Source organism: Bittarella massiliensis (ex Durand et al. 2017) (genome assembly GCF_017566145.1).
Classification (GTDB): Bacteria; Bacillota; Clostridia; order Oscillospirales; family Ruminococcaceae; genus Bittarella; species Bittarella massiliensis_A.
On sequence record NZ_JABFCL010000008.1, the window covers coordinates 57,472 to 115,142 of the forward strand.

At 63.2% G+C, this 57,671-nt stretch carries 53 protein-coding genes (1 of these 53 running past the window's edge); 38 read left to right on the forward strand and 15 right to left on the reverse strand.

Annotated features, from left to right (window positions below; all coding sequences use genetic code 11):
* The 5 genes from HJY11_RS09275 to HJY11_RS09295 form a co-directional block, all read right to left on the reverse strand.
* Positions 1-239, reverse strand: partial view of a V-type ATP synthase subunit F gene (locus HJY11_RS09275; RefSeq protein WP_021660499.1) — the 5' portion only. 70 nt of this gene lie to the left of the window's left edge; the window shows 239 of its 309 coding nt (coding positions 1-239); the start codon lies at positions 237-239; the stop codon falls past the left edge of the window.
* 19 nt (positions 240-258) lie between these two features.
* Positions 259-672 (reverse strand): ATP synthase subunit C, encoded by a 414-nt coding sequence (locus HJY11_RS09280; RefSeq protein WP_208075677.1) that lies wholly within the window; start codon positions 670-672, stop codon positions 259-261.
* Positions 673-768: 96 nt separating this feature from the next.
* Complete coding sequence (locus HJY11_RS09285) at positions 769-2,799, reverse strand: V-type ATP synthase subunit I (RefSeq protein WP_208075678.1); 2,031 nt, start codon at positions 2,797-2,799, stop codon at positions 769-771.
* Positions 2,800-2,848: 49 nt separating this feature from the next.
* The gene (locus tag HJY11_RS09290) at positions 2,849-3,895 is read right to left on the reverse strand and encodes a V0D/AC39 family V-type ATPase subunit (RefSeq protein ID WP_208075679.1); all 1,047 of its coding nucleotides are present in this window, start codon (positions 3,893-3,895) and stop codon (positions 2,849-2,851) included.
* A gap of 3 nt (positions 3,896-3,898) precedes the next feature.
* On the reverse strand, positions 3,899-4,213 hold the full coding sequence (locus HJY11_RS09295; protein WP_208075680.1) for a hypothetical protein: 315 nt from the start codon (positions 4,211-4,213) through the stop codon (positions 3,899-3,901).
* 559 nt (positions 4,214-4,772) lie between these two features.
* Here HJY11_RS09295 and recJ point away from each other — a divergent pair.
* From recJ to sigK, 27 genes are all read left to right on the forward strand, one after another.
* Positions 4,773-6,776: a single-stranded-DNA-specific exonuclease RecJ gene (recJ, locus tag HJY11_RS09300; protein ID WP_208075681.1), complete on the forward strand. Its 2,004-nt coding sequence runs from the start codon at positions 4,773-4,775 to the stop codon at positions 6,774-6,776.
* Positions 6,767-8,947, forward strand: coding sequence for a RelA/SpoT family protein (locus HJY11_RS09305; RefSeq protein WP_208075682.1), 2,181 nt, complete (start codon positions 6,767-6,769; stop codon positions 8,945-8,947). Before recJ ends, HJY11_RS09305 begins: the two co-directional genes overlap by 10 nt.
* Before the next feature lie 96 nt (positions 8,948-9,043).
* On the forward strand, positions 9,044-9,502 hold the full coding sequence (gene dtd / locus HJY11_RS09310) for a D-aminoacyl-tRNA deacylase (protein WP_208075683.1): 459 nt from the start codon (positions 9,044-9,046) through the stop codon (positions 9,500-9,502).
* 35 nt (positions 9,503-9,537) lie between these two features.
* Positions 9,538-10,155 (forward strand): MBL fold metallo-hydrolase, encoded by a 618-nt coding sequence (locus HJY11_RS09315; protein WP_208075684.1) that lies wholly within the window; start codon positions 9,538-9,540, stop codon positions 10,153-10,155.
* Positions 10,156-10,165: 10 nt separating this feature from the next.
* Positions 10,166-11,668 carry a coproporphyrinogen dehydrogenase HemZ gene (gene hemZ / locus HJY11_RS09320; RefSeq protein ID WP_208075685.1) on the forward strand — a complete coding sequence of 501 codons (1,503 nt, stop codon included), beginning with the start codon at positions 10,166-10,168 and terminating at the stop codon, positions 11,666-11,668.
* Entirely contained in the window at positions 11,631-12,551 is a 921-nt protein-coding gene (locus tag HJY11_RS09325; protein ID WP_208075686.1) for a uridine kinase family protein, read from the forward strand. Before hemZ ends, HJY11_RS09325 begins: the two co-directional genes overlap by 38 nt.
* 241 nt (positions 12,552-12,792) lie before the next feature.
* Positions 12,793-13,197 carry a zinc ribbon domain-containing protein gene (locus HJY11_RS09330; protein ID WP_208075687.1) on the forward strand — a complete coding sequence of 135 codons (405 nt, stop codon included), beginning with the start codon at positions 12,793-12,795 and terminating at the stop codon, positions 13,195-13,197.
* A gap of 51 nt (positions 13,198-13,248) precedes the next feature.
* Positions 13,249-15,369 (forward strand): glutamine synthetase III family protein, encoded by a 2,121-nt coding sequence (locus tag HJY11_RS09335; protein WP_243764384.1) that lies wholly within the window; start codon positions 13,249-13,251, stop codon positions 15,367-15,369.
* A gap of 546 nt (positions 15,370-15,915) precedes the next feature.
* Positions 15,916-19,092, forward strand: a complete 3,177-nt coding sequence (locus HJY11_RS09340) for a UvrD-helicase domain-containing protein (RefSeq protein WP_208075688.1) — start codon at positions 15,916-15,918, stop codon at positions 19,090-19,092.
* Positions 19,093-19,290: 198 nt separating this feature from the next.
* Positions 19,291-21,021: a putative polysaccharide biosynthesis protein gene (locus tag HJY11_RS09345; protein ID WP_208075689.1), complete on the forward strand. Its 1,731-nt coding sequence runs from the start codon at positions 19,291-19,293 to the stop codon at positions 21,019-21,021.
* 117 nt (positions 21,022-21,138) lie between these two features.
* On the forward strand, positions 21,139-21,825 hold the full coding sequence (locus tag HJY11_RS09350; protein ID WP_208075690.1) for a MazG family protein: 687 nt from the start codon (positions 21,139-21,141) through the stop codon (positions 21,823-21,825).
* 87 nt (positions 21,826-21,912) lie between these two features.
* Positions 21,913-22,215, forward strand: coding sequence for an HU family DNA-binding protein (locus HJY11_RS09355; protein WP_279571068.1), 303 nt, complete (start codon positions 21,913-21,915; stop codon positions 22,213-22,215).
* Positions 22,216-22,312: 97 nt separating this feature from the next.
* Positions 22,313-22,552: an RNA-binding S4 domain-containing protein gene (locus HJY11_RS09360; RefSeq protein WP_208075692.1), complete on the forward strand. Its 240-nt coding sequence runs from the start codon at positions 22,313-22,315 to the stop codon at positions 22,550-22,552.
* A 140-nt stretch (positions 22,553-22,692) separates the two neighbouring features.
* The gene (gene yabP, locus HJY11_RS09365; protein WP_185914838.1) at positions 22,693-22,989 is read left to right on the forward strand and encodes a sporulation protein YabP; all 297 of its coding nucleotides are present in this window, start codon (positions 22,693-22,695) and stop codon (positions 22,987-22,989) included.
* Positions 22,990-23,586: a spore cortex biosynthesis protein YabQ gene (gene yabQ, locus HJY11_RS09370; protein WP_208075693.1), complete on the forward strand. Its 597-nt coding sequence runs from the start codon at positions 22,990-22,992 to the stop codon at positions 23,584-23,586. It abuts the gene before it with no gap.
* Between the two features lie 37 nt (positions 23,587-23,623).
* Positions 23,624-23,860, forward strand: a complete 237-nt coding sequence (locus tag HJY11_RS09375) for an FtsB family cell division protein (RefSeq protein WP_207721190.1) — start codon at positions 23,624-23,626, stop codon at positions 23,858-23,860.
* A 129-nt stretch (positions 23,861-23,989) separates the two neighbouring features.
* A complete protein-coding gene (locus tag HJY11_RS09380) occupies positions 23,990-24,535 on the forward strand; it encodes a S1 RNA-binding domain-containing protein (protein ID WP_208075694.1) in 546 nt (181 codons plus the stop codon).
* Between the two features lie 87 nt (positions 24,536-24,622).
* Complete coding sequence (locus tag HJY11_RS09385; protein ID WP_368041569.1) at positions 24,623-25,786, forward strand: amidohydrolase; 1,164 nt, start codon at positions 24,623-24,625, stop codon at positions 25,784-25,786.
* 98 nt (positions 25,787-25,884) lie between these two features.
* Positions 25,885-26,400 carry a ribosome hibernation-promoting factor, HPF/YfiA family gene (hpf, locus tag HJY11_RS09390; RefSeq protein WP_208075695.1) on the forward strand — a complete coding sequence of 172 codons (516 nt, stop codon included), beginning with the start codon at positions 25,885-25,887 and terminating at the stop codon, positions 26,398-26,400.
* Positions 26,401-26,508: 108 nt separating this feature from the next.
* Complete coding sequence (locus HJY11_RS09395) at positions 26,509-27,621, forward strand: THUMP domain-containing class I SAM-dependent RNA methyltransferase (RefSeq protein WP_208075696.1); 1,113 nt, start codon at positions 26,509-26,511, stop codon at positions 27,619-27,621.
* A 132-nt stretch (positions 27,622-27,753) separates the two neighbouring features.
* On the forward strand, positions 27,754-29,412 hold the full coding sequence (locus HJY11_RS09400; RefSeq protein WP_208075697.1) for a hypothetical protein: 1,659 nt from the start codon (positions 27,754-27,756) through the stop codon (positions 29,410-29,412).
* A 213-nt stretch (positions 29,413-29,625) separates the two neighbouring features.
* Positions 29,626-30,417: a class I SAM-dependent methyltransferase gene (locus tag HJY11_RS09405; protein ID WP_208075698.1), complete on the forward strand. Its 792-nt coding sequence runs from the start codon at positions 29,626-29,628 to the stop codon at positions 30,415-30,417.
* Between the two features lie 232 nt (positions 30,418-30,649).
* A complete protein-coding gene (locus tag HJY11_RS09410; RefSeq protein ID WP_208075699.1) occupies positions 30,650-31,600 on the forward strand; it encodes a zinc dependent phospholipase C family protein in 951 nt (316 codons plus the stop codon).
* Positions 31,601-31,704: 104 nt separating this feature from the next.
* Positions 31,705-32,607 (forward strand): ribokinase, encoded by a 903-nt coding sequence (locus tag HJY11_RS09415; RefSeq protein ID WP_208075700.1) that lies wholly within the window; start codon positions 31,705-31,707, stop codon positions 32,605-32,607.
* Between the two features lie 194 nt (positions 32,608-32,801).
* Positions 32,802-33,299 carry an N-acetyltransferase family protein gene (locus HJY11_RS09420; RefSeq protein WP_368041570.1) on the forward strand — a complete coding sequence of 166 codons (498 nt, stop codon included), beginning with the start codon at positions 32,802-32,804 and terminating at the stop codon, positions 33,297-33,299.
* A gap of 37 nt (positions 33,300-33,336) precedes the next feature.
* Positions 33,337-33,666 carry a hypothetical protein gene (locus tag HJY11_RS09425; protein ID WP_208075701.1) on the forward strand — a complete coding sequence of 110 codons (330 nt, stop codon included), beginning with the start codon at positions 33,337-33,339 and terminating at the stop codon, positions 33,664-33,666.
* 159 nt (positions 33,667-33,825) lie between these two features.
* On the forward strand, positions 33,826-34,539 hold the full coding sequence (sigK, locus tag HJY11_RS09430) for an RNA polymerase sporulation sigma factor SigK (protein WP_021660885.1): 714 nt from the start codon (positions 33,826-33,828) through the stop codon (positions 34,537-34,539).
* A gap of 51 nt (positions 34,540-34,590) precedes the next feature.
* On the opposite strand, the gene HJY11_RS09435 is transcribed toward sigK, so the two are convergent.
* On the reverse strand, positions 34,591-36,132 hold the full coding sequence (locus tag HJY11_RS09435; protein WP_208075702.1) for a hypothetical protein: 1,542 nt from the start codon (positions 36,130-36,132) through the stop codon (positions 34,591-34,593).
* An 86-nt stretch (positions 36,133-36,218) separates the two neighbouring features.
* On the opposite strand from HJY11_RS09435, the gene HJY11_RS09440 reads away from it, so the two are divergent.
* Together HJY11_RS09440 and HJY11_RS09445 are read left to right on the forward strand one after the other, a co-directional pair.
* Positions 36,219-37,211 carry a biotin--[acetyl-CoA-carboxylase] ligase gene (locus tag HJY11_RS09440; protein WP_208075703.1) on the forward strand — a complete coding sequence of 331 codons (993 nt, stop codon included), beginning with the start codon at positions 36,219-36,221 and terminating at the stop codon, positions 37,209-37,211.
* A gap of 24 nt (positions 37,212-37,235) precedes the next feature.
* Positions 37,236-38,465, forward strand: coding sequence for a DUF1015 domain-containing protein (locus HJY11_RS09445; RefSeq protein WP_368041571.1), 1,230 nt, complete (start codon positions 37,236-37,238; stop codon positions 38,463-38,465).
* Positions 38,466-38,582: 117 nt separating this feature from the next.
* Here the strand turns inward: HJY11_RS09445 and HJY11_RS09450 are convergent, their stop codons facing one another.
* From HJY11_RS09450 to HJY11_RS09470, 5 genes are all read right to left on the reverse strand, one after another.
* Positions 38,583-39,839: a sensor histidine kinase gene (locus HJY11_RS09450; RefSeq protein ID WP_208075704.1), complete on the reverse strand. Its 1,257-nt coding sequence runs from the start codon at positions 39,837-39,839 to the stop codon at positions 38,583-38,585.
* Positions 39,826-40,509: a response regulator transcription factor gene (locus HJY11_RS09455; RefSeq protein ID WP_208075705.1), complete on the reverse strand. Its 684-nt coding sequence runs from the start codon at positions 40,507-40,509 to the stop codon at positions 39,826-39,828. Before HJY11_RS09455 ends, HJY11_RS09450 begins: the two co-directional genes overlap by 14 nt.
* 29 nt (positions 40,510-40,538) lie before the next feature.
* Positions 40,539-41,294 carry an ABC transporter ATP-binding protein gene (locus HJY11_RS09460; RefSeq protein ID WP_208075706.1) on the reverse strand — a complete coding sequence of 252 codons (756 nt, stop codon included), beginning with the start codon at positions 41,292-41,294 and terminating at the stop codon, positions 40,539-40,541.
* A gap of 15 nt (positions 41,295-41,309) precedes the next feature.
* Positions 41,310-43,682: an ABC transporter permease gene (locus tag HJY11_RS09465; protein ID WP_208075707.1), complete on the reverse strand. Its 2,373-nt coding sequence runs from the start codon at positions 43,680-43,682 to the stop codon at positions 41,310-41,312.
* Positions 43,683-43,791: 109 nt separating this feature from the next.
* On the reverse strand, positions 43,792-44,067 hold the full coding sequence (locus HJY11_RS09470; protein WP_208075708.1) for a DUF1294 domain-containing protein: 276 nt from the start codon (positions 44,065-44,067) through the stop codon (positions 43,792-43,794).
* Between the two features lie 592 nt (positions 44,068-44,659).
* On the opposite strand from HJY11_RS09470, the gene HJY11_RS09475 reads away from it, so the two are divergent.
* The 4 genes from HJY11_RS09475 to HJY11_RS09490 all read left to right on the forward strand — a co-directional run bounded on the left by HJY11_RS09475 (position 44,660) and on the right by HJY11_RS09490 (position 47,654).
* Positions 44,660-45,019 (forward strand): hypothetical protein, encoded by a 360-nt coding sequence (locus HJY11_RS09475; protein WP_208075709.1) that lies wholly within the window; start codon positions 44,660-44,662, stop codon positions 45,017-45,019.
* Positions 44,979-45,392 carry a hypothetical protein gene (locus tag HJY11_RS09480; RefSeq protein ID WP_208075710.1) on the forward strand — a complete coding sequence of 138 codons (414 nt, stop codon included), beginning with the start codon at positions 44,979-44,981 and terminating at the stop codon, positions 45,390-45,392. Before HJY11_RS09475 ends, HJY11_RS09480 begins: the two co-directional genes overlap by 41 nt.
* Before the next feature lie 158 nt (positions 45,393-45,550).
* Complete coding sequence (locus tag HJY11_RS09485) at positions 45,551-46,990, forward strand: MATE family efflux transporter (RefSeq protein WP_368041572.1); 1,440 nt, start codon at positions 45,551-45,553, stop codon at positions 46,988-46,990.
* Between the two features lie 241 nt (positions 46,991-47,231).
* Entirely contained in the window at positions 47,232-47,654 is a 423-nt protein-coding gene (locus HJY11_RS09490; RefSeq protein WP_208075711.1) for a YjdF family protein, read from the forward strand.
* 139 nt (positions 47,655-47,793) lie between these two features.
* On the opposite strand, the gene HJY11_RS09495 is transcribed toward HJY11_RS09490, so the two are convergent.
* On the reverse strand, positions 47,794-49,560 hold the full coding sequence (locus tag HJY11_RS09495) for a phosphoenolpyruvate carboxykinase (GTP) (RefSeq protein ID WP_208075712.1): 1,767 nt from the start codon (positions 49,558-49,560) through the stop codon (positions 47,794-47,796).
* Between the two features lie 291 nt (positions 49,561-49,851).
* Here HJY11_RS09495 and HJY11_RS09500 point away from each other — a divergent pair, with 291 nt between their 5' ends.
* From HJY11_RS09500 to HJY11_RS09510, 3 genes are all read left to right on the forward strand, one after another.
* A complete protein-coding gene (locus tag HJY11_RS09500; RefSeq protein ID WP_208075713.1) occupies positions 49,852-50,556 on the forward strand; it encodes a DUF3784 domain-containing protein in 705 nt (234 codons plus the stop codon).
* A gap of 454 nt (positions 50,557-51,010) precedes the next feature.
* Entirely contained in the window at positions 51,011-51,232 is a 222-nt protein-coding gene (locus HJY11_RS09505) for a hypothetical protein (protein ID WP_208075714.1), read from the forward strand.
* 581 nt (positions 51,233-51,813) lie between these two features.
* Positions 51,814-52,434, forward strand: coding sequence for a DUF1847 domain-containing protein (locus tag HJY11_RS09510; protein ID WP_368041573.1), 621 nt, complete (start codon positions 51,814-51,816; stop codon positions 52,432-52,434).
* A 206-nt stretch (positions 52,435-52,640) separates the two neighbouring features.
* Here HJY11_RS09510 and HJY11_RS09515 read toward each other — a convergent pair whose 3' ends face one another.
* Positions 52,641-53,207, reverse strand: coding sequence for a chromate transporter (locus tag HJY11_RS09515; RefSeq protein ID WP_208075716.1), 567 nt, complete (start codon positions 53,205-53,207; stop codon positions 52,641-52,643).
* Complete coding sequence (locus HJY11_RS09520) at positions 53,204-53,776, reverse strand: chromate transporter (protein WP_438820430.1); 573 nt, start codon at positions 53,774-53,776, stop codon at positions 53,204-53,206. Before HJY11_RS09520 ends, HJY11_RS09515 begins: the two co-directional genes overlap by 4 nt.
* 117 nt (positions 53,777-53,893) lie before the next feature.
* Here HJY11_RS09520 and HJY11_RS09525 point away from each other — a divergent pair, with 117 nt between their 5' ends.
* On the forward strand, positions 53,894-54,823 hold the full coding sequence (locus HJY11_RS09525; RefSeq protein WP_208075718.1) for a LysR family transcriptional regulator: 930 nt from the start codon (positions 53,894-53,896) through the stop codon (positions 54,821-54,823).
* Here HJY11_RS09525 and HJY11_RS09530 read toward each other — a convergent pair.
* Positions 54,811-55,122, reverse strand: coding sequence for a hypothetical protein (locus HJY11_RS09530; RefSeq protein ID WP_208075719.1), 312 nt, complete (start codon positions 55,120-55,122; stop codon positions 54,811-54,813). The genes HJY11_RS09525 and HJY11_RS09530 overlap by 13 nt on opposite strands.
* Positions 55,123-55,240: 118 nt before the next feature.
* Between HJY11_RS09530 and HJY11_RS09535 the strand changes: the two genes are divergently transcribed.
* Positions 55,241-57,637, forward strand: coding sequence for a transglycosylase domain-containing protein (locus tag HJY11_RS09535; RefSeq protein WP_208075720.1), 2,397 nt, complete (start codon positions 55,241-55,243; stop codon positions 57,635-57,637).
* Positions 57,638-57,671: the final 34 nt, after the last annotated feature.

The window sequence follows — 57,671 nt, forward strand, 5'->3', positions numbered from 1 at the left end:
CGGTCGGGGATCTCCACAATCAGGGTCGTCTTGCTCTGCTGTTTGTACTGGTAGACCAGGTCCTGACAGAGGGAGACCAGCTTCTGGGTCATCAGCACCACGGCGATGTCGGGGTCCTCCATGGCGGTTTTGAGGGCGGCCACCGTCTCGTCGTACTGGTGGACGACGGTCCCCTCCATCCCGGCCAGACGCATGCCCATATAGGTGTCGCTGTTGTCGCTGATCACAAAAAATTTCATTGCAGATGCCTTCTTTGGCTTAGACTTTGTTGAGGATCATGATGGAGATGAGCAGGCCGTAGATGGCGACGCCCTCGCCCATGGCCACGAAGATCAGGGATTTGCCGAAGGTCTTGTCGTTCTCGCTGACAGCGCCGATGGCGGCGGGGGCGGCGGCGGCGACGGCGATGCCGCAGCCGATGCAGGCGAGGCCGGTCACCAGGGCGGCGGCCAGGTAGGCCATGCCGGCGGCGGAGGAAGCGGCGGCAGCGGGGGCCTCAGCGGCGTAGCCGGCCACCGGCAAAAGCACCGCGCCCAGGCAGGTGGCGCCGAAGGCGATGAGCTGTTTTTTCATCATCGAGGGGGCTTTCTTCCCGGCTTTGCGGGCTTTGAACAGGTAGACAAACAGGGCGGCGATGGCGGCAGTGGCCGCAGTCAGAAGCAGAATATCCATGGTGATAAAACCTCCAAATCAAAAATGTCAAACGGATGTGTGTTCTTTCGGGCGCTCCCAATATGGGGAGCGGACCGCCGGTTTTGCAAAAAGGGACTAGTTGGCGTGCTCGTGCACGATCTGGCTGATGGGGGTAAAGGGCACCCCTTCGCCGGAGTAGTAGCGGCCAAACATCTCGTAGAACTCCAGGCGCAGCACCTGAATGCCCACCACCAGGCCCTCCAGCCCGATGACGAAGAGGTTGCCCAGGGCCACGGTGACGGCATAGCCCACCGGCCCGAACATCCCCGCCAGGGTGAAGACCACGCTCATCATCCCCGCGTGGCTCAAGATGAAGCCGCCGACGCGGAGAAAGGACATGGTGTTGGCCACAAAGGAGATGGCGATCTCCAGCATCTCAAAGATGTTTTCCAGCGCGTAGGCGCCAAAGCCCCCCTCAGGGAAGGCATCCTTTTTCAGCAGGAGGTTGCCCAGGGGAACCCGCATGAAGATGCAGATGATGGGGATCACGATGCAGATGAGGATGATGGGCAGGTTCAGGGAGAAGCTGACCCCCAACATCGGCAGGCCGATGGCGCTGATGACTGTGGCGTAGAGGACAAAACCAGCCACCCCGTTTTGGGAGAAGAGGGCCTTGCTGTAATCGCGGTTTTTCAGCCCGATATAGATGTTCAGGGCCATGGAGGTGAGGATGAGCACCACCCCCAGGGCCACGGCGCCGATGAGCAGCACGTTGATGGTCTGGGCGTTCATCACCTCCACCGGCTTCTCGGAAAAGCCAATGGCCCGGTACAGCGGGTCGAGGGCGTGTTCAAAGCCGAAGACCGAGCCGTAGAGGAAGCCGAAGAGGGTGGAGCTGATGCCCATGCGCATGATGATCTCGCCCAGGCGGGACTTCTTCCACCTGGCAAAGAGGAAGCCGCCCAGCACGATCAGCAGCCCCTGGCCCACGTCGCCGAACATGATGCCGAAGAGGAGGGTGTAGGTGAAGGCCACCAGGGGGGTCGGGTCGATCTCGCGGTGGCTGGGTACGCCGTACATCTCCACATACATCTCAAAGGGGCGGGCAAACCAGTTGTTTTTCAACTTAGTGGGCTTTTCGGGGCGCACCCCCTTTTCGTGGGCCTCCTTCATCGAGTGGGTCACCAGACCGGGCAGCATGGGAACCGCCCCGTCGTCGGACTTCTCGGCGGTGACCACCACGGTGGGCAGGTCGCCGAAGAGGGTCTCGAAATCGCCCTCCCTCCCCGCGGGGACATAGCCGGCAAACTCGAAGTAGTCGCCCCCGGCAAACTTGTCAAAGCTGGTGCCCACAAACCGGCGCACGCCGTAGGTCTCCTGCATGAACTGGACGGTGGCGTAGTAGGAGAGGAGGGTCTCCCGTCCCTCTTCCACCAGCCGGTCTCGCTCGCCCTTGCAGCCCTTCAAGGCCGCCTGCTCTTCGGCCAGCTTTTCCTCCAGATAGGCGGCGGCGTCCTCCGGCTCGCCGTGGAGGTAGTCGGGGATGCGCACCCGCTCAAAGTAGAGGGCCTCCATAATGGAGTCCACCTCGGCGGCGTGCTGTTCCCCCGTCAGGTAGAGGCACCACTGGTAGGTCTTGTCGTTGGCAAAGGTGAAGAGGAAAAAGGGTTTGTCCTGGTAGTGCTCCAGCTTTTTGTAGTTCTCCAGCGGCAGCCGCCCAAAGCGCACCTTCAGGTACTTGGCCCCGAACAGCTTGTCAAAACTGGTGTGAAAACTGCGGATCATGTCCAGGTGGGAGAGGTTGAGCTGGTGTTCTTCCACCAGCTTTGCGATCTCCTTTTCCTTTTGGTCGGCCGCGTCAAACCCCTGCCGGAATGACTCCACGAAATGGCGGACATCCGCCAGGTTTAGGTCGTGGCTGCTGCGCTCCAACTGGTCGCCGGGCACCGCCACCGGGGTCAGCCCAGCGGCGGTGCAGGCTGTGCGCAGGGCGTCGGCGAGCTCGGCATAGGGGTTCTCGGCGGAGGCGGCCTTGGAGACCGCCCCGCTCTTGGAGGTGATCTCCTCCGGGTGGAAGTAGTCCAGCCGGCTCAAGCGCAGGACTACCTCGTCCAAGTTTTCCAGGCGACCGATCAGGCTGACCAGAGTCGTCTTTTGTATTGCCATAGTGCGTTTGCTCCTTTCGCGTCAGGTGTTTTTCAGGCGGTGGCGCCGCCTAGATGATGAGCAGCTTCTGAATGTCCTCCGGCTGCACCCCGTAGCGGATTCCCTCCACGATGTGGATGATGTTGTCGCACTCCACCGTGCCCAGGGTCACATAGGCCAGAAAGGCGGTGGCCGCCTTGGTGGCAAAGCTGATGTGGCGACGGCTCAAGTGGTACTTGATGTAGCTGGTGTGGTACTCGATATAGAGAAAATCGTCTTTGTCGAAGTAGTTTTTGTAGCTGCTCTGTGCGATCTCCCGGATAAAGGCGTCCCCGTTGGGGGCCGCGGCGAGAGATTGCAAAAACCTGTCGGAGAGGCGGGAGTACTCGTTGTGGACGATGAACCGGTCCAGCTCCTCGGGTTTGTAGTGAAAATACACCTTGAGGCGGTAGAGGTTGGTGATGTTTTGCAGCTCCAGGCTGGTGGAGACAATGTCCATCATCTCCTGCCGGGTCTTGCCCTTGTAAGTCTCCTCGATGAGGGAGAACAACCGGTTGTAGTACTGCTGGCGCAGGGCGGTGACACAGCTGCTGACGTCGAATTCGCCGGGGGCCAGGGCAAAGGGCTCCACCGTCTTGTAGTAGGGGGTCTTCTCCAGCAGTTCCAAAAGTTCCCGCCCGGTTTCCGCCTGGCCCAGGGCCACCGCATCAAAGGAGAGGTAGTCCAGCAGGAAGGCGGGCACCTCGGGGACAAAGTGGGTCTCGCCCTCGGCGTCCAGCCGGTTGATGCAGCCGATGAGCTGATCCATCTCGATTTGGCCGATGAAGAAGCTGACGTACTGCTCCCGCTCCCTCCGGCCGGGCAGGTAGCGCACCAGCCGCAACAGGGAGTAAAACAGCTCTTTTTTCACAGTGGCTTCCAGCTGGCCGCGGTGCAGGGCCGCCGGGTTGACTGTGTCCATGGCGTCTTGGTAGCGGGTGCTGTTTTTGAGGTAGGCCGCCAGCTCGCTCAACGAGGTCTTGTGCAGCATCTCCCCGTACTGGGAGGGGGTGATCCGCTTTCCGTACATGGCCTTGATCTTGGCGAGGATGGCGTTTTGAGAGAAGGTCGTAAACATGCCCTACTCACCGCCCACGCAGCGCTGCACGATAGCATCCACCAGACTGTCTTTTCTCTGCTGGTAACTCTCGTCCAGCGCCTGCACCGCGTCGGCGTACCGCTTTTTCAGTTCCTCCGACCGGGCCTGCACCCGCGCGTCGCTGTCCCTTTGCAGTTGGGCCACCTCGGCCTTGGCCGTGGCCAGAATCTCGTCGCTGAGGGCCTGCTGCTGCTGTTCCAGCGAGTCGATGATCTGGTTTCGCTGGGTCTCGGCATCGGTCAGCTTTTTTTGGGCGTCCCGGTCGATCTCCAATAGGTTATGGATCAAATCTTCCATAGAACCTGCCTCCTTTCCCGTGTGAAGTGAACGTTCCACGGATAATCCTACTCCTTTTTTGATGGCTCCGCAATGTTGCAACTCATAAAAACCGAAAGCTGGAAAAAAGCTTTTTTGAGCAGACGGCACAAAAAAGGGAGGGAATACTGAGCACCCTGCCCAAAAAATTTAGCCGGGATTGATTTTGTCGAAAAGGGAAGGGGAGCCGGTGCAGCTGTTTTTGCCAAAAGCAAGGGGGGAAAGCCGGTTTTTGGCAGCCTGGTTTCCCGCCCTTGCCCGATGCCATAGGATCGGGCAAACGGGCGGCGTTTATTCCCCCGAAACAGGGGCGGCGGGGGGCAGGGGGATGTTTTTCCTTATATATAGCCGCCGCCGGTCGCTAGGGCGCTGCCGGTGCAGCGGGGAAACTTGCGCCGGGCGGCGGTAGGTGATAAAATAAACTGATATTGATTTTCTGCACCCCGCCGGCTTCTGCCGGCGGCCCGAATGGAAGTGGATGGCAACTTTGAGTATGAATCAGTGGATTTTACCCAACACACCGGCGGAGAAATGGTCTGCCGTGGCGGCGCAGACGGGGCTTCCCCCCCTCTGCTGCAAGGTGCTCTGCGCCCGGGGGATCGACACCCCCGAGAAGGTGGAGCACTACCAAAACGACCCCTGCGAGATCGAGGATCCCCTGCGCCTGGCCGACATGGAGCAGGGGGCGGCCCGGATTCGCCGCGCCGTCGAGGAGGGGGAGCGCATCTGCGTCTTTGGCGACTACGACGCCGACGGCATCACCTCCACCGTCCTCCTCTACTCCTACCTGGACATCTGCGGGGCGGATGTGCGCTGGTACATCCCTTCCCGGGAGTCCGACGGCTACGGCCTCAGCCTCTCGGCGGTGGAGGCGCTGCACCGCGACGGGGTACAGCTGATCGTGACGGTGGACAACGGCATCGCCTGTTGCCGGGAGGCCGAGCGGGCCGCCGAGCTGGGGATGGACCTGGTCATCACCGACCACCACCAGCCGGGGACCGAGCTGCCCCGGGCCTGTGCGGTCATCGACCCCTACCGCAGGGATTGCCCCAGCCGGTTCAAGTGCCTGGCAGGGGTGGGGGTGGCCTTCAAACTGGTCTGCGCCCTGGAAGAGCAGGACCCCCGGGTGATGCTCGACGAGTTCGCGCCGCTGGTGGCCATCGGCACCGTGGCCGATGTGATGCCCCTGAAGGGGGAGAACCGCCTCTATGTAAAGGAGGGGCTGGCCGCCCTGCCCTACTACGACAACCCAGGGCTGGCCGCCCTCATCGCCCGCTGCACCAAGGGCGGGGAGATCACCGCCCAGACCCTGGCCTTTACGGTGGTCCCCCGCATCAACGCCGCCGGGCGGATGGAGAGCGCCGAGAGCGCCGTCAAGCTGCTGACCTGCCTGGACGAGGGGGAGGCCGAGCGGTGGGTGGACGATCTCTGTGAGAAAAACGCCCAGCGCCAGCAGGTGGAGGGCGAGATCATCGAGGAGATTCGCCAGATGCAATCCCAGCACCCCGAGTACTTTGGCCAGCGGGTCATCGTGCTGGCGGGGGAGGGCTGGCACAAGGGGATCGTGGGGATCGTCTCCTCCCGGGTGGTGGACCGCTTTGCCAAGCCCTGTATCCTCCTGGTCCCCGACGGGGAGGAGGCCAAGGGCTCGGGCCGCAGTTTCGGCGACTTCTCCCTCTACGAGGCCCTGGAGAGTTGCGCCGACTGCTTGAGCCGCTACGGCGGGCACAAGCTGGCCGCCGGGCTCTCCCTGCCGGTGGAGCGCATCGGCGAGTTCCGGGAGCGGATCAACGACTACGCCCGCAAGACCCACCCCACCATGCCCCTGCCCACCCTGCGCATCGACGCGGCGGCCGACTTCGGCGAGCTGACGCTGGAGACGGTGCTGGCGCTGGAGGAGCTGGGCCCCTACGGCCACGAAAACCCCAAACCCAACTTTCTGCTGCAGGGGGTGCAGGTCGAGGGCGTCTACCCCATCTCCGACGACCGGCACGTCCGCCTCAAGTTGAAAAAGGGCGGGGCCACCCTCTTTGCCGTCTACTTCCGGGTCTCCTCACAGGAGTTCAAGTACGCCCCGGGGGACCGGGTGGACGTGGTGGTGACCCTGGACTTGTACCAGTATCTGGGGGAGCAAAACATCTCCATCAAGGTCAAGGATATCCACCCGGCCGGACTCTCCCCTACCATTTACAGCGAGATGGCCCTCTACCAGAAGATCGAGCTGGGCGAGCCGCTGGACGACGGGGAGCTCACCCGGGCCATGCTCACCCGGGAGCAGGTGGCCCTGTGCTATAAGGCCGCCCTCTACTTCGGCCCCGCCGTCGGCGACTTTGTCCTCTTTTACAACAAGATGGCCGGAAAGCCCATCACCTACTGCCAGATGATGTTGGCCCTCAACGTCTTGGCAGAGTTGGGCATCTTGACGGTAAAGCGGGAGAAGGGCAAGGTCTTGCTCCTGGTCAACAAGGGGCAGAAGGCCGACCTGAACGCCTCCCGCATCCTGCGGGAATTGACTGCGAAAAGGACTGCTGCACTATGTATTTAAGCTACGAACAGCTGCGCGAGAAGCTGGCCGCCGGCGACAAGTACGACCTGGCGGTCATCGACCGCGCCTATGCGCTGGCCTACGAGGCCCACGGCGAGCAAAAGCGCCGCTCGGGCGAGCCCTATATCACCCACCCGGTACAGGTGGCCGCCCTGCTCTGGGAGCTGGGGATGGACACCGACTGCGTGGTGGCGGCGCTGCTGCACGACGTGGTGGAGGACACCCCCACCTCCCTGGACGAGGTCTCCAAGCAGTTTGGCCCCGACGTGGCGCTGCTGGTGGACGGGGTGACCAAGCTGGGCAAAATCCAGTTCACCACCAAAGAGGACGAGCAGGCCGAAAACATCCGCAAGATGCTCCTGGCCATGTCCAAGGACATCCGGGTCATCCTCATCAAGCTCTGCGACCGGCTGCACAACATGCGCACCCTGGAGGTGATGCCCGAACAGCACCGCAGGGACAAGGCCCTGGAGGTGATGGAGGTCTACGCCCCCATCGCCCATCGGCTGGGCATCAGCTCGGTGAAGGAGGAGCTGGAGGACCTGGCCCTCAAGTACCTGGACCCCTTTGGCTACTACCAGATTCAGGAGTACCTCAACAGCCGCAAGGTGGACACCGAGGACTTTTTGGAGATCGTCACTGGCCGGATTCGGGAGCGGCTCAAGGACTACGAGGACGTCATCGAGATTTCCGGCCGGGTCAAGTCGGTCTACGGCATCTACCGCAAGGTGTTCATGAGCGGGCGCAGCTTCGACGAGATTTACGACATTGTGGCGGTGCGGATTCTCTGCAACACCGTCAACGAGTGCTACAACATTCTGGGGCTGATGCACGACCTGTTCCGCCCCATCCCCAACCGGTTTAAGGACTACATCTCCACCCCCAAGCCCAACATGTACCAGTCGCTGCACACCACCGTCATCTCCAAGGAAAAGATGCCCTTTGAAATTCAGATTCGCACCTACGAGATGCACCACACCGCCGAGTACGGCATCGCCGCCCACTGGAAGTACAAGGCCGGGGTGCGGGGGAGCGACAAACTCGACGAGAAGTTGGCCTGGGTGCGCCAGCTTCTGGAGGCCCAGAAGGACTCGGAGGACGCCCGGGACATCATCACCAACATCAAGAGCGATCTGACCTTTGAGGAGGTCTACGCCTTCACCCCCAAGGGGGATGTCAAGAGCCTGCCCAAGGGCTCGACGGTGATCGACTTCGCCTACGCCATCCACTCGGGGGTGGGCAACTCGATGGTGGGGGCCAAGGTGGACGGGCGGATCGTCTCGCTGGACTACCAGATTCAAAACGGCGAGATCATCGAGATCATCACCACCAAGTCGCCGAACCGGGGCCCCAGCCGGGACTGGCTGAAGATCGTCCACACCAGCGAGGCCCGCAACAAAATCCGCACCTGGTTCAAAAAGACCCAGCGGGAGGAGAACATCCTCGAGGGCAAGATCGAGGTGGACCGGGAGTTCAAGCGAAACCAGATCGCCGTCAACGACGAGCAGTTAGAACAGCTGCTGATGGGGGTGGGAAAGAAGTACCAGGTGGGCAGCCTGGACGACTTCTACGCCGCTTTGGGCTACGGCGGCATCAACCTGACGCGGCTGATGCCCCGCATCAAAGAGGCCTACTCCAAAATGGTCAACCCCGCGCCCCCGCCGGCCCCCCTCACCAAGGAGGAGGTGCCCCTGACCAAATCCAAGCACACCTCCTCCGGCGGGGTAGAGGTCGAGGGGATCGACAACTGCCTGGTGAAGTTTGCCAAGTGCTGCAACCCCCTGCCGGGGGACAGCATCGTCGGCTTCATCACCCGCGGGTTCGGGGTCTCGGTCCACAAGGCCGACTGTCCCAACGTGCTGGCGGCCAAGAACTTGGAAGAGAACAGCGAGCGCTGGGTAAAGGTCAAGTGGAGCGCCTCCAGCCGGGACTCCTTCAAGTCCACCCTGCAGCTGGTGGGGCTGGACCGGCAGGGGCTGTTTGCCGACATCTCCATCGCCCTCTCGGCCATGCGGGTACCCATCTTCGCCATCAACGCCCGCAGCCTGCAAAACGGCTTTGCCGACGTGATGATCACCATCGGCATCTCCAATGTGGAACACCTGACGAGCATCATCGCCCGGCTGCAGAAGATTCAGGGCGTGGAGAGCGTGCAGAGAAGCAACCAGTAGATCCCCGGTGGACGGTGGTCCGGCGGGATGGTATACTTGTGAACGATCGGCGGGCAGGCCGCCCGCCACTGGGAAGAAGAGAGAGGAGCGAGCGCGGTGAAAGCGGTATTGCAGCGGGTCACCTCGGCCGGGGTGGCCATCGACGGCGGGCCCCGGCAGGGCATCGGCCCCGGTTTGGTCATTCTGTTTGGGGTGGAGGAGGGCGACCAGAGGGAGTACGTGGACGCCTTTGTGCAGAAGATCGTCCACCTGCGCATCTTCTCCGACGAGGCGGGGAAACTCAACCTCTCCCTGCTGGATCAGGGGTATTCGGTGCTGGCGGTGCCAAACTTCACCCTCTGCGCCAACTGCAAAAAGGGGCGGCGCCCCTCCTTTGAGCGCTCGGCCCGCCCGGACTTCGCCTCCGCCTGCTTTGACGCGCTGGCGGCAGGACTGCGGGCGGCCGGGGCGGCGGAGGTGGTCTGCGGCCGCTTCGGCGCCGACATGGCGGTGGACCTGGTCAACGACGGGCCGGTGACCCTGATTCTGGACTCGGCGGAGATCGTCAAACAGTGAGGAGAGCGGGGCTGCCCCGCAAGAGGGAGGAACACATGGAAATTGGGATGATGACCCTGGGTGCCCTGGGCACCAACTGCTACCTGGTGTACGGCGAGAAGAAGACCGGCATCCTCATCGACCCGGCGGACAGCGGCGACACCATCATTCAGTGCATCAAGGCCGAGGGGGTGGAGGTGAAGTACATCGTCCTCACCCATGGGCACTTTGACCACATCGGGGCTTTGCGGCAGGTGCAGGAGTTCACCGGCGCGCAGATCGCCATCCACGAGAAGGACGCCTACCGCCTGCCCCGGGCCGACCGGGAGGCCGCCCTCTTCGGCATGCCCTGCGAGGCCCAGCCCCGGGCCGACGTGCTGCTGCACGACGGGGACGAGATCAAGGTGGACGACCTGCTTTTCCGGGTGCTCTTCACCCCCGGCCACACCGAGGGGAGCATCTGCCTGCTGGGGGGAAAGGCCCTCTTCACCGGGGACACCCTCTTTTGCGGCAACGTGGGGCGGACCGACCTGCCCGGCGGCAGCCTGCCCTGGCTGGAGACCTCCCTGGCCCGGCTGGCCGCGCTGGAGGGCAACTACGCCGTCTACCCCGGCCACGGGGACGTGACCAACCTGGATGCGGAGCGGCGGCAGAACCCCGCCTTTATGGCGTAGGGGCGAGGCGATGAAGGTATTGGTATTGGGCCACCGCCTGCAGTACGAGGTGCAGAATCTGGTGGGGCTGTTCTTCCCCGGCGAGCGGGTGGAGACGGCCTTTGAAAAACAGCCGGACTGGCAGGTGCTGACCTACCTGCGGGAAGGGCGGCGCGCCACCCGGCTGCTGGTCCTCTGCCGGCTGGGGGAGGAAGGCGGGACCCTGCGGGCCCACAGCGCGGTGGACCCAGGGGAGCCGGGCCACAAACAGCGCTGCGAGATGGCCTTTGGCGAGCTGCTCTACCAGCTCTTTTCCCAGGTGACCGGCTACCGCCCCAAGTGGGGGGTGCTCACCGGGGTGCGGCCGGTGAAGAACATCCGCCGCCGGCTGGACGGGGGGATGGACGAGGCGGATCTGCGCCGCCTCTTCTGCGGGGAGTACCGCGTCAGCGAGCAGAAGTTTGACCTGGCCCTGCGGACCGCCCGGGTGCAGGAGCGGGCCCTGGCACCCCTCCCCCCGGCGGGCCCGCGGGATGTGAGCCTCTATGTCTCCATCCCCTTCTGCCCCAGCCGCTGTCTCTACTGCTCCTTTGTCTCCCACTCGGTGGAGAAGGCGCATACACTGGTGGAGCCCTATTTGGAACTGCTGCTGCAGGAGATCAGCGCCACCTTTGCCCTTGTGCGGCAGCTGGGGCTGCGGCTGCGCACCGCCTACATCGGCGGGGGGACCCCCACCATCCTCACCGCCGGGCAGATGGACCGGCTGCTGGAACACCTCTTTGCCCTGGTGAAGGACCCCCTGGAGGAGTTCACCGTCGAGGCCGGGCGGCCGGACACCATCGACCGGGAGAAGTTGCGGGTGATGCGGCGGTACCCGGTGAGCCGGATCAACATCAACCCCCAGACCCTAAACGATGCGGTGCTGGAGCGGATCGGCCGCCGCCACACCGCCGCCCAGACGGTGGAGAGCTTCTACCAGGCCCGGGAGGCGGGTTTTGCAAACATCAATATGGACCTGATCGCCGGGCTCCCGGGGGACAGTTACGAGGGCTTCGTCTCCACCCTGGACCGGGTGGTGGCGCTGGATCCCGAGAACGTGACGGTACACACCCTATCGGTCAAGCGGGCGGCCGATTTGAAGAGCACTGCGATGGTCCGCTACGCGGCGGCCGACGCCCCGGTGGAGCGGATGGTGGACTACGCCGCCGCCACTCTGGGGGCTGCCGGGTACGACCCCTACTACCTCTACCGGCAGAAAAACACCCTCGCCAACCTGGAGAATGTGGGCTATGCCAAGCCGGGGTTCGAGGGGCTTTACAACATCTACATGATGGAGGAGCTGCACACCATCCTCGGCTGTGGGGCCGGCTCGGTGACCAAGCTGGTGGGCCGGGGCACCCGCCCCATCGAGCGCAGCTTCAACTACAAGTACCCGCAGGAGTACATCCGCCAGTTTGCGACCGTGCTGGAGCGCAAGGGGAGTTTGGAGGAGTTTTATGGCTGTCTTTCAGAAGCGGAACATCCCACTGTATGAGATAAACTACCGGGCCAAGGAGCCAGAGGCGTTTATCGCCGCCTGCGACCGCCGTTACGAGGGCGCTCTGGCCGCCATCGTGGGCGACGCCCTGGAGACCCTGGGGGAGAAAAACGTCTTTATGCTGGCGGGGCCCTCGGCCTCGGGCAAGACCACCACCGCCCACAAGCTGGCCGCCGCCTTCGGCCGGCGCTCGGTGGAGGCGCGGGTCATCTCCCTGGACGACTTCTACCGGGGGCGGGGCTTCTGCCCCAAGCGGGAGGACGGCACCGAGGATTACGAGACGGTCCACTCCCTGGACCTGGACTGCTTTACCGCCTGCATGGAGAAGCTGCTGGCCGAGGGGGAGGCGGAGTTTCCCATCTTTGACTTTCAGGTCAAGCAGCGCGCTGCGGAGACCCGGCACATCTCCCTGGGGGAGAACCAGGCCCTGATCATCGAGGGGATTCACGGGCTCAACCCCCTGCTGACCCGGGGGATCGAGGGGCGGGTGAAGCGGGTCTACGCCACTGCCATGGACCGGTTTGTGGGGGACGACGTGGTGCTCAAGACCAACGATCTGCGCTTTTGCCGCCGGATCGTCCGCGACTGCCGCCACCGCAACGTCTCCGGCGCCGAGACGGTGGACATCTGGCCCTATGTCTGCGACGGGGAATTTGTCTACATCAAGCCCTACCGGTCCGAGTGCGACTACTACGTCAACACCGCCTTTGGCTATGAGCCGGGCATCTACGCCGGCTATCTGCGGGCCATTTTGGAGGGGATGGGGGACATCCCCCAGACCGGCAAGGTGGGACACATCCTGCGCAAGCTGCAGCGGTTTGTCCCCATCGACCCGGCGCTGGTGTCCAAAGAGGCCATGGTACAGGAGTTTATTGGGTAAACCGAGAGTCACGAGAGGGGCTGCCGCCCCCCTCGCGAACTCCCCCTGCACGGGCCCTGCTCCCCTGCGGGACCGATGGGAGGGGGCACAGCCCCCTTCCGTTCCCGGCCTCCCTCTCCCTCCCCCCGCGGAGGAGGACGGGGACGGAAGCAGAGGGATAAATAGAGAGTTTGAGACCGGATTGGCCGGTTTGAGCTGATACGTCTGTACATTTTGAAGACGCGACAGGAGGTTTGCGACCATGGGATTTTGGGACGATTTTGCCGACACCACCAAACAGGTCTTTGACTACACCGGCAACAAGGCCGACGAGTTGGTGCAGAAGGGAAAGCTCAAGTACCGCATCGAAAAACTCAGCTACCAGCTGCGCCAGCAGCAGCGGAAGCTGGGGGCATTGGTCTACGGGCTGAAGAAGGCCGGCAAGGAGAATGCCCCCCTGCTGGAGGAGTGCATGGGACAGATCGACGCCCTGGTGGACCAGCTGCGGGAGGCCCGCAGCCAGTACGACAGCGTGGGCGGCAGCAAGAAGATCTACTGCCCCCGCTGCGGCTTTGAAAATGCCGACTACGCCCTCTACTGTATCTCCTGCGGGCAGAAACTGCAGGAGGACGAGGGCGAGAAGGAGCCCCAGCCCCCCCAGGAGTAAAGGGGAGCGGCCGGAGGAGAGAAGAGAGAGAACAGGGAGAGAGGTACCTATATGAGCATGGAACGGGCAAAGAACTACCCCATCGACTTTTTTGGCGAGAATGTCTTTGACGACGAGGTGATGCAGCGCTACATCCCCCACAAGACCTACCTGGAACTCAAGAGCGTCATCGAAAAGGGCCAGACGCTGAATTCCCAGCTGGCCGACGTGGTGGCCAACGCCATGAAGGAGTGGGCCATCTCCCGGGGGGCCACCCACTACACCCACTGGTTCCAGCCCCTCAACGGCTTTACCGCCGAAAAGCACGAGTCCTTCATCTCCCCCACCGGGGACGGCGGGGTGATCACCGCCTTTTCGGGGAAGATGCTCATCAAGGGCGAGTCCGACGCCTCCAGCTTCCCCTCTGGCGGGCTGCGTGCCACCTTTGAGGCCCGGGGCTACACCATGTGGGACTGCACCTCCCCGGTCTTTTTGAAGGAGGACAAGTCGGGGGTGACCCTCTGTATCCCCACCGCCTTCTGTTCCTACACCGGCGAGGCGCTGGACGAAAAGACCCCCCTGCTGCGCTCCCTGAAGGCGGTGGAGGAGGAGGCGCTGAAGATTTTAAACCTCTTCGGTTTCTACGACGTGAAAAAGGTCACCCCCTCGGTGGGGGCCGAGCAGGAGTACTTCCTCATCGACCGCAAGTACCTAAACTCCCGGCTGGACGTCAAGTTTGCCGGGCGGACCCTCTTCGGCGCCCGCCCCCCCAAGTGCCAGGAGCTGGAGGACCACTACTACGGCAACCTCAACGAGAAGATCTCCTACTTTATGAAGGAGCTGGACAACGAGCTGTGGAAGGTGGGGGTCACCGCCAAGACCAAGCACAACGAGGCCGCTCCCTCCCAGCACGAGTTGGCGCCGGTCTACTCCTCGGTGAACATCGCCGCCGACCAAAACCAGATCATCATGGAGACTTTGCACAAGGTGGCCGCCCGCCACGGGCTGTGCTGCCTGCTGCACGAAAAGCCCTTTGAGTACATCAACGGATCGGGCAAGCACAACAACTGGTCCCTGACCACCGACACCGGGCTCAACCTCTTTGAGCCGGGGAAGACCCCCTACGACAACATGATGTTCCTCCTCTTCGTGTCGGCCATGATCAAGGCGGTGGACAAGTACAGCGGGCTGCTGCGCCTCTCCACCGCCAGCTACACCAACGACTGCCGGCTGGGCGGGTACGAGGCGCCGCCGGCCATCCTCTCCATGTACCTGGGCAGTGACATCCAGGAGATCTTGCAGAAGATCGCCGAGGGCAACCGGGACAGGGAGGGCTGTCCCCGCAAGATCATGGACATGGGGGTGGCGACCCTGCCCCGGGTGCACGCCGATTCCAGCGACCGCAACCGCACCTCCCCCTTTGCCTTTACCGGCAACAAGTTCGAGTTTCGGATGTTGGGGTCGTCCATGTCCATCTCCTGGGTGAACACGGTGCTCAACACCATCTGCGCCGACGTCCTCTCGGAGATCGGGGAGCGGTTGCAGGGCTGCCAGGACTTTGACGCAGAGGTGCAGCAGATCATCAGTGAGATCTACCGGGAGCACGGGCGGATTCTCTTTAACGGCAACGGCTACGGGGAGGACTGGGAGAAAGAGGCCCGGGCCCGGGGGCTGCGGTGTGTGCGGGACACGGTGGAGGCCGCCGAGGTCCTCAAGGAGCCGGCGGTGCGGCGGGTCTTTGAGAAGTTCTCCGTCCACAGCGGGGTGGAACTGGACGCCCGCTATGAAATTGTTTTGGAGACTTACAGCAAGAAGTGCGCCATCGAGGCAAAGACCATGCTCTCCATCTGCAACCGCCAGCTGTTGCCCGCCGTGCGGGCCTACCTGGCCCAGCAGGCCAACGAGTTTGTCGCCCTGGGGAAGGCCGAGCTGGAGAGCGGGTTTCTGCGCGAGCACATCTACGACTTAGACGAAAACTGCCGCCAGCTAAACGACCAGACGGCGGTGCTGCGCAACGCCGTGGCACAGCTGGGGGCCTACGAGGACCCGGCCACCGCCACCTACTGCCGGGACGTGCTGATCCCTGCCATGCGGGCGGTGCGGGAGACCGCGGACTATCTGGAGACGGTGGTCGACAAGCGGTTTTGGCCCCTGCCCACCTACGACGAAATCCTCTTTGACGAGCAGGCCTAACAGGCGCGCTTTGCGCGGCTGTCTGCCATCCAACTTGCCAGGGCACCGCCCTGGCATTTTGCTGCGCAAAACCGCCGTCTGGGGGTGACAGGCGCGCTCTGCGCGGCTGTTAGGTCTCCAAAATGCCGCGGCGCTGCTGCGGCATTTTTCTTTTGTCAAACCCGCTCCCTGCTTGTGCCGGGGAGAAGGGAGCACCGTCTGTCTGCCCGGAAAGAGGGGGGAGGGAGACGGCTAAAAGCCATCGCTTGCCCAGTTGGAAGAGAAGGGAGCGGTCACGCCAAGGCGCCGTCTCCTCAGTCGGGAAAGGGAGGCGCAGTGCAGAGGAGGGCTCTTCCTCACTGCGCGGCGGGAGAACACTCCCCCAAAAGCCATTTCCTGCCCGCCGGACAGGGCCAAAAGCGCCTTTTTTAGAGGCGCGGGGCAGCGGGAGAAGGACGGCAGGACAGGAGGGAGGGGCGGGAACGTTCCGCTCCTCTTTTCGTTTGCCCCTTTTCCAGGGGCGAAAAAAGGGGTAAAATGGGGGAAAAAGACGAGAGAAGGGGCTTTATGTATATTGCCGACTTGCACATCCACTCCAAGTACTCCCGCGCCACCAGCGCCGACTGCGACGCCCCCCACCTGGATCTCTGGGCCCGGCGCAAGGGGATCGGCCTGGTGGGGACCGGGGACTTTACCCACCCGCTCTGGCGGGCGTCTTTAAAGGAGTGCCTGGAGCCGGCCGAAGAGGGGCTCTACACCCTCAAGGCGGAATACCGCCTGCCCGATGACACCGCCGGGATGGCGGAGCCGCCGCGGTTCGTGCTGTCGGGGGAGATCAGCTCCATCTACAAACAGGGGGGCAAGACCCGCAAGGTGCACAACTGCATCCTGCTGCCCAGCCTGGAGGCGGCCGAGGAGCTGGCCCAGAGGTTGGAGGCCATCGGCAACGTCCACTCCGACGGGCGGCCGATTTTGGGCCTTTCCAGCCACGACCTGCTGGAGATCGCCCTCACAGTCTGCCCGGAGGCGGTCGTTGTCCCCGCCCACATCTGGACGCCCCACTTCTCCCTCTTCGGCGCCTTTTCGGGGTTTGACACCCTGGAGGAGTGCTTTGGCGAGCTCACCCCCCACATCCGCGCGGTGGAGACGGGCCTCTCCTCCGACCCGCCCATGAACTGGCGGGTCTCGGCCCTGGACGGGCTGCAGCTGATCTCCAATTCCGACGCCCACTCCCCCCAGAAGTTGGGGCGGGAGGGCACCTTGATCGACGGCCCCCTCTCCTTTGCGGGGATGGCCCGCGCCATCCAGACCGGTGAGGGGCTGGCGGGCACGCTGGAATTTTTCCCGGAGGAGGGAAAGTACCACCTGGACGGGCACCGAAACTGCGGCCTCTCCCTCTCGCCGGAGGAGACCATCGCCCTGGGCGGGGTCTGTCCGGTCTGCGGCAAGAAGATCACCATCGGGGTGGAACACCGGGTGGAGGAGCTGGCCGACCGGCCCCGGGGCGCGTCCCGGCCGGGGGCCAAACCCTTCGAGAGCATCTGCCCCCTGCCCGAGGTGATCGCCGCCAGCGTCGGCGCGTCGGCGGCGGGGAAGCGGGTGCAGGCCCAGTACATGGAGATGCTGGCGGAGTTGGGCCCCGAGTTTGCCATCCTGCGGGAGGTGCCCCTCTCGCAGATCGGGCTGGCCGCCGGTCCCTGCGTGGAGGAGGGGATCCGCCGCCTGCGGGCAGGGGAGGTGGAGCGCGTCCCCGGCTTTGACGGCCAGTTCGGAAAGATCACCCTCCTCTCCCCCTCGGAGATCGAGGTGCTCAGCGGCCAGGTCTCCCTCTTTGGCGCGTCCCGGCCGGGGAACCGCAAGAAGGGGGCGGCCCGGGGGGCAAAGGGGCCTGCCGGGCCGGGGAAGAAGGCTGTGGCCGCAGCGCCATCGGTGCAGGAGGGCCCGATCCTCAACGAGGAGCAGCGCCAGGCGGTGATGGCCGAAGAGCCGGCGGTGGCGGTGATCGCCGGGCCGGGAACCGGCAAGACCGGCACCCTGGTGGCCCGCATCGCCCACCTGATTGAGGAGCGGGGGGTGCGCCCCACCGAGATCACCGCCGTCACCTTTACCAACCAGGCGGCGGCCGAGCTGCGGGCCCGGCTGGAAGGGCGGCTGGGGGGCAAGCGGGCCCTGCGGGGGCTGACGGTGGGGACCTTTCACGCCATCTGCCGGGAGCTGTTGGGGGGCGCCGCCCTCATTGGCGGGGGGGAGGCCCTCGCCCTGGCCGCCCAGATTGCCGGGGAGATGGGGCTGCAGATCGCCCCCCGCAAGGTGCTGGAAGGGGTCTCCCGCATCAAGGCGGGGGGCGACCCCGCCGGCGCCGGGGTGCCCCTCTCCCTCTTCGAGGAGTACGGCCGCCGGCTGCGCGCCGCCGGCCTGCGGGACTTTGACGACCTGCTGCTGGACGCCCTGGCGCTGGACACTGCCGGCAAGCGGTGTTTTCGCCACCTGTTGGTGGACGAGTTTCAGGACGTGAGTGACCTGGAGTACCGGCTGGTGGCCAGGTGGAGCCAGGGGGGAACCCTTTTCGTTATCGGCGACCCAGACCAGTCGATCTACGGCTTTCGCGGGGCCGAGGGGCGCTGCTTTGAGCGGCTGCGGGCAGAGCGCCCCGCCCTGCGGGAGATCGCCCTGGTGAAAAACTACCGCTCCACCCCCCAGGTGCTGGGCTGCGCCCTCCCCCTGATTGCCCACAACCCGGGCGGGGCGCGGCGGCTGGAGGCCACCTGTCCCGACGGGCCGGCGGTGCGGCTGCTGCGGGCGGGGAGCGAGTTTTCCCAGGGCATTGCCCTGGCCAAAGAGATCGGGCGGATGACCGGGGGGATGGACATGCTCGCCGCCGGGAACCGGGGGCGGGAGCCGGAGCGGCTGCGCGCCTTTTCGGAGATGGCGGTTCTCTGCCGCACCCACCGCCAACTGGAGACGGTGGAGGAGTGCCTCCGCCACGACGGCATCCCCTGCGTGATTGCGGGGCGGGAGGACTTTTTGCAGGCCGAGCGGGTGCGGGGGGCGCTGGGCTTCTTTCGCTCCCTGCTGGAGCCGGGGGACCCCCTCGCCGCCGCGGCGGGTCTCCAGCTGGGCTTTGGCTGCCCGGCCGACCTGGCGGCGGCCGTCGCCGCCCATCTGGCGGAGGTGGGGGCCTGGGACCTGCCCGCCTTGGAAGCCGCCTTTGGCGGACAGAGCTGGGTCGACTGCTGGCTGGCGGCTGCCGGGGAACTGCTGCCCCGGGCGGCCAAGGAGAAGCCCCGCAAGCTGCTGGAGCGGTGGGTCGCCCTCTGTCCCGGCGGGGGGGAGAAGGCGGTGGAGCGGCTGTTGGCCATGGCCATCTTTTCCCCCACCATGCCCGCCTTTTTAGAGACCCTCCTCCTGGGCAGGGAGGGGGACATAAAGCGCGCTTCGGGGCGGGAATACGCCTCGGGCGCGGTCTCCCTGATGACCCTGCACGGGGCCAAGGGGCTGGAGTTCCCGGTGGTCTTTCTGGCCGGGTTCAAAGATCGCTCCATCCCCCTGGAATCGGGCCGGGGCCCGGTGGACCGGGAGGAGGAGCGGCGGCTGTGCTATGTGGGGATGACCCGCGCCAAGGAGGAGTTGATCCTCGCCGGCTGGGGCGACCCCTCCCCCTTTGAAAGGGAGCTGCCCGCCGGGGCCTGCCAAGTCCAGACGGTGGGGGAGGCCCCCGCCGCCAAGCAGCTGACCCTGTTTTGAGGGACGGCTAAAAGGAGGGGGCTGCCGGGAGGTTTCGGCCCGGCGCGGGAGAGGGCCCCTGCAGAACAAAAGAGCGAGCGCCTTTGGGCGCTCGCTCTTTTGTTGGGTCGGGCGGGGACGCGCCGCCGCATATCCCTCTCTCCCGGGGCATATAAAAGGGGGAGAAGGCAGTGTGAAAAGGCGGGGGGAAAGCGGCAGATGGACAGCAAAAACAAGCGGCAGTCGTTTTTGGAAGGGGCGGTCATCCTGGCCGTCAGCACCATTGTGGTCAAGGCCATCGGCGCCCTCTTCAAGGTGCCGCTGATGAATCTCTTGGGCGGGACGGGGATGGCCTACTTCATGACCGCCTACGAGATTTTTAACCCCATCTACGCCCTCTCCATCGCCGGGTTCCCGGCGGCGGTCTCCCGCCTGGTGAGTGAGAGCGTGGCCCAGCGCCGCTACCGGGACGCCCGCAAGATCGTCCGGCTGTCGGTCTGGTTTTTTTTGGCGGTGGGGGGCGTGGGGTTTTGCCTCCTCTTTTTCGGCAGTGGGCTGCTGTGCCGCTTGGTGGGAAACCCCGACGCCAGGTTGGCGGTGGCCATGCTGGCCCCCAGCCTCCTCTTTGGCTGCGTCACCTCGGCGGTGCGGGGGTACTACCAGGGGATGCGCAATATGATCCCCACCGCCGTCTCCCAGGTGGTGGAGGCGGTGGCCAAATTGGTGCTGGGCATCGGCCTGTGCTACGGCACCTTTGTCTACGCCCTGCAGGACTACGCCGGCACCGGTGCGGTCTTTGGCCGCCCGGCCGCGAACCTGGCCGACGCCAAGGAGCTGGCCATGCCCTACGCGGCGGCGGGGGCGATTCTGGGGGTGACCCTCTCGACGCTGGCCTCGGCTCTCTACCTGGGGTGCAAGTACAAGTTCGGGCGGGAGACCATCCCCCCGGCGGCCATGCGGGCCGCCCCCCGCAGCGAGAGCGCCCGCTCCATCGCCCGGCGGCTGGCCAAAATCGCCCTGCCGGTCTGCCTGGGCACCTTTGCGGTGAGCCTGACCTCGGTCATCGACCTCTTCTCGGTGATGAACAGCCTGGAGGTGGCCGCCGCTTCGGGACCCGCGCTCATCAACCAGATGTACGGCCTCTCCCTCCCCGCCGGCCAGATACCGGCCTTTCTCTACGGGGCCTATTCGGGCATCGGCGTGACCCTTTACAACCTGATCCCAGCCATGACGGCCACCTTTGCCACCAGCGCCCTGCCGGCGGTCACCGCCGCCTACGTCTCGGGCGGGAGGGAAGCGCTAAAAAAGGGGGTGCGCTCGGTCTTTCGGATGACCTCGGTCCTCTGCATCCCCGCCGGGCTGGGGCTGGCCGCCCTCTCCCGCCCCGTCTTAGAACTGCTCTACGCCGGCCGGCCGCAGGAGATCGCGGCGGTGGCCCCCTCGCTGACCATGCTGGGGCTGGCGGGAGCCCTCCTGGGCTATACCGCCCCGGTTTACAGCATGTTGCAGGGGGTGGGCCGGGCCGAGGTGCCGGTCAAGCTGATGGGGGTGGGGGCCCTGATCAAGCTGGGGTGCAATCTGACCCTCTGCCGGCTGCCCCAGTACAACCTGAAGGGGGCCGCCCTGGGCACCCTGCTGTGCTACCTCTTCATCGCCGCGGCGGCGCTGGTGATCCTCACCCGGCAGGTGGGCTTTTCCCTGGGCTGGGGCCGCTCCTTCTTCGGGCCGCTGCTGGGCGGGGCGCTCTGTGCGGTGGGGGCCCGGCTGAGCTGCCCCCTCTTCGCCCACCTGGGATTGGGGCGGATGGCCGCCCTCCCCGCCATCCTGCTGGGGGCGGTCATCTACCTGGTGACCCTCCTCTGCACCGGCTCGCTGGAGGGGGGGGACCTGCTGGCCCTGCCTGGGGGGAAGAAGCTGGCCCCCCGGCTGGCCCGGTGGGGGCTTCTCTAGGGCGGACCGGCAAAGCGGTCCCCGCGCCAGCGGGGGCCGCTTTTTGGCGCGGGCGATTGACGGGCCGGCTGCAGGGGGGTACAATGGCAAAAAAAGCCGGCGAAAGGAAGTGCGGAAATGGAGTTTTCCACAAAAGAGCGGTATGGGGTGGAGGATTTGCGGGCGCTGGTGGCCTTTCTGCGGGCGCCGGGCGGCTGTTCCTGGGACGCGGCCCAGACCCACCAGTCCATCCGCCGCAACCTCATCGAGGAGACCTACGAGGTCTGCGACGCCATCGATCAGGAGGATATGTCCCACCTGCAAGAGGAGCTGGGAGACCTGCTCTTGCAGGTGGTGATGCACGCGGCGATGGAGGAGGAGCAGGGCGGTTTCACCTTTGACGACGTGGCCGACGGCATCTGCAAAAAGCTGGTGGAGCGCCACCCCCACCTCTTCGGCGGGGAGAAAAAGGACTGGGAGGAGATCAAGCGGGAAAAGGGGGGCGTGACCTCGGCCGCCGCGCACGCCGCGGCAGTCCCCCGCTGCCTGCCGGCCCTGATGCGCGCCAAAAAGGTGCAAAAGCGTCTGGGGTTGGAAATGTTTTCCTCAAATTCGCCTGAGAATGCGGTTTGCGCCCTAAAAAGTGCGGTCGATCGGCTTGACAAAGGCGGGCAAAACTGTGATAATGTGAAAGAAGAATTGGGGGATGTGCTCTTTGCAGCCGTCGCGGTGGGCCGTCAGAGCGGCATTGACTGCGAAGAACTGTTGGCCGAGACCTGCGACCGGTACATCCAGGCTGATTCCGAGCGGGAAGCGGGCCAGTGAGCGTGTGAGTGCTTGAGAGGACCCCTTCTTTTTTGCCGGGCGACTTTCCGCCCTCCCAGCTGTCGGCTGGGAATTCTGTCAAAATAAATGACGAAATTATTGGAGGAACGCAACATGACTAAAACCGATCTGATTGCAAAAGTAGCGGAGCAGGCTGAGCTGTCCAAGAAAGACGCCGAGAAGGCTGTCACCGCCACCATCGACGCCATCTCCGCCGCTTTGGTCGACGGCGATAAAGTCCAGCTGGTGGGCTTTGGCACCTTTGAGGTGCGCGAGCGCGCCGAGAGAAAGGGCCGCAACCCCCGCACCAAAGAGGAGATCACCATCCCCGCTTCCAAACTGCCCGCTTTCAAAGCCGGCAAGGCCCTGAAAGACGCGGTGGCCAAGTAAGCTTCCGAGATCGGACTGTAAAGGAACTGGTGTGAGCCAGTTCCTTTTTTTGCAGGCGGGCCGCGCGCCCGCCAATGGGCGGAGAGGGGGTGTTTTTGTGCGGTTGGACAAGTATCTGAAGGTGGTGCGGCTGATCAAGCGGCGCACCGTGGCCAACGAGGCCTGCGACGCGGGCAAGGTGTCGGTCAACGGAAAGGCGGCCCGGGCCTCCTACGACGTCAAGCCCGGCGACATCATCGAGATCGACCTGGGCCAAAACCCGTTGAAGGTGCGGGTTTTGGAGGTGGTGGAACACACCCTCAAGGACGATGCGAAAAACTACTACGAGATTCTCTAGCGGCCACCCCTTGAAAGGGGCGGCGAGAGGGGGGCTGTACCGCCGGTGCAGCCCCCCTCCCTGTTTGCGGGGAGGGATTGTCCGGTTCTTTTTAAAAACAGGCCCTCATAGACTGTAGTAAAACAAAGGAGGGCAATGCAATGCAAGAGGAGAGAAAGCCCGCGGGGCAGAGCCAAGGGCAGGTGCCCCACAACGTCATCATGGAAAATCGCAAACACATGACGGTGTCCGGGGTTTTGGATATTGACAGCTTCAGTGAGGACGGCATCGTCCTCTACACCGATCTGGGGGAACTCAGCGTCACCGGTCGGGACCTGCACCTGGGCAAGCTCAGCGTGGACACGGGGGAACTGACCCTGGACGGGGAGATCGAGTCGCTGACCTACTACGACTCCCAGCCGCGGGAAAAGGGGTTTTTCGCCCGGATATTCAAGTAGATGGGCGCCCTGCAGCTGACGGTCTCGGCCCACTTTCAGTTCCGGGTCTTCTGCTACTCCCTGATGTTGGGATTTGGGCTGGGGCTGTTTTACGAGGTCTTTCGCATCCTCCGGGCGGTCTTTCCGTGGTGGGGGGCGCTGGTCATCGCCCTGCAGGACGTGCTCTACTGGTCGGTCTGCGGGGTGGCGACCTTTCTCTTTTTCATCCAGTTCACAAACGGGGAGGTGCGGGCCTACGCCCTGATTGGCGAGGGGCTGGGCGCTGCTCTCTACCTGCTGACGCTGGGGCGGCTCATCCGCTCCCTGACCCAGGGGATCCTCTCGCTGGTGCGCCGGTTTCTGCACCTTCTCTACCGGGTTTTCTGCGCTCCGGTGGTCAAATTGACCCGCCGGTTGGGGGCAAAGGGGAAGCAGTTGGGGAAAAAAGTTGCTTCCAGGGCCAAAAAGGCGGAAAACAAAAGAAAATTCCACTTGAAAGACAGGCGCGTTTTATTGTATAATTTATTAAAACATTCGCAACCCACCCAGAACCCAAAGAGGGAACAGAGCAATGAAAAAACGCCGAGGCGCAAAAGCAGCAAAAAAGCGGACCAATAAACCGCGCGTTCTTGTCCATCTGGCCATTGCAGCAGTGATGGTCTATATTGCTGTGTCCCTCATCACCACCCAGATGCAGATCGTCTCCCGCAAGAATGAGCTGGAACAGGTGCAAAACACCATCACCGCCACCCAGCAGGAGAACGAGGAGATGAAGCGGGTTCTCGAGAGCGACCAGGAGAGCGAGTTCATCGAGCGGATCGCCCGGGAGAAGCTGGGGTACGCCGCGCCGGGGGAGAGAATTTTTTCCGACGCGTCCGGCGCCAATAAATAGCGAGCCGGGGGGCAGGCGGAACAGCCGCCTGCCCCCTTTTGTTTTTCGGCCCCGCGGGGCCGCAGGCAGGATCGGATTGATTTCACACTATTCACAGAAGCAGGAAACTGCGGGGAGGATTCATTTTTTATGCAGCTCGAAGTTGGAAAGATTGTAGAAGGCAAAGTGTCTGGCATCACAAAATTCGGCGCGTTCGTCGATTTGGGTGAGGGAAAGACCGGGATGGTGCACATTTCGGAGGTAGCGGCTGCGTTTGTTCAGGAGATCAAAGACTACGTGAAAGAGGGGGAGACCGTCAAGGTCAAAATCCTCTCCATCGGCGAGGACGGCAAGATCGCCCTCTCCATGAAGCAGGCGCTGCCCCAGTCGCAGCAGCGCCCCCCCCGTCGGGACTATCCCCCTCGGGACTATCCCCCTCGGGACGGGCAGCCTCGGAGCGGCCGCCCCGGGGGCGCTCCCCGCGCTGGCGGCGCACCCCGCAGCGGTGGTCCCCGCCAGGGCGGGTTTGGCGGCGGGCGCCCCGGCGGTTTCAAACCCCGCAGCGACAAGCCCCTCACCTTTGAGGACATGATGGCTAAATTCAAGCAGTCCAGCGACGAGCGGATGTCCGACCTCAAGCGCTCGCAGGACGGCAAGCGGGGCGGCGGGTACTCCCGCGGCGGCCGCTCCCGGTAGAGACCGGCCCAATCGGAAAGAGACCGTAGAGCACGGCGGCGCGGGAAAGCGCCGCCGTCTCTTTTGCGAAAAGAGGGGGATTTGCCTGTGATACTTGTCAATGCCACCCTGGTGCCGGTGGAGAGCCCAGCCATCGAGAGGGGTTACCTGAAAATCGAGGGGGGGAAGATCGCCGCCCTCGGCCCGATGGAGGAACTGGGCCCCCCCGCGGGGGAAGAGATGATGGACTGCGCGGGGCTCACCGTCTACCCGGGCTTTATCGACTGCCACACCCACATGGGGATGTGGGAGGACGGCCTGGGCTTTGAGGGGGCCGACGGCAACGAGGAGACCGATCCCGCCACCCCCCAGCTGCGGGCCATCGACGCGGTCAACCACCGAGACCGCTGTTTTGCCGAGGCGCGGGCCGCCGGGGTGACCACCGTGATCACCGGGCCGGGCAGCGCCAACTGCATCGGCGGGCAGCTCTGTGCCGTCAAGACCAGGATGAAGCGGATCGACACCGGGGTGCTGCGGCAGACGGCGGCCATGAAATTTGCCCTGGGGGAAAATCCCAAGACCGTCTACAACGACAAGGAGATGGCCCCCATCACCCGCATGGCCACCGCCGCCATCATCCGCGAGCAGCTCTACAAGGCGCGGCGGTATTTGGAGGAGCAGGAGCGGGCGGCCGGGGACGAGGACTTCGACGAGCCCGACTGGGACATGAAGTGCGAGGCCCTGATCCCCCTGCTAAAGGGGGAGATCGGCGCCCACTTTCACGCCCACCGGGCCGACGACATCTTCACCGCCCTGCGGCTGGCGCGGGAGTTCGGGCTGCGCCCGGCCATCGTCCACGGCACCGAAGGGCACCTGATCGCCGAGGATTTGCGGGAGGAGGGGGTGCCGGTCATCTGCGGCCCCCTCCTCTGCGACCGCTCCAAGCCGGAACTGCGAGGGCTGACCCCCAAGACACCGGGGGTGTTGGCGGCGGCGGGGGTGGAGGTGGCCCTCTGCACCGACCACCCGGTGATCCCCATTCAGTACCTGCCGCTGGAGGCGGGGCTGGCCATCCGCGAGGGGATGGCCCGGGAGGACGCCCTGCGGGCCATCACCCTCACCCCCGCGCGCATCTGCGGGATCGAGGACCGGGTGGGCTCGCTGGCGGTGGGGAAGGACGCCGATCTGACCCTCTTTTCCGGCGATCCCTTCTCGGTCTACGAGACCCCGCGCCACGTCTTTATTGATGGCGAAATCGTGAATAATTTATAAAAACAGAAGTCATCCCCTTTTATTTTTGGGCATCCTGTGCTATAATAAAGCCATCAGATAGGCTGGCTTTCCAGCCTGTAAACAAAGGGGTTGTTGGAATGAATATCGAAGTAATCGGGCGCAAAGTCAATCTCAAAGACAGCTTCAAAGAGCGGGTCGACAAAAAGTTGGCCAAATTCAGCCGCCTGTTCCACGAAGATGCCAGCGCCACAGTCACTGTAACGGTCGAAAAAGACCGCCAGACCGTCGAGGTCATGATCCGGGCGGACGGAATGCTCTTCCGGGCGGAGCGAACTGCAAAGGCCATGGAAGAGGCCCTGGACTTGGTGGTCGATGTTCTCTTCAACCAGATTGTCCGCAACAAAGACCGGTTGGAAAAGAGGATGAAGGTCTCCTTTCCCGAATTTGCCGAGGAGGAGATCCTCCCCGCCGAGGAGATCGACATCGTCCGGCGCAAATCTTTTTCGGTCAAACCCATGAGCGTGGAGGAGGCCATCTTACAGATGAACATGCTGGGACACCAGTTCTTCCTCTACCGGGACGCGGTTGACAACGAGATCAATCTCGTATATGTTAGACGTGACGGAAAATACGGTGTCATCGTCCCCGAATAAAGAGATCGTTTTGGGAGAGCCGCGGCACAGAGGGCCGCGGCCCTCTTTTTTGTGTCATTTCCCCCTGCGCGAGGCCGGGGGAAATGGAAGTGGAAAGGGAGAAGAGAGATGGAGTACAAGCTGGTCTGCCCCTGTATCTTTGGGCTGGAAAAGATCGTCGGCTTTGAGCTGCGCCGGCTGGGGGGCGAGGAGATCGCGGTGGAAAATGGCAAGGTCAGCTGCCGGGGCGACGCCCTGACGGTGGCCCGGGCCAACATCGGCCTGCGCTGCGCCGAGCGGGTGCTGGTGGAGGTGGCGGCCTTTCCGGCCCGCAGTTTTGAGGAGCTGTTTCAGGGGGTATTGGCAGTGGACTGGGCGGCCTACATCCCCAAAAACGGGGCTTTCCCGGTCAAGGGGTGGAGTCTGGCCTCCCAGTTGGCCAGCGTGCCCGACTGCCAGGCCATCGTCAAAAAGGCGGTGGTGGAAAAGCTCAAACAGACCCACCAGGTCTTTTGGTTTGAGGAGACGGGGGAGCGCTACCAGATTCAGTTCTCCATCCACAAAGACCAGGTCTCCATCCTGCTGGACACCTCGGGCGAGGGGCTGCACAAGCGGGGCTACCGGGCCCGCGCGGGGGAGGCCCCCATCAAGGAGACCCTGGCGGCGGGGATTGTCGATCTGGCCCGCATCCGCGAGGGGGACATCGTCTACGATCCCCTCTGCGGCTCGGGCACCCTGCTCATCGAGGCGGCCATGCGGGCGCTGAACATCGCCCCCGGGTTGCGGCGGACCTTTGCCGCCGAGCGCTGGCAGACCTTTGACCCCAAGGCCTTCCCCCTGGCCCGCCAGCAGGCTCTGGACGAGGCCAATCCCAGCGGAGACTTTGAGGGCTGCGGTTTTGACATCGACCCCCAGGCGGTGGAACTGACCCTGCAAAATGCAAAGCTGGCCGGAGTGGGGGAGAAGATCAGCGCCCGGGTGGAGGACGTGACCCGCTACAAGCTGCAGGACGCAGGGGGGATCCTCCTCTCCAATCCGCCCTATGGCGAGCGGATGCTGGGCCCGGCCCAGGTGAAGGCCGTCCACCAAGCGCTGGGGAAGATGCACCGCTACAACAATCTCAAGTCCTATATCATCACCAGCGCCCCCCATTTTGAAGAGCAGTTCGGCAGGGCCGCCGACCGCCGCCGGAAGCTCTACAACGGCGAACTCAAGTGCCAGCTCTATATGTATTACAAATAGGGTGGGATGGGCATAAAAATTGCATGAAGAAGAGGGGCAGAAAGGGGACAATTTACAGATTGTTCACACCTGCCCTCTCCGCTCCCGTATAGTAGATAACAGAGCGAAAAAGTTTGAAAAGAGAGGTACATCATGGTCAAAACCAAACACAAGGTGTGGACGTATGCCGGCATCACCCTGCTGGTGATCCTCTACGTCCTCATCAACAACGTCAACCTAAACCCCCTCTACCAGGGCAGCGCCCTGTTTTACGCGGTGGTCATCACCCTCTACGTGGGCGCCTGGGGCGTCCTCAAGCTGGGGGGGATGCACTTTGTGCGGGATGAAAACAGCCCCCGGGTCAATGTGCAGTTCGGCGACAACCAGAAGTTCCCCAAGCTGGCCAAGTGGCTGCTGATCGCCGTCTGGGCCTTCCTGATCGTGGTCACCATCGCCTCCAGCGTCATCTTCAACGTCAACGCCTACAAAAATCAGATGACCGAGCCCATCGTGGGCGAATTCACCGACGACATCCAGCCCATGGACCTAAACAACATCCCCATCGTGGACAAGGACCTGGCCAAAAAATTGGCCGAGAAGAAGTTGGGCGAGAACCCCTCCCTCGGCAGCCAGACCCACATCGGCACCCCCACCATCCAGCAGGTGAACGGCAAGCTCATCTGGGCGGTGCCCCTGCAGCACTCGGGGCTGTTCAAGTGGCTGTCCAACCTGGACGGCACCCCCGGCTATATCATCGTCTCGGCCACCGACACCCAGGACGTGCAGCTGGTGGAGGGCCACAAGATCAAGTACCAGCCCGACTGCTATCTCTTTGACGACCTGGAGCGGCACACCCGCTTCTTTGGCGGCGGCCTCTTCACCGGGCTGACCGACTACTCCTTTGAATTGGACGACGACGGCAACCCCTTCTGGGTCATCACCACCTACAAAAACCTGCGGGGCTTTGCCCTGCCCGAGGCCACCGGCGCCATCCTGGTCAACGCCACCACCGGTGAGTCCCATACCTACGCCCTGGCCGACGTGCCCGAGTGGGTGGACCGGGTGCAGCCCGAGAGCTTTGTCCTCAACCAGATCAACAACCGGGGCGAATACGTCCGCGGCTTCCTCAACTTCTCCAACAAGGACAAGTTCACCGCCTCCGACGGACACATCATCGTCTACAACGACGGCAACTGCTACCTCTTCACCGGCCTGACCTCGGTGGGGGCGGACGACAGCACCATCGGCTTTATCATGGTGGACATGGTCACCAAGGAGAGCTACCAGTACAACCTGGGCGGCGGCGCCACCGAGGAGGCGGCCCAGAAGTCGGCCGCCGGCAAGGTGCAGCAGTACGGCTACTACGCCTCCTTCCCGCTGATCATCAACATCAACAACACCCCCACCTACTTTATGACCCTCAAGGACAACGAGGGACTGATCAAGCAGTACGCCTTTGTCTCGGTGAAAAACTACCAGATCGTCGGTGTGGGCGAGACCATCTCCGCGGCCCAGAAGGACTATGTCAGCGGTCTCACCGCCGCCGGGTCGGAGGATCTGAAGGGGGACGAGACGCCCCAGGAGGAGAAGGTCTCCGGCACCGTCACCCGCATCGCCTCTGAGGTGAAGGACGGGCAGACCACCTACAAGTTCCTGCTGGACACCAGCGCGGGGACCATGTACATCAGCTCCGCCAATGTCAGCGAGGAGCTGGCCCTCACCAGCGCGGGGGACGCGGTGGAGGTCACCTTCTCCGGCAAGGTGGACAATGTGGTCACCGTGGTGGGCTTTGACAACAAGGCCATTGCCTGACAGCTGCTGAAAGGGCGTCTCTTTCCCGCTGAAGAGCGCTTTATCCCAGGCGAAATTGCCGCCGGATACCGAGAGTATCCGGCGGCAATTTGCGTTTGCCCCGGGGCAGGTGACGCGCGGCCGCCGGCATGGTATACTGGGAAATATCCAAAGAGGTCCGGCGGACCCGGTGCACCCGCTCCGCCGGAAAACACACGGGAGGGGGATGCCGCTATGGCGAGCAACGAACAGATCGTCCGGGAAAATTATCAGGACGGGCGCGAAGAGGGCCGGGCGACGGCGTCGCGGTATGCACAGCTGGAGTTTTTCTACACCGAAGAGCACATCCGCGAGTACATCCGCCGCGACACCGCCGTGCTGGAAGTGGGCTGTGGAACCGGCTACTACGCCCTGCAATTTGCCGGCCGGTGCCGGGAATACGTCGGGGTCGACATCACCCCCGCCAACATCGCCCTTTTCAACGAAAAGGTGCGGGCCCAGGGCCTTACAAACGCGCGGGGCCAGGTGGGGGATGCCACCGACCTGCGGGAGATCGCCGACGGCTCCTTTGACGTCGTCTTGTGCCTGGGGCCGCTGTACCACCTTCCACCCCCAGAGCGGGAACTGGTCTTTGCCGAGTGCAGGCGGGTCTGCAAAGACCAGGGGATCGCCGCTTTCTCCTACATCAACAGGGTGGGGGTCTACGCGGGGGCCTGTGTCCACGACACCTCTCGGGAAATCTACCCCAATGAAACGGCCAACAAGCGGGTGCTGGTCCAGGGCAGGGACGATGTGAGACCGGACCTGTTTTTCTACACCATGCCCGAAGAAATCGAGGCATTGGCGCAGAAATACGGCTTTTCAAAGCGCAAAAACCTGGGCACCGATTTTTTTGTGACCATGAGCGCGATCGAGGCCATGAGCGACGAACAGTTTGCCGCGATGAAGCCCCTGCTGGACCAGATGACAAGCCATGAGTCCTGCACGGGAATGAGCAACCACGCCCTGCTCGTCTGCCAAAAATAGCCCCTTGCCGGGCGGCGGGGCGCAGAGAGGGACTCCCGCGTGCGGGTCGGAGGGGAGCTTTGCGCTCTCGAATCCAAGAGAAGAGACCTTTTTGAAACTTTTTCCGGCGCGGCTTTTACGACCGCTCTTTTTTTGGTATGATAATATCAAACCGGGCCCTGTCCCTGGACGGTGGGCCACCGGAGAATCAGCGGCCCCGCAGCGGGGCCGCCGCAAAAGAAGGAGAGCGCTTATGCCCGCATTTGTCACCCATCACCTCTTTGCCGATCAGGTGTTTCACGCCCTGCCCGAAGGGCAGGCCAAGACGGCTGTCCAGCGCAACTACGACGCCTTTTTGTGGGGGGCCCAGGGACCGGACATCCTCTTTTTCAATAAAATTTCCACCGCGCTCCCCCTCTGGGGCTCGGTGATGCACCACAAAAAGGTGAAGGAGAACTTTGCCGCCATGCAGCGCTACCTCATCCGCACCCGGCAGGGGCTCTTCTTCGAGGCGCAGCTGGCCTATGCCCTGGGCTTTTTGTGCCACTATGCCCTGGACAAGACCTGTCACCCCTATGTCTACTGTGTGCAGGCGGCCTTTCAGGAGAACCCGCGGGTCAGTTCCGGCGCCCACAACCGCATCGAGTCGGATATCGACACCGCCCTCTACCGCCGCCTCACCGGCCGCAGCGTGCGGGAATACGCCATCCCCCAGTCGATGTTCGCCCCCCACGTGACCAAGGCCATTGCCCTCTATTTGAACTATCTGCTGCGGGCGGTCTACGGGGCCAAGACCTCGGTGGAAAAGGTGGAGCAGAGCTTTCTCTGCGACGACTTCTTCATCTCCCTCTTTGTGGGGAAGGCGGCCTTCTCCTACCGGGTGGGGCTGGGTCTGGACAGGCTCACCGGCCGCCGGTACGCCTTTTCCGGCTACATGCGCCAGGAGCGGGCGAACTGGGACTGCCTCAACCTGCGCCACCGGCGCTGGTGCAACCTGCAGCGCCCGGTGGAGAGGAGCCGGGAGAGCGTGCCCGAATTGATGGAGCGCGCCCGGGATGAGGCGGTGGGGATGATCGCCGCCTTCTGCCAGAACGTGGAGCGGATGCGCCCGCGCGCCATCTGCGGGGAGGAGACCTTCGACAACGGGCACCCGGAGCGAAAGACCCTGCGGGAGGCGATCGAGGAGCGGGAGCTGGCCCGGTGATTATCCCCATTTTTTGCGCGGGGAATCCGGCAGTTTGCGCCTTGCATTCGCCTGTGGCTTCAGGTAAACTAGAATTATCAACGATTGGGTAAAGGAGCCGTACTATGAAAATATTGGATTTTGGTTCGATCAACATCGACGAGGTCTTTCAGGTAGACCACTTTGTCCGTCCGGGCGAGACCATGTCCACCCTGGGGTATACCAAGAACTGCGGCGGCAAGGGGCTCAACCAGTCCATCGCCCTGGCGCGGGCCGGGGCCCAGGTCTACCACGCCTGCATGGTGGGCGAAGGGGCCGGCTTCCTGGTGGAGACCATGCGGGAGAGCGGGGTCGACGTCTCCCTGATGAAGGAGATCGACGCCCCGGCCGGCCGGGCCATCATCCAGGTCAACGAGAGCGGGCAGAACTGCATCCTCCTCTTTGGCGGTTCCAACCACCAGAATACCGAGGAGTACATCCGCTGGGTCATCGACCAGTTTGAGGCGGGGGACATTCTCCTGCTGCAAAACGAGTTGAACCTGACCGACACCATCATCAACTGCGCCGCCGAAAAGGGGATGCGCATTGTCCTCAACCCCTCGCCCATGAACGAGGCCCTGACCAAGGCCCCGCTGGAAAAGGTGGAGTACTTCATCCTCAACGAGGTGGAGGGCGAGGAGATCGCTGGCGGTCAGAAAGACCCCGAGGCCATCTGCGACGCGCTGCTCGAAAAATACCCCGGCTGCAAGGTGGTGCTGACTTTGGGCAAGCACGGCGTCATGTACAAGGACGCCGAGACCAAGGCCACCCACGGCATCTACGACGTGAAGCGGGTGGACTCCACCGCTGCCGGCGACACCTTTACCGGCTATTTCCTGGCCTGTCTGGCCGAGGGGCTCTCCATCGACGTGATTCTGGAGAAGGCGTCCAAGGCCTCCTCCATCGCCGTGGGCCGCCCGGGGGCCGCCCCCTCCATCCCCACCCGGCAGGAGGTGGACACCACCGACATCGCGCCGCTCAACCTGTAAGGCGCTCGTCTCCCACCGTCTTTTTGGCGGCCGCGGAGGGGAACTTCCCCCCACCGCGGCCGTTTTGCGTCTCGGATAAACGGCCCCAAATCCCAAAAGGCGTCCGATTTAGGAGGGGGCAGAGGCGGTGTGAAGGGTTGTACAAAGAGGCCTGGTGTAGTAAACTAAAGGGGTAAGAGCGTGTAGGAGAAGGGATGAAGAGAATGGATTTGACGCTTCGCAGCTACCGGCCGGAGGACCTGCCGGAGATGGTAGAGATTTGGAACCAGGTGGTGGAGCAGGGGGATTCCTTCCCCCAGGACACCCCGTTGGACGCGGCTTCGGCCCAGGCCTTTTTCGCCGCCCAGACCGATACGGTCTGCGCCCTGGACGAGGGGGGCCAGGTGGTGGGCCTCTACATCCTCCACCCCAACAGCGAGGGGCGCTGCGGCCATGTGGCCAACTGCTCCTATGCAGTTAAGGCCGACTGCCGGGGGCAGAAAATCGGCCGCCAGTTGGTGGAGGACTCGCTGAAGCGGGCCAAGGAGGCGGGCTTTTTGCGGCTGCAGTACAACGCGGTGGTGGTGACCAACGAGCGGGCCATCGCCCTCTACGAAAAGTTGGGTTTCGCCTGTATCGGGCGGGTGCCCAAGGCCTACCGGGCCAGAACCGGCGAGTATCGGGACACCTATATCTTCAACCGGGCCCTGTGAGGGCCACCTGACCAAAAAGGGGGAAACGACTGTGCAGATGGCGATCATCATTCTCAGCCGCTTTGAAAAGTTGGAGGAACTGCTGTTTTGTCTGGCAGAGGAGGGGGTGCGGGGCGCCACCGTCCTCGAGTCCAGCGGAATGGCCAAGGTGCTGGGCCGGGAGGGCGGCCGCTTCTTCCAGAGCTTGCACCTCTATATCCCCGACCGGGAGGAAAACCGCACCATCTTCACGGTGGTACCGGATGAGCAGGTGCCCCTGGTGGAGCGGGTGCTCACCGAGGTGGTGGGAGATCTCGCGGACCCCGATACGGCAGTTCTCTTCTGTGTGCCGGTGGGCTACACCGCCGGGCTGGGGGAGAAAAGGTAGAAAAAGCGAGACCAATGGAACAGGGGGCCGGGCGGCGCAATATGCGCTCCCCGGCCCCCTTTTTTGTCCCGCGGGCCAAATACGGACAATCCGCCCCCGCATATAGATGGAAAAGCGGCCTGTTTGCCGCCATCTCATCGAATAGGAGGGGGCTTTTTCATGTATACCGCACTGGTTTGTCTGGTTTTGGCAAACCTCTTGTACTTTGCGCTCCACATCTCCTCACAGGGGACTTTTCCCAAGCCCCTGGACAAGGAGGAGGAGACCGAGCTGTTTCACAAGTTTGCCGCCACCGGCGACCTGGAGGCGCGCAACACCATCATCGAGCACAACCTGCGGCTGGTGGCACACATCTGCAAAAAGTACTATGCTGCCGGCCAGGTGGACCAGGACGACCTGGTCTCCATCGGCACCATCGGACTGATCAAGGCGGTGAGCACCTTCAACTGCGACAAGGGCATCCGCTTTGCCACCTATGCCGCCAAGTGCATCGAGAACGAGATCCTGATGAATTTCCGCTCCCAGAAGAAAACGGCGGGGACCCTCTACATCAACGACACCATCGAGTCCGACGGGGACGGCAGCTCCCTGACCTACCTGGACGTGGTGGCCGACTCCACCGACATTGTGGACACCATCGACCTGGGGCTGCGCTCGGCCGCCCTCATCGAGGGGGTCAACACCGCCCTTACCCCCCGGGAGCGCATCATCGTCAAGCTGCGCTACGGGCTGAACAACCAGCGCCCCAAAACCCAGAAGGAGGTCGCCAAGTTGCTGGGTATCTCCCGCTCGTACGTCTCCCGCATCGAGAAAAAGGCCCTGGGCAAGCTGGAGCGGGCCCTCAAAAAGCGGGGGGAGCGGGAAGAGGGGTAAAGGTAAAGAAAAAAGCACGGCCGTTGCAGCCGTGCTTTTTTGAGGAGATGGCTATCTGCACTGTGCCCGCTTTTTCCGGCAAAAGAGGAAGAAGCCGGCCAGCGCCGCGCCGCTTCCCGCCGCCAGCGAGAGGGGGAGCGCAGCGCGGTCCCCGGTCTGGGGGGCGTCGCCGCCGGCAAATTTCTCGGTGCGCAGGAGGTAGTTTGAACAGTGAGAAAGGGGGTAGCACAGGGTGTTCCCCGAGACGGCAAGCCCCTCCTGGACGAGGGTGGTCTGGCCGTCACTTCCCAGTTCGTACAGGTAGAAGGCGGTCTTATCCTGCAAGTCGGCGCCGGTCAGGGAAAACTGGGTGCCGGCGGGCAGACTGCCGCTGTGCCGGTAGCTCAGCAGGAGCTGTCCCTTTGATTTGAGCTGGTTTTGGATGGCCACATCCAAGGGGAGGTCGCCCTCGAAGGCGTCCATTTCGGCCCCGTCAAAGGTCCAGCTGTAAGAGAACCCGCCGCTCTGAGCGGTGATGACGGCGGTCTTTTGCGACTGGCGGATGGCGGCGACAGCGCCGGAGGTGAGGGTGAGGGCGCTGTCGGGGTCGGACAGCTGCAGATTGATCTGCACGGTGTCGCTGGAAGAGGACAGCACGTCGGCGAGGGCCTTCTCCGAGAGGGCCAGGTCGCCCTTCACCGGCAGGTCCAGATGGTCAGAGGGGGTGCCGTCGGGAAGGATGTCGGGGGCGTCCGCCCGAACCTGAACGGTGACGATTTTTTCGGCATTGTAGAGCTTGCAACTCCAGGACTCCCCGCCAAATTGGGGGTTGAAAATCATGTTGTAGGTGATTTTCAGCTTCACAGTTCCCTCCTTCTGGAAGGTGAGCTCCTCCAGGGAGTGGAGGGTGTTGCTGTAATCCCCATTGGCGCGGGTGACCAGGTCGGCCCCCTCCAGAATCTCCACGGCGGGGGCAAAGCCGGGCATCTGGGCCCAGGTTTCACTTGCAAGCCAAGAGTCGCCCACTTTGGTAAAGGGGTCTTTGGCAAAGTGGTCCCGCACCTCCTGTACCTTTTTGTCGGTGAGGGCGGTGCCGGCCAGCTTGGTAGAGAGGTTAAGTTTGGTTCCCGGTTTGATTTGGGAGGGCAGATTGGTCTCGATGATGGGCTCGTCGATGATCAGTTTTATGGTGGGGTTGCCCTTTTCCCCGTAGGAGTGGGTGGCGGTGTAGATGGTCAGCTCCCCAGGGCAGATGGCGACGGAGAGCCCTGCGGCCCAAACCGACGAGTTGTAATTGCGCCCAGGATAGTACCTGCCGCCATAGCCGTATTGGGTAAAGTGATATTTGCTTTCTTCGCGATCTAGATGGGGTTCAATGATCGGCTCCAGCGTGCCGTTTTCCACCCGGAGAGGGGCTAGCTTGCCACCGCTCTGCAGGGCGGTGACATCTGAGCCAATCTGCAGATGCTCCTCCTGCTTGGTGAAGGAGACCTTGGGCGTCTGGTCTGCCGGAGGTTCAATGATGTGGTAGGTCTCAATTGAGGTGCGGGTGGTGCCGTCATCGCCGTCAACTTTGGGGAGAGGCGATAGCGCGGGATAGAATTTGTCTTTCAAGCGGGAGGGCCAAGCCGGCCCTCCCTTTCCATTCCCCCGGAAATATGGTATCATCGTCACAGATTGTAAAGAGAGGGGGGCGGCCGATGGCCAAAAGGCGGACGCGCGATGTGGTGTTGGAGGCCCTGCGCCAGCAGGGCGGCGCGTTTCTCTCCAGCACCGCCCTCACCGAAAAACTGGGGGTCACCCGGGCCGCCATCTGGAAGGCGGTGGTCGCCCTGAAGGAGGAGGGCTACCCCATCCGCTCGGTCACGGGGGAGGGCTATGCCCTGGAGGGGGAGCCGGACGTGCTGTCCGAGCGGGAGATCGCCCGCCGCCTCGCCACCCGCTGGCTGGGGCGAACCCTCTGCTGCCAGCCCCAGATGGAGTCCACCAGCGCCCACCTCAAGGCGCTGGCTGCCGGGGGCGAGCGCTGCCACGGGCTGGTGGCGGTGGCGGCGGAACAGACCGGCGGCCGGGGCCGGGGCGGGCGCGGCTTCTATTCGCCCCCGGGGGGGCTCTACTTTTCAGCGGCCCTGCAACAGCCTCTCCCCCTCTCGGCGCTGCGGTTGTTGACCCTGGCGTCGGCGGTGGCCGTCTGCCAAGGGATTGCCGACTGCTGCGGCCTGCAGGTGGCCATCAAGTGGCCCAACGACCTCTACTTTGGGGGAAGAAAGCTGGGCGGCATCCTCACCGAGTGCTCCCTGGTGGGGGAGAGCGGCGAACTGGAATACGCCGTCTGCGGCGTGGGGCTCAACTGCGCCGCCACCCCCTGTCCGCCGGACCTCCGGGGGGAGATCATCTCCCTGGAAGGGGCGCTGGGCGGCCCCCCGCCGGCGCGGACGGCCCTGCTGGCCGCCCTTTTGCGGCAGCTGGAGGAGGCCTTTGACCAGCTGCTGGCGGGGGAGGGAACCGAGTCCCTGTTGGCGGAGTACCGCGCCCGGCTCCTCTGGGCCGGGGAGACGGTGGAGGTCTCGCGGGGCGGAGAGCAGTACCGGGCGACCTTTGAAGGGGTCGACGGCGAGGGCCGGGCCCTGTTGCGGACAGAGGGGGGCGTACAGGCGCTCTCCAGCGGGGAGATTCGCCTCAAAAAGAGATAGGAGAAAGAGAGAGGAGCGGCGGCTGTGGCTGGATTGGGATTTTACCCGGGGGACATCTATATCCCCCTTGTGGAGGAGATGGAGAAGTGGAGCGTGGTGGCCTGCGACCAGTACACCGCCCAGCCCGACTACTGGCAGCGGGTGGAAAAGCGGGTGGGGGAGGCCCCCTCGGCCCTGCGGATGATCGTTCCCGAATGCTACCTGGGCACCCCGCAGGAGGGGGAGCGGGTGGCCGCCACGGCCACCGCTATGCGCAGCTATCTGGAGGAGGGGGTCTTTCGGGCCGCCACCGGCTTTGTCTACCTGCGCCGCACCCTGCGCTCCGGCCGGGTGCGCCAGGGGCTGGTGGGGCTTTTGGACCTGGAGCAGTACGACTACCGCCCCGGCGCACAGTGCCCGGTGCGGGCCACCGAGGGCACGGTGCTCGAGCGCATCCCCCCGCGGGTGGCGGTGCGGCGGCAGGCCCTGCTGGAGTGTCCCCACATCATGCTGCTGGTGGACGATCCGGAGGGGACGGTGGTCGAGCCCACGGCCCGGCGGCTGGAGGATCTGAACCAACTCTACGACTTTGATCTGATGGAGGACAGCGGCCATCTGCAGGGCTATCTCTGTGATGACGACGAGGCGGCGCGGGTGATGGGCGCTCTGCGGGCCCTGTCGCTGAAAGCCCCCTTCCTCTTTGCCGTGGGAGATGGCAACCACTCCCTGGCGGCGGCCAAGGCCTATTACGAGGAGATCAAGCAGTCCCTGCCGCCCAGGGAAGCGGCGGTGCACCCGGCCCGCTACGCCCTGGCGGAGGTGGTCAACCTCCACGATCCGGCCCTGGATTTTGCGCCCATCCACCGGGCGGTGTTCGATGTCGACGGCGAACGCCTGTTGACCGCCCTGCGGGAGGAACTGGACGCTACCCCCGGCCAGGGGGGCCAGGGCGTCACCCTCTGCCTGGCGGGGCGGGAGGAGCGCCTGGCCTTTGGCAAACAGCTGGCCAACCTGTCGGTGGGTACCTTACAGGCCTTTTTGGACGGGTACCTGGCCCGGGAGGGGGGCCGGGTGGACTACATCCACGGGGCCGATGTGGTCCGCCGCCTTGCCCGGGAGGAGGGGTGCGTCGGCTTTTTGCTGGAGGGGATGGAGAAGGAGTCCCTCTTTCCCGCCGTGGCGGCGGGGGGCGCCCTCCCCCGCAAGACCTTTTCCATGGGCGAGGCGTGGGACAAGCGGTTTTACCTGGAGTGCCGCCCCATCGCCGCAGAGTAGATCAAACAGAAATGCCAGGGGGCGAAACCCGATTCACCGGGTTTTGCCCCCTGGCATTTTTGGCGAAGAGGCCGCCTGTACAGGCAGCAGGGGAGGGGCGGGCTGTGGCGAGGGGCTTTACCCGCCGGGCTTGCGAAAGACGGCGGTAAAGGCCATCTCCCCCTCCCCCGCCTGGGCGAAGAGCTCGCCGTCCATCTTCACCATCAGCTGGCGGCAGATGGCCAGCCCCAGCCCGCTGCCGGGCTGGCCGGCGGCGTTGGAGCCCCGCCAAAAGCTGTCAAAGAGATAGGGCAGTTCAGCCTCGGGGAGAGGCGTGCCGCTGTTTTTTACGGTGAGGAGGAGGCAGTCCTCTTCCCAGCCAAAGGAGAGGGCGACCCAGTCGCCGTCCCCGTACTTGATGGCGTTTTCCAGCAGGTTTTGCGCCACCTCCACCGCCCGGTCCAGATCCCCCTTCAACAGGCAGTCGTCCCAGGAGCCCACCCGAAAGGCGGTCTTTTGCAGAGCCAGTTTATCTGTATAGTAGGCGGTGAGGGACTCGACCAGTTGACGGAGGTAGAACTCGCCCGGGCGGACCTCCAGCTGCAGCAGATTTTCGCTGGAGGCGGTGATCAGCTGGGAGACAAAGGACTCGATCTCGTCGGCCTTTTGGCCGATGCGCCCGGCGATCTCCCCCCGCCGCTCCGGCCCGTAGAGGTCTTGGCGCAGGGCCTTGGCGTAGAGTTTGATGGCGCTCAAGGGGGTCTTGATGTCGTGGGAGAGGGAGAGGAGGAGGGACTTTTTCTCCCGCTGCAGGGAGAGTTCCGCCGCCCGCCGCCGCTCCAACTCCTCCCGCAGCAGGTCCAGCCCCCAGAGAAAGCGCCCGAAGAAACGGCCCCGGCTCTCGGGCAGGGGGGATGACAGGTTGCCCCTGGCCAGCTCAAAGGGCAGTTCGCGCAGCTGTGCAAAGGGCCGCAAAACAAGCCGCCAGACAGCGAAGAGGAGGAGCAGCGCCAAGGCAGCCAGAGCGATCATCCCCCCGTTGGCGGCCCAAAAGAGGGCGCTGTCGCCGCCGGTGGGGAGGCGGTAATCGAAGCGGTAGCAGGTGCCGCCGATCTGGCGGACGGCCGCGTCCAGGTTTTCGCCGGCGAAGAAGGCGGCCGGCTCCTCCCCGGGCAGCAGGGGGGTCACCCGGGTGACATAGCGGCAGTCTGTGAGGTCGACGGCCTCCTCGCCCCCGGCGGCGATCGCCCGCGCCAGCCGGCTGATCTCCACCTGGTGGGGGCGCTCCCCGGCGCCTTTTTCCCGGGCGGGGAGGAGAAAGGCCAGGTCGATCAGCAGAATGAGGGCGGCCAGCCCCAGAGCGGCGGCGAAAAAGAGGCGGCTAAAGCGCTTCATCGGCTTCCCCCTCAAAGCGGTAGCCCACTCCCCAGACCGTCAGGATGCGGGTGGGGTGTTTGGGATCGCGCTCAATTTTTTGGCGCAGCCACTGGATGTGCACCGTCAGGGTCTGGGGCTCGCTCAAGCTGTCTGTCCCCCAGATGCGGTCGAAAATCCACTCCTTGCGCAGGGATTTGCCGCGGTGTTCCACCAGCAGCCAGAGGAGGTCAAACTCCTTGGCGGTGAGGGCCAGGGGCTTTCCCGCCAGGGTGGCGGCGCGGCGCTGGCGATCCAGGGCGAGGGAGCCGTCGCGCAGGGCGGTGCCCTCGTACCGCCGCTGGAAGATGCCCCGGATTTTGGCCAGGAGGATGTCCACGTCGTAGGGCTTTTCGATGTAGTCGTCCGCCCCCAGGCGCAGCCCGGCCAGTTTGTCCTCCTTTTCCGAGCGGGCGCTCACCACCAAAATGGGCAGGTCCCCCTCCCGGCGCAGGGCGCGGCAGACGGCAAGGCCGTCCATCCCCGGGAGCATGACGTCCAGCACCACCAGCCGGGCCCCCTCGGTGCGGGCCAGGGCCAGCCCCTCCTCCCCGGTGGGGGCGAGGGCGGTCCGGTAGCCCTCGGCCTTTAAAAAGTCGCAGAGCAGTTTCCCCAGCTCCCGGTTGTCCTCCACCACCAACACGTCAATCACGGCGCGTCCTCCTCTCCTCCCGGTGGGGCTTACCAGCCCATTTCGATGAGCCAGTTGCTCAGGGCCCGCTCTCTGGCGCGGGGCTGGCTCTCCCCAAAAGAATACTCCCCTTTGATGTTCCCGTCAACGAGGTAGACCACCCGGCCGCAGCGGGAGGCCACCTTCACGTCGTGGGTCACCAGCAGGAGGGTGGTCCCCTCCTGGTTGATCTCCGCCAGCTTCTCCATCACCCCGTCCGAGGCGGCGCGGTTGAGGGCGCCGGTGGGCTCGTCGGCGAAGATCATCTTCGGCCGGTTGATGAGGCTGCGGCAGATGCAGGCGCGCTGCAGCTGTCCCCCCGACACCTCGCTGATGTCGCTGTCGGCGGTCTCGACGATGCCCAGTTTGCGCATGAGGTCCTCCCCGCGGGCTGCGATCTCCCGCCGGGAACCCCGTTTTCCCTTGGACTGGCAGGCCGGGAGGAGGATGTTGTCCAGCACCGTCAGGTTTTTGAGCATGTACATCTGCTGAAAGATGAAGCCCATCTCCTCGAGACGGGTGTCGGCCAGCGCTCCGGGGCGCATCCCCGCCAGCTCCCGCCCGAAAAAGGAGACGCTGCCGGCGGTGACCCGGTCCATCCCCGAGACGGCGTAGAGGAGGGTGGACTTGCCCGATCCCGAAGGGCCCATCACCGCCACCATCTCCCCCTCCTCCACGGTGAGGTTGACATTTTTGAGGACGTTGTTCTGCCGTTTGTTGACAATGTAGGTCTTGCAGAGGTCTTTGGTTTGCAGTGCAGTAGCCATGGTCGTTCGCTCCTTCTATTCGATGTTGTTGGTCTCGCGGGGGGAGATGCGGCGGATGGGGAGGGCCGCCAGGGCGCTGACAGTCAGGGTGACGGCCAGCACCAGCAGGGGGTAGAGGAGATAGACCTCCAGCGGGCGGACGATGAACTCGACGTGGCTGGCCCCCATCATCTCAAAGGCTTTGGCCGCCGAGAGCTGGGCGATGGGCCCCGAGAGGGCCGCCCCCAGCAGGGTGGCCGCTGCCAGGACGATGCCCACGCGCAGCACCTGCCAGGCGATGATGGACCCGTCCCGGAAGCCGAGGCTCTTGAGCATCCCGATCTCGCCCTTTTCCCGGGTGAGAAAGCTCTTCATCATCAGCAGGGCCACCAGGGCGTTGATGGCGAGGATGACCGCCACGATCAGCTGCTTGACCTGGTCGACCTGGCCGGCGGTGTCCCCCATCATGTAGCTGACGTATCCGGCTCCGGTGTAGATGTGCTCCCGGGGAAAGACGGTTTTCAGCTGCTGGGCCCGCGCGTCGATCTCCCTTTTGCCGGGGCGGTCGCGAAAGGCCACCTGGGTGGCAAAGCCGCTGAAGCCGTACTGGTAGTCGATGTTCTCCTCCTCCGAAAAGCGGATGCCCTCGCCCAGGTTGTTCATCGACTGGTAGATGGCGGTGACCAGGAAGGGCTTCTCCTCCCCGCCGATTTTGATCTTGACCCGGTCGCCGATCCGTGCGCCGACGGCGTCGGCGGTGATGTGGGTGAGGGCCACCTCTCCGGGCCCGGCGGGGGCGCTGCCGCCGGTATAGGTATAGCGCCCGGCATCGACGCCGGTGCCCTGAATGGCAAAGGCAGAGGTGCTCTCTTCCCCGAAGGTGATGCGAAAGCGAAAGAGGGTCTCGGCCCAGCAGTCGGCGGGCATCCCCTCCTGGGCCAACGTCTCCTCGGTCTGGCGCAGGTGGGCGCGCAGCTTCTCCCGCCCGCCGGGGACCAAAAATTCCATGGTGCGCTCGTCGCTGTCCAGGTAGAGGTCGCTCTCGGTCATCCCAAACAGGTCGATGAGATGGCCGCTGCTCAGCGTGTTGACGGTGTTCACCGGCACGATGATGAGGACGATGCCGATGGTGAAGGTGATGAGCAGGGCCGCAAACCGGCGAAAGCCGCTGAAGATGTCCCCCAAGGCCAGAAAGGGGAGGACCGGCATCCGCCCGCGGGAGAGGCGCAGCGCCCCTTTGCGGTGAAACCGCTCGCCGCTCTTTCCGCTGCGGATGGCGTCGATGGGGGAGAGGGCGCCGATGCGCCGGGTGCAGAGATAGCAAAAGGAGGCGACCAGCGCCACGATGAGGGCGCAGCAGAGCAGGTGGAGGGGGAGCTCGCCGCCCCCGGTGGCGGGAAGGACGATGTTTTTGCCCACCCGCTCCAAAAAGAGGTTGCCGAAGGGGATGCTGGCAAAGAAGCCGACACCCGCCCCCACCAGGGCGATGGCCAGGTATTTGACCAGGTAGAGACCGCGAATCTTGCGGGCGGGGATGCCGATGGCCTTCATGATGCCGATCTCGCGGTACTCCTCCTCCAGGGTGAAGGTGATGGTGAAGCGGAGGATGACCAGGGAGATGAGGATGAGGCAGACGCTGACGGCCAGAAGGGCCGCGGCGACCACCGTGTCCATGACGTAGGTGGTGGCCACCAGGGAGCGGTCGCAGGCCACCACCGCTTGAAAGCCCAGGCGGTTGTACGCCCGCTGCAGTGCCGGGGCGTCGCCGGTTTTGACCGAGTAGATGGCGCCGGTCTGGTTGCCCCAGTCGCCCTCCCGGACAAGGGTCTGGTAGTCCTCCCGGCTGACGAGCAGCCGGGAGGAGCCCATCATGGTGGAGCCGAGAAAGGCGTCCTTGACGTTGCCGGCGACGGTGAAGTCCATCTCCAACGCCCCGGCGCGCAGGGTGATGGTGTCACCCCGGTTCAGGCCGGCGTCCTCCATCACCTTGAGGGGAAGGTAGATGGTCCCCTCCTCGATGGCGGTGAGGGGGCGGTTTTCACTGTCGAAAAAGGTCAGCTGGGCGTCGAGGGAACTGAGGATGCCGGTGTTTTGCAGTTCCAGCGGCTCGCCGTTTTGCGAGAGGTTTTGTCCCAGGTAGAGGTGTTCGCTGCGGCCCCAGCTCTCCACCAGCTCACTCCCGTTTAAAAAGTCGATCAACTCGCCGTCATTCCCGCCGTTATTGGCGGTGACAACGGTGAAGTCCCCCAGGCCAGCCCTGTCAAAATAGCCGTCCAGGGCGGTGGAGATGGAGATCAAGTTGCCGGCGCTGCTGGCGATGAAGGTCGCCGCCAGGGCGATGAAGACGAGGAGGATGGCGTTCATGGTCTTTTTGCGCCGCAGGTCCTTTTTTAAGATGTGCAGGTACATGAAAAAGCCCCTTTCTGCTCTCGGTAAGACCGAGTATAGGGCAAAAGATATTAAAGAATCCTTAAATCGAAAAGGACAGAAAAAAAGAGGGCGGGATCGCCCTCCTCTTTTACGCCCGGCCCAGCCACAGCCAGGCGGCCATCCCCGCCAGCCAGAGCAGGCAGAGGGCCGGAACCCCCCAGGTGAATTTCCTGTGGCGGGTCTTGTGGTGAAACCAGCGCATCCCCAAATAGAAGCCGGGCCCGCCCCCCAGCGCACAGAGGGCGAGCAGCGCCCGCTCGGAGATGCGCCAGCGACCCTTGACGGCGGCGCGTTTGTCCGCCAGGCAGGCCAAGAGGGCCACCAGGTTGATGGCGGCCAGATACCACCAGACAAAGAACGGCACAGCACTCGTCCCCCTTTATTGTAAAAGAGATGGTTTTTCCCAAGTATACCAGAGGGGGGAGAGGGGGGCAAGGGGAAAATACCGGCGGAGACGCGCAGGAAAAAGGACGGTGTAATAAACTGGTTGGTTCGGAATATTTGCCCATTTGTATTGACAAAATATTCAAAAAGAGGTACAGTAGTTGTGCAAAAGTGTAAGTTTTCGCTTCTTATTATAAATATATTTTGTTTATTTTTGTGTGCCAACTTGTGTTCATCACGAGTTGGTTTTTTTGTTTGTTTCGGCCCAAAAGGCGGGGCGAACGACGACCTACACCTTTTTAGCAGGGGCGGCCATTGCGGCCGCACCGGCCAAAAACTCATTTTACAGGAGGGAAACCATGAAGATGAAGAGAGTGCTGTCGGTCCTGCTGAGCCTGGGACTGGTGGCGGCAGCGGCCACACCATCACCGCGGCCGACGATTTTCAGATGGGGAGCCACGGCCAGATCAACCTGGTAAAGGTAGAGGCCGACGGCGTGACCCTGGAAAATCTGCAGCTGGTGGCCACCGCGGGCCAACAAACATGTCTTGGACATCTGGGGCGCCGATGGGGTGACCCTGCGCAATGTGGAGCTGGACCACAGCGCCGCCAAGACGGGGACGCCGCTGGTCAACAACAGTTCCAACGTGACCATTGAAGGGAATTTCCGAGCCGTGACAGGGGCGCACTCCTGGTACGGCGTGAACCTGGGCGACAGATACGGCAGAGCCACCCTCACCTTCGCCGAGGGCGCGGCGGTCAGCTACGAGAGCAAGGCGGGGGAGGAAAAGCCCTTCGTCTACCTGGAACTGTCCACCACCAAGCCCGGCGAGGCCATTGTCAACCCGGAAAATGGCGGCCTGCTGCTGGATCCCCGAGAGCGGCCAGTTTGTGGAGCACAGCCACCAGTACGGCAGCTGGCAGGGAGATGATGCCGAGCACTGGAAGAGCTGTGCGTGCGGCGCTGAGAGCGAGCGCGCCGCCCACGCCTTTGCCTGGGTGATCGACAAAGAGGCCACCGAGACCGAGGCCGGCAGCAAGTACCAGGTGTGCGATGTCTGCGGTTACGCCCGGGCGGCGGTGGAAATTCCCGCCACCGGCTCCCAGACCACCCCTCCGGAAGAGGGGCAGCCCGACACTCCCCCGGAGGAGAAGCCCGGTGAAAAGGAGAAGCCCATTGAAGGGGAAAAGGCCGATACCCCCACCACCGGCGACTGCTTTGCTTTGTTGGGGACCGGTCTGGCAGCCGCCCTTGGCGCGGCGGTGTTGGCGGCGCTGAAGAAGCGGAAGGTCAGTGCCCGCTAGGGAGCAGAGAGACAGAGATTTAAAGAAGAGAAGGGAGACAGCCATCTCCCTTCTCTTCTTGCGCAAAACGGGGGAGGAGAGCGCTTTACATTTGAAAAAAGGGGCCTTATAATACATGTGAACAATACGTTACAGCGAGAAAGACAGGTGATGAATCCGTGGCAGGCGAACCTTCTGGTGCGGCACAGGACCGCGCCCAATTCCTCAAAATGACCACCGAACCGGTGGGGCGGCTCATCGGCAAACTGGCCGTCCCCACCATCATCAGTATGCTGGTGACCTCCATCTACAACATGGCGGACACCTTTTTTGTCAGCCAGCTGGGCACCAGCGCCACTGGCGCCGTCGGGGTGGTGTTTTCCCTGATGGCGATCATCCAGGCGGTGGGCTTTACCCTGGGCATGGGCTCGGGGAGCAACATCTCCCGCCTGCTGGGGCAGGAGAAGAAGGAGGAGGCCGACCGGGTGGCCTCCACCGCCTTTTTCACCGCCCTGCTTCTGGGGCTCTGCATCACGGTGGTCGGCCTTCTCTCCATGAAAAATCTGATGCGGCTGCTGGGGGCCACCGAGACCATTCTGCCCTACGCGCAGGACTACGCCCGCTACATCCTCTTTGGCGCGCCCATCATGTGCGCCTCCTTTGTGATGAACAACGACCTGCGCTCCGAGGGGAAGGCGGTGCTCTCGATGATGGGGATCGCCACCGGTGGGTTGCTCAACATCGCCCTGGACCCCCTCTTCATCTTTGTCTTTGACATGGGCATTTCGGGGGCGGCCATCGCCACCCTGCTCAGCCAGTGCATCAGTTTCTGCATCCTCCTCTCCAACTACCTCTTCCGCCGCAGCACTGTGCGCATCAGCATTCGCAAGGTGAGCCTGCACTGGAACCTCTACCAAAGGATCGTGGTCACCGGCATGCCCTCCTTCTTCCGGCAGGCGCTGGCCTCCTTTGCCTCCATCTCCCTGAATGTGGCGGCACGGGCCTACGGCGACCCGGCGGTGGCCGCCATGTCGGTGGTGGGGCGGGTGTTCATGTTCATCCTCTCGGCCATGTTGGGCTTTGGGCAGGGCTTTCAGCCGGTCTGCGGTTACAACTACGGCGCAGGCCGCTACGACCGGGTGAAAAAGGCCTATCTCTTCTGCCTGAAGGTGGGCTTCTGCGGGCTGCTGGTCCTCTCGGCGGCGGGCTTTGCCCTCGCCCCCCAGATCATGGCCGTCTTTCGCCGGGATGACCCGGTGGTCATCGCCATCGGCGCACTGGCCTTTCGCCTGCAGTGCTGCAGTCTGCCCCTGCACTCCTTTATCGTCATCAGCAATATGCTCTTTCAGTCCCTGGGCAAACCCCGGCAGGCCACCTTTATCTCGGTGGCCCGGCAGGGGCTGTTTTTCCTCCCCCTCATCTACACCCTGCCCTCCCTCATCGGGGTGTTGGGGGTGCAGTGCAGCCAGCCCATCGCCGATCTGGTGACCGCCCTGGCCTGCGTGCCGATTGTCCTCCTCTTCTTCCGGCAGCTAAACGCGCAGATCGCCGCCATGCCCCGGGAGGGGACGGCGTCCCTACAGGGAGCGCTCGCCCCCCAGGCCCAGAGGGCCGACTGACCCGCTACATAAAGAGAACAAAGAGGAGCGCCCCGACAGATCGCGTCGGGGCGCTCCTCTTTGTTCTTGACTCCCCCCTAAAAGGGTGTAAAATGGCCTTGCGGGGATAAAAACACGGCCTGGTCGGGTAGTCCAGGCGCGGCGCAAGCCGTCAGTAACCTGCCTCCTTTGGTTGTCCCTTCCCCGCCGGGCGCGCCGACAGGCGTCCCGCAGGATATTCACTTTAAAGGAGGGATTGCTTGTGGTACAGACAAGGGCAAAATTGACCGTGTATTTTGAGGAGCCGTTTTGGGTCGGGCTCTACGAGCGGTGGGAGGACGGCCGGGTGGAGGTCTGTAAGATCACCTTCGGCGCCGAGCCCAAAGACCACCAGGTCTATGAGCGGATGCTCGGAGGGTGGAACCAGCTGCGCTTTGGCCCCTCGGTTGTGGGAGAGAGCCCGGCGGACAACAGGCGGGTGAACCCCAAGCGGATGCAGCGGGTCATCCGCCGCACGCTGGAGGGGCAGGGGAGTGGCACCAAGGCCCAGCAGGCGCTGCAACTGCAGCGAGAAGCGGGCAAGAAAGAGCGCCGTGCCGTTACCCGTCAACAGCGGGAGGCCGAGCGGGAACGGCAGTTCGCCCTGCGCCGGGAAAAGCGGCGGGAGAAGCACCGGGGCCACTAGAACACCGCGATCACAGGGCAAACGCGCCCGGCGAAAAAGTCGCCGGGCGCGTTTGCTCTGTTCCTCCCCGCTTTTGAGGGGGATACAAAAAGGGCCTGCGCAGTTTTGCGCAGGCCCTTTGTCGCACGAAAGGGGAATGTTACTTGTTCAGGTTCTCCTCCAGGACTGCCAGCTGATGGGCCAGCTCCTTGGGCAGGTGCTCGCCGAACTTGCCGTAGAACTCGTGGATGCCTTTGGCCTCCTCTTTCCAGAGGTCTACATCCACGCTCAGCAGGCCCTTCAGGGTCTCCAGGTCGATGTCCAGGTCCTCGAGGTTGATGTCCTCGGGTTTGGGCTCGTAGCCGATGGGGGTCTCAACAGCGTCGGCCTTGCCGTCGCAGCGGTTGATGATCCACTCCAGTACCCGCATGTTGTCGCCGAACCCGGGCCAGATAAAGTGGCCTTCGTCGTCGGTGCGGAACCAGTTGACGTTGAAGATTTTGGGGGCCTTATCGCCCAGCTTCTTGCCCATCTCCAGCCAGTGGGCAAAGTAGTCGCCCATGTGGTAGCCGCAGAAGGGGAGCATGGCCATGGGGTCGCGGCGAACCACGCCGACAGCGCCGGTGGCGGCGGCGGTGGTCTCAGAGGCCATGATGGAGCCGATAAAGACGCCGTGCTCCCAGTCTCTGGCCTGGTAGACCAGGGGAGCGGTCTTGGCGCGGCGGCCGCCGAAGACGATGGCGGTCACCGGCACGCCCTCGGGATTGTCAAACTCAGAGCTGATGCAGGGGCAGTTGATGGCGGGGGCGGTGAAACGGCTGTTGGGGTGTGCGCCCTTGACGCCGCTCTCGGGATCCCACTTGTTGCCCTTCCAGTCCAGGGCGTTTTTCGGCGGGTTCTTGTCCAGGCCCTCCCACCAGACGGTGTTCTCGTCCAGGTTGTGCACCACGTTGGTGAAGATGGTGTCCTTCTGGGTGGAGATCAGGGCGTTGGGGTTGGACTTCATGTTGGTGCCGGGGGCGACGCCGAAGAAGCCGTTTTCCGGGTTGATGGCCCACAGGCGGCCGTCATCGCCAATGCGCATCCAGGCGATGTCGTCGCCGACAGTCCAGACTTTGTAGCCCTTCTGCTGGTAGATCTCGGGGGGGATCAGCATGGCCAGGTTGGTCTTGCCGCAGGCAGAGGGGAAGGCGGCGGTCACGTACTTGACCTCGCCCTGGGGATTTTCCAGGCCCAGAATGAGCATGTGCTCGGCCATCCAGCCCTCGTTTTTGCCCTGGAAGGAGGCAATGCGCAGGGCAAAGCACTTTTTGCCCAGCAGCACGTTTCCGCCGTAGCCGGAGTTGATGGACCAGATGGTGTTGTCCTCGGGGAAGTGGACGATGTAGCGCTTCTCCTCGTCGATGTCGGCTTTGGAGTGCAGGCCGCGGACAAAGTCGTTGGACTCGTCGCCCAGGTGGTCCCAGGCGGCCTGGCCCATGCGGGTCATGATGGCCATGTTCAGCACCACATAGGTGGAGTCGGTCAGCTCGACGCCAACTTTGGACAGCTTGGAGCCGACGGGGCCCATGCAGTAGGGGATGACATACATGGTGCGGCCCTTCATGACACCGTCAAACATGGCGCCCAGCTTCTCGTACATGACCTTCGGGTCCTCCCAGTTGTTGGTCGGACCGGCATCCTCCTGGCGGCGGGTGCAGATGAAGGTGCGGCCCTCGACACGGGCCACGTCGTTTTCAGCGGTGCGGTGAATATAGCAACCGGGGAGTTTTTCCTCGTTGAGCTTGACCATCTCGCCGGTGGAGACGCTCAGCGCGCGGATCTCTTCGAGCTGCTCCTTGCTGCCGTCAATCCAGACAACCTTGTCCGGTTTGCACAGCGCAACCATCTCGTCGACCCAGTTCAAGACATTCTTGTTGTTTGTCATAGGTGATATGCCCCTTTCTAAAGTGCGGTTTCGGTTGTAAAAAAACAACTTTTCCTGTTTACCATTATAGCGGAGAAAAAGCGAGATTTCAACTTGAAAACGCCGTTTTGTTAGGTGAATTTGCATAATTATGAAGACATTGCATTGTATTAAACGACGAACATGACAGCCATTGACAGAAAATTAACAGCGTTCAAAAAATGCTTCTGGCTTTTTGGCAGCGTCTGTGATAGACTAAAGGTTATCGAAAAAACACAGGCGGCCAGGCCCGCCCTGCAAGGAGGACAACCCGTGCTACCAATTCTGTTGGCCGTTGCCATGGCCGCCCTGGGCTATCTCACCCAGACGGGCAAACTCACCCTGTTTGTCACCTACTACAACCCCGACATGAGCGAGGAAGAGATGAGGGAGATAGAGGCCAAGCGCAAGGCCAGCGCCGTGCGCAGCCTCTACCTCATGGGGGCGGCGGCGGCCGTCTCGGGGGTGCTATCCCTGTGCAATCTCTACTTTTATAAAGAGCTGTTCATGGGCATCTACCTGGGGCTGTTTGTCCGCTTTCTCTGCAAGACCTTTGTCAGCGCCGGAACCAAGACCATGAAATTGGTCTTTGTGCTGGCGGGCATCCTCACCGGGTTTCTCTACTTCTCCGTCAGCTTTACCTTTGCCTTTTCCCCCAACAGTTACACCGTGCAGGACGGCACCCTGGTGATCGCCGGGGGTGAAAAGGGCGAAGTGCCCCTCTCCGGGGCCAAAATCACCCTGCAGAGCGAACTGCCCCAGCGCCAGAAAGCCGAGAGCCAGGTAAAGGAGTTCAACGGCACCTTCCGCGGCCAGTACCTGCTGTCAAACGGCGAGAGCGCCCACCTCTACCTCAATGGCGGCAGCGGTTGTGCCGTGCGCCTGGAGGGGGAGAGCGGCATCTACTACTTCACCGGTGCCAGCGACGAGGAGACCAAGGAACTCTACGCCCTGCTGGGGGGCACGACCGTAGAATAGGCGCTCAATGGAGAGAGGCCGGCCCTGTGGCCGGCCTTTCTTGCCGTGAGGAATGACAGAGGAGGGGCAGGCGGTGGAAGAGAGAATGGCAGGCACTCCTCTCGGAAAAGGCGGCCCAGCTGTGGGGCAGGGGCTGCCGGGTGTGCTCGCTGAAGCGGGTTTTGGGCGGCGCACAGAAACACACCTACTTGGCCGAGACGGAGGGGTGCGCCCCCCTTTATCGTCTACCGCTGGGGGGAGGATACCTCCTATTTTTCCAGCGGGAAGAAAGGGGCGGTCTTTTCCTCCAGCGGCACCTCCCTTTTGGTGCAGAACAACCGCCTGTTGCGCCGGCTGGGGGTGCAGACCCCAGAACTCTACTGTCTGGACGAGGGCGATGGGGAGCAGCCCTGGGCCTATGCTCTGGTTCAGTACATCGACGGGCCGGACATGATGAGATCGCCGCGAAGGACCGATGGAGGCCAGCTTTCTGCGCCTTCGCTTTGGGGAGGATTATCGCCAGCTGGTGGAGGAGCCCCTCGACCCGGTGCGGATGGCCTTTTACCACCTCTGCCACTGCGTCACCCTGCTGGACAGGGCGGTGGAGCTGCGGGCAAAAAACTATTGCGACATGGCTGAGGTGGAGGGGATGATCGCCCACTTTACCCACCTGCTGCAAAGGGCGGCGGGGAAATAGAGAGGTTGCCCACCCGGTGCAGAGGGGGCAAGAGGGGGGGAGGAGCCGGAGCGCACAGGCTGGATCCTCCCCTTTTTGCCGCCGCGGGCACAGAGGGGCGAAAAAGGGTGCTACGCCCCTCGAAAAACGGGGTGGGTCTGCCTGCTCATAGGAGGGGATGTGGGCTTCCCCTTGCGTGTGGCCGGCCTGTCCTCACACCGGTTGGCCTGCCTTCGCCGAATCGAGCGGACAGGGGTCAGAAGGGGAAAAATGGGTGTTCGCCGCTGCCGGCAGCGGCTTTTACAAGGGGCGGTAGAGCGCTGCGGCGATGCGCATCCTCAAAAACGGGCGCCGTGAAGAGGGGGGCTGCCCTGGCGCAGAGCGGTTTGGGGCTGCACCCTTTCTCTGCTCTGACCGGTGGCCCCCTTTTGTGGTAAATGAGGGCGAATTGGAGCGGACCGTTCGATCGGTGAAGGGGTTTATAGTGGTTGGGATCGCCATCCGAATTTCCGATGGGAAAAGCGGTTGCTTCTCCGCCCGGGCCGGGGTATCATGGGGAAAAGGGCCCGCAAGAGCGCCGGCCCGCAGAGAGGAGAGAGATTGTGTACTACACCTGTGGAAGCTGCACCGTTCACGGCTGCCAGTCCGGCGACTTTGAGAAGCTGCCCCAAAATTGCCCCATCCGCAACACCCCGTTGATGGAGGCCGCCTTCGCCAAGTACAGCGAGGAGGAGAATCACACCTTCTACCTGGAGAGCTCCAAGATCGAGGCCACCGGCTATGGCCGCTGGCCCCGGGTGCGGGAGATCACCGAATTCTGCAAGGCCATGGGCTATCAAAAGTTGGGGGTTGCCTTCTGTGGAGGGCTAAAAGAAGAGGGGCGGATCGCCTGCGAAATCTTTCGCGCCCACGGCTTCACGGTGGTGTCGGCCATCTGCAAGGCCGGCGGGGTGCCCAAGGAGCAGGTGGGCCTGGGGGAGGAGGACAAGGTCCACCCCGGCCGGTTTGAGCCCATGTGCAACCCCATCGCCCAGGCCATGCTCCTAAACGAGCAGCAGACCGAGTTCAACATCGCCATCGGCCTCTGCGTGGGACACGACTCCCTCTTTTACAAGTACGCCAAAGCGCCCACCACCACCCTGATCACCAAGGATCGGGCCCTGGCCCACAACCCGGCCGGCGCCCTCTACTGTGCCCACTCCTATTTTAAGGATAAGGTATAACGCCAAGATCGAGCCGCTGCCCCTTTGGACAGCGGCTTTTGCCTCTGCTTGGAAGGGGACCGGGCGGACAGCGGCGCCTTTCGCTGCAAAGGCCGCCTTGACAGACGGTCCCTGTGAGAAAAAGAGAGAGGGGGCGCAGCATTTGCTGCGCCCCCTCTCTCGGACTGCCCGACAGGGCAGGGGAGGCCGTATTGAGGGGGAGAACGTCACCCCACAAAGGGGAAGATGCAGGCGCCCAAGATCCCGCAGCCCACCATCACCCAGATGGGGTTGGGCTTCCACTTGCGCAGGATGAAGAGGGCGGCGGCGAACAGGGCGGCGCAGATCCAGTCGATGCTGGCGGGCGACCAGCTCACCGCGCCCCCCTGCCAGAGGGAGAGGATGAGGATGGACAGCCCCGCCGAGGCGATGAGGGCCACCACCGCCGGCCGCAGCCCCTTTAAAACCGCCTGCATGGCGTCGAGTTGGCGGTACTTGGTGTAGATTTTGGCCAGGGCGATGACGATGATGCAGGAGGGGATCACGCAGCCGACGGTGGCGACAATGGAACCCCAGAACCCGGCGATGTGGGTGCCCACAAAGGTGGCCGAGTTGATGGCCACCGGCCCGGGGGTCATCTGGGAGATGGTGATGATGTCGGCAAATTGGGTCATGTCCAGCCAGTGGTGCAGGGTGACCACCTGGTTTTGGATCAGCCGCATGGAGGCGTAGCCGCCCCCAAAGCTAAACAGGCCGATTTGGAAAAAGCTCCACAGCAGTTGCAGGTAGATCATTTGGACACCTCCCCGCTCTTTTTCTGCCGGAAGCAGAGAAAGCCGATGAGGCCGCAGGCCAGCACGATGAAGGCCACGTTGACGTTAAAGACATAGGTCGCTACAAAGGCCGCCGCCATCATCAGGATGGAGAGGATATTTTTCTCCTTGGCGACCCCCCAGCCCATGGTGACGGTGACGTCGACAATGACCGCCGCCACCCCGGCCTGCATCCCCCGCAGGACGTTGGCCACCACCTGGTTGGCCCGAAACGCCTGGTAGAACAGGGAGATCACCGAGAGGATGATCAGAGGGGGCAGCACCGTGCCCACAATGGCCACCAGGGCCCCCAGCATCCCCGCCAGGCGGTAGCCGATGATGATGGCCGCGTTGACGGCGATGGGCCCGGGGGAGGACTGGGCGATGGCCGTCAGGTCGAGCATCTCGTCCTCCTCCAGCCAGTGGTACTGCTGCACGAACTTCTTGCGCATCAGGGGGATGATGACATACCCGCCGCCAAAGGTAAAGGCGCTGAGGGTGAAGGTGGAAGAAAACAGCTTCCAGTAAAACCGCAAATCTCTCTTTGCCAACTGCATGGCCTCCTCTTTCTCTTTTCACCCCCAGTATACGCCTTGCATTTCAATAAGTAAAATAATATAATTTTATGTAATAAATATCAAATCGCTTATAAAAAGGAGGGGAGCAGAATGACTCTGCGCCATCTGCGCATCTTCACGGCTGTCTGCCAGTGCGGCAGCGCCACCGAGGCGGCCCGCCGCCTCTACATGACCCAGCCGGCGGTGAGCCTGGCCATCTCAGAGCTGGAGAGCCATTACGGTGTCCGGCTCTTCGACCGCATCTCCCGGCGGCTGCACATCACCGAGCCGGGGCGGCAGCTGCTGGCTCGGGCCGGGCAGATACTCGATCTCATCGACCAGCTGGAGGAGGAGATGCCCGGTGGTCGGGGCGGCCGGCTGCGCATCGGCGCCAGCATCACTGTGGGCAGCGAACTCCTCCCCAGTTGTGTGGAGCAGTTTTCCGCTGCCTGGCCGGAGGTGGAGGTGCAGGTGCGGGTGGACAGCAGCGAGACCATCGAGGGCCTCTTGTTGGAGAACCGGTTGGATCTGGGGCTGATGGACGGCCCCGCCCGGGACGGCCAGCTGGCTGCCCACCCCTTTTTGGAGGACGAGTTGGGCCTCTTCTGCCGCCCTGACCACCCGCTGCTGGCCCGCCAACCCCTGCCGACGGCTGAACTGGCCCGCCAGCCACTCCTGCTGCGGGAGGTGGGGAGCGGCGCCCGCAAGGTTTTTGAGAGCGCCCTCATCACCCGGGGGATGGAGGTGAGTCCCGCCTGGGAGTCCAGTTCCACCCGCGCCCTGAAAGAGGCCGCCCGCCAGGGGCTGGGGATCGCCGTGCTGCCGGTGCGGCTGGTCGCCGGAGAGCTGGCCTCCGGCTCCCTCTGCCGGCTGTCGGTGGAGGGGATGCCCCTGGTGCGCAGCCTCTGCGCAGTCTACCACAAAAACAAGTACCTGACCCCGGCGGCCACCGCTTTTTTAAAAATCTGTACCGGCGCAGAAAACGGCCCGGCCAAAGGGCCGGGCCGACAGGGAAGCGGGGGGAGCCATCAGCTGGAATAGTCCTGCAAAAGCCCTTCCAGCTCCTGGCGGCTCTCCGCCCAGACGCCCTGTAACAGGTGCTGCTGTTCCTCTTCCGGCAGGGCGCTGAGGGTCACCTCTCCACAGAGTTCGGGCTGGCCAGCGCCGCCGGCGTAGACGGCCAGCTGCCCGTTTTCCACCCGCAGAAGATAGCGGGAAGGGGCCTCGGCCTGCATAGAGTCGGCGCCGTGGTGCCATCCTACCAACAAGCTGGAAAGAAATAGGGCCGCGCAGCAGAGAAAAGCGGTCACGGTCGAGAGAATCCACCGGTTTTTCGTCACATCAATCACCTCTCGAGTCCAGTATTCTCTTAAAAATAAATGAATATACAGAAAAATCGGTTTAACAAAATCGACGGTATATGCTATAATAACTTACCATTGGAAGGAGGTTATGCTTGTGCCCAACCAAAAATCGCCGGACGGCGGCAAGTCCCCGTCGGAGAAGAAGAAGGGAACCACCAAGCAGACCGCCGCAAACGCCGCCTCGAAAAAGGGCCAAAAGGGCCCCAAGCGGAAACTGCGGGAGAGAAAATGGTTCAAGGTCTGCCTGACAATATTCTTTATCCTGGTGATCGTGGTGTCCATTGCGGCCACCTCTTTCATGATGTACGTCTTCAGCACCATGAAAAACGACGACCAGATCTTGAGCCTGGAAAATGTAAAGCTGGCCTTTACCACCATCGTATACGGCAAGAACGGGTCGGGTGAAGAGGTGGAAGTGACCCGCCTCAACTCGGCTGAAAACCGCATCTGGGTGGACTATGAGAACATTCCCGAAAACATGATCAACGCCGTGGTGGCAGTGGAGGACGAGCGCTTTTACAAGCACCACGGGGTGGACTGGAAGCGCACCATCGCCGCCACCGTCAACGAGGTCATCCCCATCTACAAGGGGCGTCCGGGCGGTTCCACCATCACCCAGCAGCTGATCAAAAACATCACCCACGACAAGTCCACCAACTTTTTGGAGGGGTACGCCCGCAAGGCGAGGGAAATTTTCCGCGCCCTAAATCTGGAAAAGATGTACTCGAAGGAGGACATCCTGGAGGCCTACCTCAACACCTTCCACCTGGGCAACAACACCGACGGGGTGCAGGCGGCGGCCTATGTCTACTTCGGCAAGGACGTGTCTGAGCTCACTTTGGTGGAGTGTGCCTCCATCGCCGGCATGACCCAGAGCCCCACCGAGTACAACCCCTTTATCAACCCCGAGAACAACAAGACCCGGCGGGACTACGTGCTTAGCAAGATGTTGGAACTGGGCTACATCACCCAGGAGGAGCACGACGAGGCGGTCAACACCGAACCCGAGTTCAAGAGCGAGGAGTACGCCGCCAACGCCCAGAAGGTCGAGAGCTACTTCACCGACTACATGATCGACGATGTGATCAACCATTTGATGGAGAAGTACGGCTACACCAAGGAGGAGGCCACCAACTACCTCTACACCGGCGGTCTGCGCATCTACTCCACCGTGGACACCTCGATTCAAGACACCCTGGAGTCGGTTTACGAAAACGACAAGAGTTTCCCCAGTGTCTCGAGAAAAGAGACCGTCACCGACGAGGAGGGAAACCAGTCGGAGGTCACCATCAAGCCGGAATCGGCAGCGGTGGTGATGGACTTCGAGGGCAATATCCTGGGCCTGGTGGGCGGCCGGGGCGAAAAGACGGTCAACCGGGCCCTCAACCGGGCGGTGGTGGCCGGCCGCTCCAACGGGTCCACCATGAAACCCCTGGCCGCCTACGGGCCGGCCATCGAGCAGGATTTGATCACCTATTCCACCGTCATGGACGACTCCCCTGTCAAGACCCTCAACGGCCGCCCCTGGCCCAAGAACTACTACGCGGGCTACAAGGGCAAAATGACCGCCGAGACCGCCCTGAAAAAGTCGGTCAACACGGTGGCGGTGCGGACCATCCAGAAGGTTGGGGCCAAGAACAGCCATGACTTTTTGCAGGAGAAGCTGGGGATCACCACCCTCACCGACAGCGATGTGGACGACAGCCTGGCCCTGGGGATGCTGACAGACGGCGTCTCCCCCCTGGAGGTGACGGCCGCCTACGCCGTCTTTGGCAACGGCGGCGTCTACTACGAGCCCCGCACCTACACCCGGGTGGAGGACCAGTTTGGCAATGTGGTGCTAGACGGCAGTGAGTTCGGCAGCAACCGCGCCTTCTCCGAGTCCACCGCCAAGGTGACAAACCAGATGCTCCAACAGGTTTTGCAGTCGGGTGGCACCGCCGCCTCGTTCCGCTACGGCTCCATGCCCCTGGCGGGCAAGACCGGCACCACCGACTCCGACACCGACAACAACCTGCCCCGGGACGTGTGGTTTGTGGGAATGAACCCCTATTACGTGACCGGCGTCTGGTGGGGCTATGACTCCAAGTACGGGGTGTCCGAGACCGGATATCCCCCCGCCGCCATCTGGAAAAACATCATGAGCCAGATCAGTTCCGGCAAGCCCTACAAGAACTTCCCCAACGCCTCCGGCGTGGTGCAGAAGACCTACTGCGTCAAGAGCGGGCTGCTGGCCTCCGACAAGTGCACCGAGACCGCGGTGGGCTGGTACAAGACCTCCAACATCCCCGAGACCTGTTCCGGGGTGCACGAGGGTGACCCCCCGGTGGAGGAGGAGCCAAAGCCGCAGAGCAGTTCGGCGGCTTCTTCTAGCACGCCCTCTTCCTCTGCGCCCTCAACCCCTTCCAGTTCCGCCTCCTCCAGCCAGCCGGTGGTGCCGCCGGCGAGCTCCAGCCAGATACCGGTGGTTCCCCCCAAGCGGGAGGACTGAGGCCGGGCCCCCATCGCGGCAACAACTTGTGAGA

Bases quoted from the DNA above. Each gene is read 5' to 3' on its own strand.
- HJY11_RS09315 (WP_208075684.1), top strand. From the start codon at position 9,538: ATGGAAATTGGGATGATGACCCTGGGTGCCCTGGGCACCAACTGCTAC.
- HJY11_RS09395 (WP_208075696.1), top strand. From the start codon at position 26,509: ATGGAGTACAAGCTGGTCTGCCCCTGTATCTTTGGGCTGGAAAAGATC.
- HJY11_RS09495 (WP_208075712.1), bottom strand. From the start codon at position 49,560: ATGACAAACAACAAGAATGTCTTGAACTGGGTCGACGAGATGGTTGCG.
- HJY11_RS09400 (WP_208075697.1), top strand. From the start codon at position 27,754: ATGGTCAAAACCAAACACAAGGTGTGGACGTATGCCGGCATCACCCTG.
- HJY11_RS09355 (WP_279571068.1), top strand. From the start codon at position 21,913: ATGACGAAATTATTGGAGGAACGCAACATGACTAAAACCGATCTGATT.
- HJY11_RS09335 (WP_243764384.1), top strand. From the start codon at position 13,249: ATGAGCATGGAACGGGCAAAGAACTACCCCATCGACTTTTTTGGCGAG.
- HJY11_RS09440 (WP_208075703.1), top strand. From the start codon at position 36,219: ATGGCCAAAAGGCGGACGCGCGATGTGGTGTTGGAGGCCCTGCGCCAG.
- yabP (WP_185914838.1), top strand. From the start codon at position 22,693: ATGCAAGAGGAGAGAAAGCCCGCGGGGCAGAGCCAAGGGCAGGTGCCC.
- hpf (WP_208075695.1), top strand. From the start codon at position 25,885: ATGAATATCGAAGTAATCGGGCGCAAAGTCAATCTCAAAGACAGCTTC.
- HJY11_RS09505 (WP_208075714.1), top strand. From the start codon at position 51,011: ATGGAGGCCAGCTTTCTGCGCCTTCGCTTTGGGGAGGATTATCGCCAG.
- HJY11_RS09325 (WP_208075686.1), top strand. From the start codon at position 11,631: ATGGCTGTCTTTCAGAAGCGGAACATCCCACTGTATGAGATAAACTAC.
- HJY11_RS09415 (WP_208075700.1), top strand. From the start codon at position 31,705: ATGAAAATATTGGATTTTGGTTCGATCAACATCGACGAGGTCTTTCAG.
- HJY11_RS09425 (WP_208075701.1), top strand. From the start codon at position 33,337: ATGGCGATCATCATTCTCAGCCGCTTTGAAAAGTTGGAGGAACTGCTG.
- HJY11_RS09515 (WP_208075716.1), bottom strand. From the start codon at position 53,207: ATGATCTACCTGCAACTGCTGTGGAGCTTTTTCCAAATCGGCCTGTTT.
- yabQ (WP_208075693.1), top strand. From the start codon at position 22,990: ATGGGCGCCCTGCAGCTGACGGTCTCGGCCCACTTTCAGTTCCGGGTC.
- HJY11_RS09340 (WP_208075688.1), top strand. From the start codon at position 15,916: ATGTATATTGCCGACTTGCACATCCACTCCAAGTACTCCCGCGCCACC.
- HJY11_RS09525 (WP_208075718.1), top strand. From the start codon at position 53,894: ATGACTCTGCGCCATCTGCGCATCTTCACGGCTGTCTGCCAGTGCGGC.
- HJY11_RS09305 (WP_208075682.1), top strand. From the start codon at position 6,767: ATGTATTTAAGCTACGAACAGCTGCGCGAGAAGCTGGCCGCCGGCGAC.
- HJY11_RS09350 (WP_208075690.1), top strand. From the start codon at position 21,139: ATGGAGTTTTCCACAAAAGAGCGGTATGGGGTGGAGGATTTGCGGGCG.
- HJY11_RS09405 (WP_208075698.1), top strand. From the start codon at position 29,626: ATGGCGAGCAACGAACAGATCGTCCGGGAAAATTATCAGGACGGGCGC.
- HJY11_RS09375 (WP_207721190.1), top strand. From the start codon at position 23,624: ATGGTCTATATTGCTGTGTCCCTCATCACCACCCAGATGCAGATCGTC.
- HJY11_RS09285 (WP_208075678.1), bottom strand. From the start codon at position 2,799: ATGGCAATACAAAAGACGACTCTGGTCAGCCTGATCGGTCGCCTGGAA.
- HJY11_RS09295 (WP_208075680.1), bottom strand. From the start codon at position 4,213: ATGGAAGATTTGATCCATAACCTATTGGAGATCGACCGGGACGCCCAA.
- HJY11_RS09420 (WP_368041570.1), top strand. From the start codon at position 32,802: ATGAAGAGAATGGATTTGACGCTTCGCAGCTACCGGCCGGAGGACCTG.
- HJY11_RS09330 (WP_208075687.1), top strand. From the start codon at position 12,793: ATGGGATTTTGGGACGATTTTGCCGACACCACCAAACAGGTCTTTGAC.
- HJY11_RS09410 (WP_208075699.1), top strand. From the start codon at position 30,650: ATGCCCGCATTTGTCACCCATCACCTCTTTGCCGATCAGGTGTTTCAC.
- HJY11_RS09460 (WP_208075706.1), bottom strand. From the start codon at position 41,294: ATGGCTACTGCACTGCAAACCAAAGACCTCTGCAAGACCTACATTGTC.
- HJY11_RS09345 (WP_208075689.1), top strand. From the start codon at position 19,291: ATGGACAGCAAAAACAAGCGGCAGTCGTTTTTGGAAGGGGCGGTCATC.
- HJY11_RS09465 (WP_208075707.1), bottom strand. From the start codon at position 43,682: ATGTACCTGCACATCTTAAAAAAGGACCTGCGGCGCAAAAAGACCATG.
- hemZ (WP_208075685.1), top strand. From the start codon at position 10,166: ATGAAGGTATTGGTATTGGGCCACCGCCTGCAGTACGAGGTGCAGAAT.
- HJY11_RS09380 (WP_208075694.1), top strand. From the start codon at position 23,990: ATGCAGCTCGAAGTTGGAAAGATTGTAGAAGGCAAAGTGTCTGGCATC.
- sigK (WP_021660885.1), top strand. From the start codon at position 33,826: ATGTATACCGCACTGGTTTGTCTGGTTTTGGCAAACCTCTTGTACTTT.
- HJY11_RS09280 (WP_208075677.1), bottom strand. From the start codon at position 672: ATGGATATTCTGCTTCTGACTGCGGCCACTGCCGCCATCGCCGCCCTG.
- HJY11_RS09290 (WP_208075679.1), bottom strand. From the start codon at position 3,895: ATGTTTACGACCTTCTCTCAAAACGCCATCCTCGCCAAGATCAAGGCC.
- HJY11_RS09450 (WP_208075704.1), bottom strand. From the start codon at position 39,839: ATGAAGCGCTTTAGCCGCCTCTTTTTCGCCGCCGCTCTGGGGCTGGCC.